At 58.7% G+C, this 57,671-nt stretch carries 35 protein-coding genes and 1 tRNA gene (1 of these 36 running past the window's edge); 11 read left to right on the top strand and 25 right to left on the bottom strand.

Annotated elements, in window-relative coordinates; translation table 11 throughout:
• Positions 1 to 499 (bottom strand): helix-turn-helix domain-containing protein (locus BTIS_RS06790; RefSeq protein WP_158216860.1); only part of this gene is annotated, 499 nt, incomplete at its 3' end.
• 394 nt (positions 500 to 893) lie between these two features.
• Between BTIS_RS06790 and BTIS_RS06795 the strand changes: the two genes are divergently transcribed.
• Positions 894 to 1,535, top strand: a complete 642-nt coding sequence (locus BTIS_RS06795; RefSeq protein ID WP_094663926.1) for an SGNH/GDSL hydrolase family protein — start codon at positions 894 to 896, stop codon at positions 1,533 to 1,535.
• Between the two features lie 580 nt (positions 1,536 to 2,115).
• Here the strand turns inward: BTIS_RS06795 and BTIS_RS06800 are convergent.
• Complete coding sequence (locus BTIS_RS06800; protein ID WP_094663927.1) at positions 2,116 to 2,838, bottom strand: NUDIX hydrolase; 723 nt, start codon at positions 2,836 to 2,838, stop codon at positions 2,116 to 2,118.
• A gap of 304 nt (positions 2,839 to 3,142) precedes the next feature.
• On the opposite strand from BTIS_RS06800, the gene rfbB reads away from it, so the two are divergent.
• On the top strand, positions 3,143 to 4,258 hold the full coding sequence (gene rfbB / locus BTIS_RS06805; protein WP_420807011.1) for a dTDP-glucose 4,6-dehydratase: 1,116 nt from the start codon (positions 3,143 to 3,145) through the stop codon (positions 4,256 to 4,258).
• Between the two features lie 21 nt (positions 4,259 to 4,279).
• Here rfbB and BTIS_RS06810 read toward each other — a convergent pair whose 3' ends face one another.
• From BTIS_RS06810 to BTIS_RS06835, 6 genes are all read right to left on the bottom strand, one after another.
• Positions 4,280 to 5,041, bottom strand: coding sequence for an NUDIX hydrolase (locus BTIS_RS06810; protein ID WP_094663928.1), 762 nt, complete (start codon positions 5,039 to 5,041; stop codon positions 4,280 to 4,282).
• A 392-nt stretch (positions 5,042 to 5,433) separates the two neighbouring features.
• Entirely contained in the window at positions 5,434 to 6,606 is a 1,173-nt protein-coding gene (glf, locus tag BTIS_RS06815) for a UDP-galactopyranose mutase (RefSeq protein ID WP_094663930.1), read from the bottom strand.
• Positions 6,607 to 6,672: 66 nt separating this feature from the next.
• Positions 6,673 to 8,772: a glycosyltransferase gene (locus tag BTIS_RS06820; RefSeq protein ID WP_094663932.1), complete on the bottom strand. Its 2,100-nt coding sequence runs from the start codon at positions 8,770 to 8,772 to the stop codon at positions 6,673 to 6,675.
• 4 nt (positions 8,773 to 8,776) lie between these two features.
• Positions 8,777 to 10,228 carry an ABC transporter ATP-binding protein gene (locus BTIS_RS06825; RefSeq protein ID WP_094663934.1) on the bottom strand — a complete coding sequence of 484 codons (1,452 nt, stop codon included), beginning with the start codon at positions 10,226 to 10,228 and terminating at the stop codon, positions 8,777 to 8,779.
• Positions 10,228 to 11,052, bottom strand: a complete 825-nt coding sequence (locus BTIS_RS06830; RefSeq protein WP_094663936.1) for an ABC transporter permease — start codon at positions 11,050 to 11,052, stop codon at positions 10,228 to 10,230. The genes BTIS_RS06825 and BTIS_RS06830 overlap by 1 nt, the downstream gene beginning before the upstream one ends.
• 164 nt (positions 11,053 to 11,216) lie before the next feature.
• Positions 11,217 to 12,407: a Fic family protein gene (locus BTIS_RS06835; protein ID WP_094663938.1), complete on the bottom strand. Its 1,191-nt coding sequence runs from the start codon at positions 12,405 to 12,407 to the stop codon at positions 11,217 to 11,219.
• 264 nt (positions 12,408 to 12,671) lie between these two features.
• Here BTIS_RS06835 and BTIS_RS06840 point away from each other — a divergent pair, with 264 nt between their 5' ends.
• Positions 12,672 to 14,003, top strand: a complete 1,332-nt coding sequence (locus tag BTIS_RS06840) for a glycosyltransferase family 2 protein (protein ID WP_158216861.1) — start codon at positions 12,672 to 12,674, stop codon at positions 14,001 to 14,003.
• 132 nt (positions 14,004 to 14,135) lie between these two features.
• Here the strand turns inward: BTIS_RS06840 and BTIS_RS06845 are convergent, their stop codons facing one another.
• The 8 genes from BTIS_RS06845 to BTIS_RS06880 form a co-directional block, all read right to left on the bottom strand.
• Positions 14,136 to 16,007, bottom strand: coding sequence for a glycosyltransferase (locus tag BTIS_RS06845; protein WP_094663942.1), 1,872 nt, complete (start codon positions 16,005 to 16,007; stop codon positions 14,136 to 14,138).
• A 112-nt stretch (positions 16,008 to 16,119) separates the two neighbouring features.
• Positions 16,120 to 17,757 (bottom strand): glycosyltransferase family 39 protein, encoded by a 1,638-nt coding sequence (locus tag BTIS_RS06850; RefSeq protein ID WP_143248891.1) that lies wholly within the window; start codon positions 17,755 to 17,757, stop codon positions 16,120 to 16,122.
• 80 nt (positions 17,758 to 17,837) lie between these two features.
• Positions 17,838 to 19,610: a hypothetical protein gene (locus BTIS_RS06855; RefSeq protein ID WP_094663946.1), complete on the bottom strand. Its 1,773-nt coding sequence runs from the start codon at positions 19,608 to 19,610 to the stop codon at positions 17,838 to 17,840.
• A 30-nt stretch (positions 19,611 to 19,640) separates the two neighbouring features.
• Positions 19,641 to 20,600, bottom strand: coding sequence for a glycosyltransferase family 2 protein (locus BTIS_RS06860; RefSeq protein WP_169713074.1), 960 nt, complete (start codon positions 20,598 to 20,600; stop codon positions 19,641 to 19,643).
• A gap of 247 nt (positions 20,601 to 20,847) precedes the next feature.
• Positions 20,848 to 22,194, bottom strand: coding sequence for an RNA-binding domain-containing protein (locus tag BTIS_RS06865; protein ID WP_094663950.1), 1,347 nt, complete (start codon positions 22,192 to 22,194; stop codon positions 20,848 to 20,850).
• Positions 22,195 to 22,451: 257 nt separating this feature from the next.
• Positions 22,452 to 27,062 carry an RICIN domain-containing protein gene (locus BTIS_RS06870; protein WP_094663952.1) on the bottom strand — a complete coding sequence of 1,537 codons (4,611 nt, stop codon included), beginning with the start codon at positions 27,060 to 27,062 and terminating at the stop codon, positions 22,452 to 22,454.
• A gap of 252 nt (positions 27,063 to 27,314) precedes the next feature.
• On the bottom strand, positions 27,315 to 32,858 hold the full coding sequence (locus BTIS_RS06875; protein ID WP_143248892.1) for a glycosyl hydrolase 53 family protein: 5,544 nt from the start codon (positions 32,856 to 32,858) through the stop codon (positions 27,315 to 27,317).
• Between the two features lie 159 nt (positions 32,859 to 33,017).
• Positions 33,018 to 36,209, bottom strand: coding sequence for an RICIN domain-containing protein (locus tag BTIS_RS06880; protein ID WP_094663956.1), 3,192 nt, complete (start codon positions 36,207 to 36,209; stop codon positions 33,018 to 33,020).
• A 594-nt stretch (positions 36,210 to 36,803) separates the two neighbouring features.
• On the opposite strand from BTIS_RS06880, the gene BTIS_RS06885 reads away from it, so the two are divergent.
• Entirely contained in the window at positions 36,804 to 37,964 is a 1,161-nt protein-coding gene (locus BTIS_RS06885; RefSeq protein ID WP_143248893.1) for a hypothetical protein, read from the top strand.
• 325 nt (positions 37,965 to 38,289) lie between these two features.
• Here the strand turns inward: BTIS_RS06885 and BTIS_RS12220 are convergent, their stop codons facing one another.
• Both BTIS_RS12220 and BTIS_RS12225 read right to left on the bottom strand, forming a co-directional pair.
• Positions 38,290 to 38,415, bottom strand: a complete 126-nt coding sequence (locus BTIS_RS12220; RefSeq protein WP_258185439.1) for a hypothetical protein — start codon at positions 38,413 to 38,415, stop codon at positions 38,290 to 38,292.
• A 101-nt stretch (positions 38,416 to 38,516) separates the two neighbouring features.
• On the bottom strand, positions 38,517 to 38,639 hold the full coding sequence (locus tag BTIS_RS12225; RefSeq protein ID WP_275542045.1) for a hypothetical protein: 123 nt from the start codon (positions 38,637 to 38,639) through the stop codon (positions 38,517 to 38,519).
• A 1,022-nt stretch (positions 38,640 to 39,661) separates the two neighbouring features.
• Here BTIS_RS12225 and BTIS_RS06890 point away from each other — a divergent pair.
• Both BTIS_RS06890 and BTIS_RS06895 read left to right on the top strand, forming a co-directional pair.
• The gene (locus tag BTIS_RS06890) at positions 39,662 to 40,837 is read left to right on the top strand and encodes a PfkB family carbohydrate kinase (protein WP_094663960.1); all 1,176 of its coding nucleotides are present in this window, start codon (positions 39,662 to 39,664) and stop codon (positions 40,835 to 40,837) included.
• Between the two features lie 487 nt (positions 40,838 to 41,324).
• Positions 41,325 to 41,413 (top strand) — tRNA-Ser (locus tag BTIS_RS06895).
• A gap of 170 nt (positions 41,414 to 41,583) precedes the next feature.
• Here the strand turns inward: BTIS_RS06895 and BTIS_RS06900 are convergent.
• Positions 41,584 to 43,503 (bottom strand): polysaccharide deacetylase family protein, encoded by a 1,920-nt coding sequence (locus tag BTIS_RS06900; protein WP_094663962.1) that lies wholly within the window; start codon positions 43,501 to 43,503, stop codon positions 41,584 to 41,586.
• Between the two features lie 221 nt (positions 43,504 to 43,724).
• Here BTIS_RS06900 and BTIS_RS06905 point away from each other — a divergent pair, with 221 nt between their 5' ends.
• Positions 43,725 to 45,884: a DUF6541 family protein gene (locus BTIS_RS06905; protein WP_094663964.1), complete on the top strand. Its 2,160-nt coding sequence runs from the start codon at positions 43,725 to 43,727 to the stop codon at positions 45,882 to 45,884.
• Between the two features lie 449 nt (positions 45,885 to 46,333).
• On the opposite strand, the gene BTIS_RS06910 is transcribed toward BTIS_RS06905, so the two are convergent.
• Together BTIS_RS06910 and BTIS_RS06915 are read right to left on the bottom strand one after the other, a co-directional pair.
• The gene (locus BTIS_RS06910; RefSeq protein WP_094663966.1) at positions 46,334 to 47,848 is read right to left on the bottom strand and encodes an amino acid permease; all 1,515 of its coding nucleotides are present in this window, start codon (positions 47,846 to 47,848) and stop codon (positions 46,334 to 46,336) included.
• A gap of 325 nt (positions 47,849 to 48,173) precedes the next feature.
• Positions 48,174 to 48,875 carry an HD domain-containing protein gene (locus BTIS_RS06915; RefSeq protein ID WP_094663968.1) on the bottom strand — a complete coding sequence of 234 codons (702 nt, stop codon included), beginning with the start codon at positions 48,873 to 48,875 and terminating at the stop codon, positions 48,174 to 48,176.
• Between the two features lie 325 nt (positions 48,876 to 49,200).
• Here BTIS_RS06915 and BTIS_RS06920 point away from each other — a divergent pair, with 325 nt between their 5' ends.
• From BTIS_RS06920 to BTIS_RS12310, 4 genes are all read left to right on the top strand, one after another.
• Complete coding sequence (locus BTIS_RS06920) at positions 49,201 to 50,499, top strand: ABC transporter permease (RefSeq protein WP_094663970.1); 1,299 nt, start codon at positions 49,201 to 49,203, stop codon at positions 50,497 to 50,499.
• Complete coding sequence (locus BTIS_RS12230) at positions 50,496 to 51,575, top strand: ATP-binding cassette domain-containing protein (protein WP_094663972.1); 1,080 nt, start codon at positions 50,496 to 50,498, stop codon at positions 51,573 to 51,575. Before BTIS_RS06920 ends, BTIS_RS12230 begins: the two co-directional genes overlap by 4 nt.
• Positions 51,576 to 51,974: 399 nt before the next feature.
• Positions 51,975 to 52,697 carry a hypothetical protein gene (locus BTIS_RS11690; RefSeq protein ID WP_143248894.1) on the top strand — a complete coding sequence of 241 codons (723 nt, stop codon included), beginning with the start codon at positions 51,975 to 51,977 and terminating at the stop codon, positions 52,695 to 52,697.
• A complete protein-coding gene (locus BTIS_RS12310; RefSeq protein ID WP_094663974.1) occupies positions 52,666 to 53,187 on the top strand; it encodes an amidase domain-containing protein in 522 nt (173 codons plus the stop codon). The genes BTIS_RS11690 and BTIS_RS12310 overlap by 32 nt, the downstream gene beginning before the upstream one ends.
• 283 nt (positions 53,188 to 53,470) lie before the next feature.
• Here the strand turns inward: BTIS_RS12310 and BTIS_RS06935 are convergent, their stop codons facing one another.
• The 4 genes from BTIS_RS06935 to BTIS_RS06950 form a co-directional block, all read right to left on the bottom strand.
• On the bottom strand, positions 53,471 to 54,523 hold the full coding sequence (locus BTIS_RS06935; RefSeq protein ID WP_094663976.1) for a cation diffusion facilitator family transporter: 1,053 nt from the start codon (positions 54,521 to 54,523) through the stop codon (positions 53,471 to 53,473).
• Between the two features lie 219 nt (positions 54,524 to 54,742).
• The gene (locus tag BTIS_RS06940) at positions 54,743 to 56,005 is read right to left on the bottom strand and encodes a glutamate-cysteine ligase family protein (RefSeq protein ID WP_094663978.1); all 1,263 of its coding nucleotides are present in this window, start codon (positions 56,003 to 56,005) and stop codon (positions 54,743 to 54,745) included.
• 296 nt (positions 56,006 to 56,301) lie between these two features.
• Positions 56,302 to 57,156 (bottom strand): class II glutamine amidotransferase, encoded by an 855-nt coding sequence (locus BTIS_RS06945; RefSeq protein ID WP_094663980.1) that lies wholly within the window; start codon positions 57,154 to 57,156, stop codon positions 56,302 to 56,304.
• Positions 57,157 to 57,348: 192 nt separating this feature from the next.
• Positions 57,349 to 57,671, bottom strand: partial view of a KUP/HAK/KT family potassium transporter gene (locus BTIS_RS06950; protein ID WP_245819352.1) — the end only. Its footprint extends 2,149 nt past the window's final position; the window shows 323 of its 2,472 coding nt (coding positions 2,150-2,472); its start codon lies beyond the right edge, outside the window; it ends in the stop codon at positions 57,349 to 57,351.

Here is a 57,671-nt window from a genome sequence, read left to right on the forward strand (position 1 = left end):
GGGTGAAGTCCGACTGCCACGTCTCGTTGGGCAGCGCGGCCTCGAACCTCGCGTACGAGGACCTGGGCCGCTTCCTCGGCTCGGGGCGCACCAGGCCCGCCTGCTTGAGGATGCGGTGGATCGTGGAGTTCGCCGGAGGCCTGACGCCCTCGCGCTCCAGCCTGGCGGCGATGGACTCCGGCCCCGAGTCCAGACCGGCGGCGTCCAGCTCGCGCCGGAGCGCGACGATCCGCTCCCTGGTCTCCTTCCCGGTCCTGTTGGCGATACGGCGCGCGCGCCTGGAGCGGGGCAGGAGACCTTTCTCTCCCTCCTCGCCGTACCTGCGTCTCAGCTCGTTCGCCCACTGCCTGGTGACGCCGTGGCGCCGGGCGGCCTCGGCGACCGGCATGCCCGCGAGGATCGCGTTGACGATGGCTTTGTTGCGCAGGAACTCGCTACGGGCCGCGGGGCCATCATCATTGGAATGCGCTGGTGTCTGCTGCTGTGATTGTGTGTCCATACACCAATCAACCAGCACCGACCTGTAAACCATGCCCCGAGACATACGTCAACCATGCCCTAGGACACCCCGTCAACCATCCCCCGAGACATACGTCAACTATCCGCTCGAACTAGACAGAGCCATATCCGCCTAGCGAAGCCAGGTTAGGCAAATCGGTGGAATCTAGATAGGATCAGACCAGTCCAGACGGAATGAGACGGGGCTCAGCCGTGGTACTGATGAAACTCAAGCCAGCATCAAACGAAAATGATTCTGCTGAAGCTCAAGCCGAATGAATCATCCGTCACACGCCCTACGCTCCTCCCCAAGCCCAAACCCAAATAAGATCCGAGCCCGGTCCAAACACGGGCAACAGCGGCAGACTCCCTCGCCGGCCAGTACAGTGTGAAGCATGAAGAACCTACTTTGCTTCGGCGACTCCAACACGTTCGGCACCAATCCCGCCCAGCCGGGCACCCGCCACCCGTTCGGCGTGCGTTGGACCGGCCGTCTCGCCACCATGCTCAGCCCGGAATGGCGCGTGATCGAGGAAGGCATGGGTGGCCGGACCACGGTGTTCGACAACCCGATGGAACCCCGACGTTCAGGCATTCAGGCCCTGCCGATCGTGCTGCAGTCGCACCGCCCGCTCGATTGCGCGATCGTCAGCCTCGGCACGAATGATCTCAAGGAGATCTTCCACGCGTCGCCGCGCACCATCGCCGCCGCTGCCGAACAGGTATGTGCCGCAATCCGCGACTATCCGTATGGCGGCTGCGGTCCGGCCCCGAAGATTCTGCTTGTGTCACCGATCGCGGTAAAGCCGGGGATCTCCCGCAGTCCGTACGTCGGCTTCGATGAAGATGCCGTGGAGCGCTCACATCGTCTGGCACCGTTCTATCGCGAGGTCGCGGAGCGGAACGACTGGATGTTCCTCGACGCCGCCACCGTGGCCGAAGCCAGCGACGCCGACAAGCTGCACATGGACCCCGAGAACCACGCCCGCCTGGCCGACGCCATCGCCGACATCCTACGCATCGAATTCACCGACTGATCGCGCGAGTTTTCACAAGGATACTGCCGCCGTTCTTTCGCGAGTGTGAGCCCCTCCCCGAGTCCTCGCGAGTGTGAGCCCCTCCCCGAGTCCTCGTTAGTGTGAGCTCACACTAACGTCCCACACCCTCAAAACGTTGAAATTTCAACACCCATATTTTTTAGTGTGATCACACTAAGGAATATGGGTGCTCAGTATGTGGGCAAAGATTAAGTGATGAGATGCGGTGATGGATAGCCCGAGCACCGGAGTTCGATAGTTGACGTTTGGTTCCGGACCTACGGACCAACAAATAGATGAGGTTCAACGTCAACGGGCGGCTGGGCAGCCGACACCGGAGGACGACCGACGGACATGGTCAGGCAGGTTCCACGTTCCGCCCGCCCCTCACCGTCGCGTCCTCGTCGGGCATCGACGGTCAGGCAGGTTCCACATTCCACGTGCCCCCTGTCTGACGACCACCCCGCCCAGCCCAGCTGACCGCCCAGTCCAGCCAGCCGACCACCCCGCCCAGCCAGCCGACCGCCCAGTCCAGCCAGCCCGACCACCCCGCCCAGCCAGCTGACCAAACCACGCACCTCTAGCGGCGGATCTTCCAGATCAGGTAGGCAGCGAGCGTGATGCCGTCCATGATGTTGCCCTCGACAATCATCGTGTCGATCTCCTCAGGCGTGAGCCATGCGAGACGGGAATCGGTGTCATCGACATCGGCGCGGAAGGGATCATCGACCGCCCGCACTGGCTGCGCACCCTGCGCGCCATCAGCAGCAGCCTCAGCCCCCGCCTGAATCTCCTCGTCGCTCACCTTCGCCTCAACCACGGCCACGGAGTCACGCAGCTTGCACGTATCAGCGTGGATCATCTGCAGCAGGCGACGCCCGTCCGTACCAACGCCGGCTTCGGCGAACAGCTCACGCTCGGCGGTGGCACCGGAAACCTCACCTGGCACGCCCATGCTGCGCGGGAACTCCCATTCGAACGAATCAGTGGCGATACGCCAATGCCGCACCAGCAGCAGACGACCGTCCGAACGCACGGGAATGCACACCGCGCTCGGCTGCCCGCCACGCACCTGTGCGAACAGGACGGAATGCGTCCGGGGCGCGCCATCGCCAGCCCCTTCACCGTCGCCCTCACCGTCGTTCGACTCGCCGTCCACGCTCACATCCGTCTGGAACACGGTGAACTGGGATTCGTCATCCCCCTGGAACACGACCTTCTCGTCGTGCACGATCATCTGTGATTCCAGCCCGGAGCGAATAGCCGTCATGGCATCGTCCGCACCGCCGTTGACCTCGGTCATGGTAACCTCCGTTGACACTTGACCTTCTCGATCTCCCTGATCGATCTTCCGATCCTCGCGAGTCGGGCGCCTTCGCAGGAGCCCGCCGCATCCCCCCGAAATCGGACGTATAGTGCCCAATATACCCTCGTATCCCCTGACGTGATCGTTCCGGTAACCAACGATGCCATATATTGTCTCGATGTCTCAGCCTCAACGTCTCAACGCATGATTCCCAATGGATGATGCTGCAGTATTGTCGATGCCACCCCATCCCAACCCCCATCGCCCCGCACCCGGCACCCATCGCACCCCAACGAATATCATGGGCCTCATGGCTATGGCTCCCACGCACACACCCCACAATCTGCTGATCACCGGCGGCGCAGGCTTCATCGGCGCAAACTTCGCGCATTGGACCGCCGCACATCATCCGGACGCGCACATGGTGGTGCTCGACGCGCTCACCTACGCCGGCAACCGCGCCAGCCTCAACGGCATCGATCCGAACCAGCTCACGTTCATCCACGGCGACATCTGCGACCGTCCGCTCGTCGAACGCATCCTGCACGATCACGACATCGACACAGTGGTGCATTTCGCCGCGGAATCGCACAACGACAATTCGATCCTCGACGCATCACCCTTCCTCACCACCAACGTGACCGGCACATGGACGCTGCTCGAGGCGGTGCGTCACGAACGGGAGGAGAGGAACGCGCACTGTGCGTGTGGCATCGGCGGCGACTCCCACACCCCCAGCGCCACCCACACCCACGACATCCGCTTCCACCACATCTCCACCGACGAGGTGTACGGTGACCTCGCCCTCGACGAACCGCGCAAGTTCACGGAGGCCACGGCATACAACCCGTCGAGCCCGTATTCGGCGTCGAAGGCGGCAAGCGATCATCTGGTTCGCGCGTGGCACCGCACGTATGGATTGGCGACGACGATCTCGAATTGTTCGAACAATTACGGCGCGTATCAGCATGTGGAGAAGTTCATTCCGCGGCAGATCACGAACATCCTCGCCGGGATTCGCCCGAAGCTGTATGGTCAGGGACTGGCCGTGCGCGATTGGATTCATGTGGATGATCATTGCGATGCCGTGTGGCGGATCCTCACGCATGGTCGGGTTGGCGAGACGTACCTGATCGGCGCTGACGGCGAGCGCAGCAACATCGATGTGCTGCGCATGATTCTGCAACGGATGGGCCTGCCGGAGGATGCGTTTGATCATGTGAACGATCGGCCGGGTGGTGATCGCCGATATGCAATCGATGCGTCGAAGATCATGCGGGAGTTGGGCTGGCGACCGCAGCACGCGGATTTTGCGCGGGGTCTGGATGAGACGATCGAGTGGTATCGCTCGCATGAGGAGTGGTGGCGCCCCGCGAAGGCCGCCACCGAGGAGAAGTATCGACGTCAGGGGCACTGAGACGCCGCACTGCGGCGGCGATTACTCCTCTTCTACGGCTTCATCCGCTTCGCGGCGGGTCTTCCAGATCAGATAGGAGGCGAGCGTGATGCCGTCCATGATGTTGCCTTCTGCGATCATGGTGTCGATTTCTTCGGGGGTGAGCCATGCGAGGGTGGCTCCATCGAGGTCGTCCAGGCCGGCGAGGCTGCCGTCGGCGAGTACGCCCGCTTCGTCAAGCGATTCGGAGTCCACGGCGAGCTCGACCACGGCGATGGAATCGCGCAGCTTGCAGGTGTCGGCATGCATCATCTGGAGCAGGCGGCGCGACGTGGCCTTCACGCCGGCTTCGGTTTCCAGTTCGCGTTCCGCGGTGGCACCGGAGACTTCGCCGGGAGCGCCCATGCTGCGCGGGAACTCCCATTCGAACGAATCGGTGGCGATGCGCCAGTGGCGGGCGAGCAGCAGACGACCGTCATGCACGGCGATGCACACGGCACCGGGCTGTCCGCCGTTGACCTGCGCGAAGAAGATGGGATGCACCCGTCGCTTGCCCTCGGCATCGCGATCCACATCGGATTCAACGGACTCCGCATCGAGTTTGGCCTCTTCATCAAGCTCGGACTTCGTGTCGATAAGGCCGGCCGCATTGCCGTCTTCGACGTTGCCCAGGCTCACGTTGGCCTGAATCACGGTGAAATGGGCCTCATCGTCGCCCTGGAACACAACCTGCTCGTCGTGCACGATCAGATTCGATTCGAGTCCGGTACGGATGGCAGCCACGGTGCCGTTGACGTCGGTCATAAGTCCTCCACGTTATGCGAGAATGTAGTCATTGTGTGTCAGACTACTCCGCAAACGGCGGAATTTCAGTAATTCTCGGGAATCTCAAGCTCTTTTGAACGGTAATATTCGAAATTTTGGACGCGATGTGCGAGTGAACACGGGAAGCGAACATTGCCTCACGAGAAATGTTCGGTTTTGGGGGCTCGTATAGGGGGCGTCTTCCCCCGCACCCGACCCCCAAACCGAGGCCTCCCAAAATCAACAAAACATCCCATACACATACAAATGTGGCGGCCGAAACGAGCGCCGGACCCCAGGGGAATCCGGTCACCCGGTTCGACCGCCACAGAGCAATCACAGAGCAATCACAAAGCAAAGCCCGCGCCTCACACAGCGCAGCCCCGCACCCGCTACTTCAGCAGCGGCTCCACCTGCTCCTCATACGCAGTGAGCGCGGTGTCGATCACATTGTGCATGTCGTAGTACTTGTACGTGCCCAGACGACCGCCGAACACGACCTTCGGCTCGGCCGCGGCCTTCTCCGCATAGCGGGCGTAGAGCTCCTTGTCGGCGTCGGTGTTCACCGGGTAGTACGGCTCATCACCGCGCTCAGCGAAGCGGGAGTACTCCTCCCACACCACGGTCTTCTCGTGGTTCTGCTGGTCGGCACGCTCCGGGTTGAAGTTCTTGAACTCGATGGCGCGGGTGTACGGCACGTCGGCGTCGGAGAAATTCATCACCGGGCATCCGAAGTGGTCGTCCTCATCGTAGCGAACCTCCTTGAAGTCCACGGTGCGCCACTTGAGGTCGCCGAGCTCGTAGTCGAAGTAGCGGTCCACCGGACCCGTGTACACGATCGGCACGCCCGCGGCGAGCAGCGCCTTCTTGTTGAACGGCTGCGACTCGTCGAAGAAGTCCACACCGAGGGTCACATGGATGCGCGGATCGTCGATCATGCGCTCCATCCACTTGGTGTAGCCGTCCTTGGGCAGGCCCTCCCACGTGTCCTTGAAGTAGCGGTTGTCGTAGTTGAAGCGCACGGGCAGTCGCTTGATGATGGCGGCCGGCAGCTCGCTCGGGTCGGTCTGCCACTGCTTGCCGGTGTAGTTCTTGATGAACGCCTCGTACAGCGGGCGGCCGATCAGCTGGATGCCCTTGTCGTTGAGGTTCTGCGGATCGGTGCCGGCGAGCTCGCCCGCCTGCTCCTCGATGAGCGCCTTGGCCTCGGCCGGCGTGTAGTGCGCGTGGAAGAACTGGTTGATCGTGCCGAGGTTGATCGGCAGCGGGAACACCTCGCCATCGTGCGTGGCGTACACGCGGTGCACGTAGTCGGTGAACTCGGTGAAGCGGTTGACGTAATCCCACACGCGCTTGTTCGACGTGTGGAAGAGGTGCGCGCCGTACTTGTGGATTTCGGCGCCGGTCTCCTCGTCCATGTACGAGTAGGCGTTGCCGCCGATGTGATCGCGGACGTCGATGATCTCCACCTTCACGCCCAGGTGTTCCACCGCCTGCTGCGCGATCGTCAGACCGAACAGTCCGGCGCCGACGATCACCAGATCCGGGTAGGTGTTCTCAGCCATGTGCAACCTTTCTATGTTTGGTTTTCCGCTACGGACCATAGTACTTGCGACGGTGCCAAGCGGCCGCTACTCGGCCTTGGAACCCTTGGATTCAGACGCCTTATCCACCGCGAAGATACGACCCCACGTCTTCAGGGACGGCAGATCATACGCACGGTACTCGGCGGACAGCCGCTTCCAGTCGCGCACGAGCTGGCTCGCCAGACGATACCCCTCCCACATGCTCTTGCGGAAGCGTGCGTTGTCACGCTTGAACCAAGCCACCCCGTTGCCGTCGGGCGTGGTGACCAGCGCCGAGTCGATGCCGGCGAACGCAAGCCACGTCCACGCGGTGTCCTGCGCGGTGATCGCCACGTCGGGCTTATCACCGTCGTTCACACACGCACGACGTCCCGGAAGCCCTGGAATCAGGCTACGCACGATCTGGCGAATGCCGCCCTCGCGCCGCGCCTTCGCCCCCTGAGGCCTGTACCGAGGCGACACGAGCTCGCGCTCCGGCTCCGGGAAGTCGTCGAAGCTCGGCTTGGCCTGCGCGTCGGTGAACTGCCCACGCAGTTCGCGCATCTCCCCCAGCTTGGTGGGCAGGCAGTCGACGATGTACTGCGGTCCGCGCAGGATGTCACGCAACGCCTGATGCCGCAACGCCATAGCGGAGTAGATGAATCGCAGTCCCAGGCTGGCGTCACTGTACAGGTTCTCGAAGATCACGCGCTTCGACGGCTCAGGCTTGAGCAGCAGCGCCGCGATCCACCGGTTGCGGTTGGTGAAGTACTCCTCCCACGTGCGCGCGTTGTCCTTGCCATGCCACGCCTGATGCCACACGGCCACGCCCGGCAGGCACACGGTCGGGAATCCGGCACGCTTGGCGCGCAAACCGTATTCGATATCGTCGAACTTGATGAACACGGGCAGCGACAGACCGATCTTCTTGAGCACGGTCACGGGGATCATGCACATCCACCAGCCGTTGAAATCCTCGTCCACACGCTGATGGCGTTCGGGCGCGTCACGCAGCGGTTCGACGGAGAAGTCGTGGTTGTATCCCATGCCACGCGACGGCGTCATCCACATGCGATACCAGTCCACGCGCTCGCCCTGCGAGTACAGCACGGTGCGGTTGTCGAGGTGCAGCATGCCGCCGCCCACGAGCGTGGGACGAACCGTGTAGTCGGAGAACTGTAGCGCGCGCAGGATCGCCTCGGGCTCGCTGATCGCGTCGTCGTCGAGCAGCAGGCAGTACGTGCTTTTGCCGGCTTCCACCGTCTCGTACATGCCACGCGAGAATCCGCCGGAACCGCCGAGGTTGCGCTGGCGGATGTAAGTGAGCTGCTGGCCGAGTTCGGCGGCGACCGCAGGGAACCCGCTCTGGTTCTTCACCAGATCGGTGCCCTGATCGGTGCAGTAGATGGTGTCGAGCCGCTTGCGCAGTTCGGTTGCCTCGCTCATGGCGACGAGCTGGTTGAGGCAGTACGACGGACGGTTGAACGTAGCGATCGCGATCGACAGCGTGGTGTTGCCTTCAGCCACGCGACGGTCCTGCGGCACCTGCCATGCGGCGTGCGTGATGGTCAGATCGTTCGCGGCGGACGCTTCGGCATCGAACCAAAAGTATCCGCCGTCCATAAGATCGGTCATGGGTACTTCCGCGGCGATGGTACGGTTGCGCGCCACCTTGGTGGAGCCGGATCCCTCCACAGTGATCGCGGCGACCGGGAACGAGAGCCCGCGTCCGTTGGAACGGTACAGCAGCACACGACCGGTGCCGCTTGCGGTGGCGACGAAGCGCACAGAGTCCACGCGCGTCCAGCGCCGCCAGTATGAGGCGGGGAACGCGTTGAAGAACGTGCACAGTGACGTGCGATGACCGGCCTTCACGCGGATTTCGTCGCGTGAGGTGGCGGTGAACGAGTCGGTACGCACGCCGCCGGCCGCTCCGGAGCCTGCGACCGATCCGCGGACGAGATGCTGGAATTTGGATTCGTTCATCTGCCCGAATTCCAGTGTCTTCATGTCGATACGCGAGTCGAGCATGGTTTCGGAAAGATGCTGCGGCGTCCAGTCGATCGCGTAGAGCGGCATGGTCAGATCGGCGTCACGCGTCGGGTAGACGATTCGGACCACGGTTTCCCAGGTGCGCAATTGCTCGTCGGATTTCACAGAACTCATGAGTTCACTCCTTCTTGCCGATTTTGGCATTGGGCTCGTCGTCAGAAGACGCGGAAGAGGCAGAAGGCACAACATCCTCAGTACCGGTGGCCGAATCATCCTCCGCGAACGGATCGTATCGCTTCATCACTTCAATCCCCTGCTCGCCTTCCGCCGGCGCGATCTGAATGGCGGAGTGATTGAGCAACGCGTATGCGTCACCCTTGCTGTTGCGGATCACGAAAGTGCAGGCGTTATCCCCGGTTGCCACGGCCACCATGTCGGTGAAGTTGGGATCGGTGGGACTGGGCTTACGCAAGGACGTGAACAAACGGAATTCACCGCTGTTGAACAGATTGAGCGGCACCTCGAACTCCACGGTGTGGTGACCGTGCTCCTTCATACGGAACACCTTGGCACCCGTATCGTACGTAATACCGCCTCGACGGATGTCGTTCATGGAGATGGCGAGATAGAAGTCTCCCGGCTCGTCGTACTGGTATTCGACGGCGAAACGGAATACATCGTCGCTGGTCAGCATGGGCTTGGACACCGCGTATGTACGCAACAGCGGGCACTGCTCGTTCAGGCCTTCCGGATAGAGTCCCTTGGCCGCGTTCTCCTTGACCTTCTGGTCCTCGATCTTCTTCTCGGCCTCGAGATTGGCGAGCGTGTACTGATCCGCCACGGTTTCCTTATCGCCGATGGCGGCCACTTCGCCTTCCTTGATCATCATGGCTCGTGTGCAGTATTTTTTCACCGATCCCATGTCGTGCGTCACGAGGATGACGGTCTTGGTGGGGTCCTTACGGATTTCGGTGAAGAAGTCGTCACACTTGCGCTGGAACGCCTCGTCGCCCACGGCGAGCACCTCGTCGAGCACGAGGATATCGCCCTGTGCCTTGATGGCGACGGAGAAGGCGAGTCGCACCTGCATGCCGGATGAGTAGTTCTTGAGCTTCTGGTCCATGAATTCCTCAAGCTCGGCGAATTCGACGATGTCGTCGTACATCGCGTCGATCTCTTCGGTGGTGAAGCCCAGCAGACAGCCGTTAAGGTACACGTTCTCGCGACCGGTGAGTTCGGGATTGAAGCCGACACCGAGTTCGATGAACGGCACGAGCTTGCCCTTGACGTTCACGCTGCCCTTGTTCGGATAATAGATCTGCGAGATGATCTTCAGCAACGTGGACTTGCCACCGCCGTTACGGCCGACGATGCCGAAGAACTCGCCCTGATGCACTTCAAAGGAGATGTCCTTGAGCACTTCCTGGGTCTTGTAGCCCTTGATGCCCTTGGTCCAGTTGATGAACGCCTGCTTGAGACCGGTCGCCTGCTCGGTAGGCAGTTTGAAGGTCTTGCCGACATGGTTTACGGACAACACCACGGGGGCGTCCTCGAATGCGAGTTCGGGGCGAATCTGCCTGATCTCAGCAGCCTCCGCGGACGCGTCGACTTCGTTCTTCGTTTCGCTCATTACATCACCTCCGCGAACTTACGGCTGTTCACACGGAACACGTGCACGCCCACCCAGATCAGGATCACGGTAAGGGCAAGCGGAATGATCGGCACCCACCAGTGGCCGAACTGATTCCACACGGTCGGTTGGGTTTCCGGGGCGATGAAATTGTGACGAATGTCCTGAATCGCCTGCGCGATCGGGTTGAGCAGTTCAAAACGTGCCACTTCCGCGTAGAATCCACCCTTGTTGGTCACATAACTCAGCGGGTAGATGATCGGCATACCGTAGAAGATGATCTGCTGCAGCACTTCCCAGATGTGCGCGATATCGCGGTAGTAGGCGTACATGGTGCTGAAGATCAGCGCCATACCGAGTGCCAGAACCCACAGTTGGATCACGCTGAACGGCACGAGCAGCACTCGCCAGGTGAAATGCACATGATTGAAGATCGCGAAGATCAGCACCACCACGTAGTTGATGGCGAGACTGATCATCGATCCACAGGTCGCCGAAACCACCACGATGTAGTTCGGGAAGTGGATCTTACGCAGCAGATCACCGCGATCGACAATGGCATGCAGGCCGATGGACGTGGCCTCCGCCACGAAGTTCCACGAACAGATACCAAGCAGCAGCACTACGGGGTATGTGGGGGTACCGTCGGTCATGCGCAGGAACTTGCCGAACACGAGGTACATCACTGCGAACAGCATCAGCGGCTTGAGCACGGACCATGCCACGCCGAGGAACGAGCCCTGGTATCGCAGTTTGAAATCAGTCTTGACCAGTCCACGCAGCACGATCAGCGCGTAGCTGTACCGGTCCTGGATTTGTTTCATCACTGTCTTCACGGCGTTCCATCGTATCAGCGAGCCGATATAACAACGGTTCCAAGCCCTCCGATGGTCACACGGTCTGCGCATGGGGACACAGACCATGCTTATGCATTTCAGGAAGACACTGATTTATGGTTCTCGCAAACAAGCCATGATGCACACAGTTATCAGACCGGTTTAAAAGCATCCATAATGGTGATGTTGCTCGTCCACATTCCACGCCCTTCCCTACGTACAAGTCCCAATTCAGCGAGACGTTTCAGATCTCGGGAAAGCATCCGGGCACGTTTTGTCTCATCATTACCGTATTTGGCTGCAATACGCGGGGTCAACTGGCTAATCTGCTGCCGCTCTAGTGAGCCTGACATATTCGACATGGCAATCACAACGTCACGCCTTCTGTCACGCGCGACTCCGGAAGGCTCATCTCGGAGCACTTCATAGACAAGGCTCTCCCACGCAATCTTTCTCTGCTGGTCCTGAACCCGCTCAATCTGGTCACGAAGCTTCTCTACGAATCCCACTGCGCTGTAATGAACAAATCCAGATGCGTCTCCGTTCCTCGAAGACTCGCTCAATCGAAGATAATACTTATCCCTCGTCTGATTGTAATAATCGGCAAGGGTATTCGCAGAAATCCACGGGACCACTCCGGAATGATCAAGTATCGCCGTCTCCACCAAGCGAGCCGTACGTCCATTGCCGTCTCCGAAACCGTGAATCCACACCAGATACAGGTGCGCCAGTACCGCAGCCAGGAAGCAGAGGTAAAACCGCATATCCTCTTGATCGTCGTTACAGGCATCCGCCGGCTCAAGGTATTCAGTGTTTAGCCATTCGCACAAGCGATCCATCAGATAAGGGACATCTTCGGGAGGGGCTCCACGATAGGATCCCACCACCATCTGTCCGGTGCAATACTCACCAGGAACTACATAATCTTCGACTTCAAGACCGTCCAATACTTTGCGGTTCTGGTCCTTGATCCATTCCGCAGACAAGCGGAACCGTTCGCCGCTTCTACCGGAGGAATCAATATCCTTCAAAGCCCCCAAGACATTGTCAACTTCCTGTTCAAGGTATCGCTGAGAAGGAGGTAACTTCTCCTTTCCCTCCCGCAGCGCCATCACCTGGGCTTCAGACAATGTGTTTCCTTCAATGGCGGTTGAGGCCAACGCGCCTTTGATCATATAGATACGAGACAAGTCTCTTTGTAATGCCGGCTTTAGCGGAGTACCCGACAAATGCTTGCATTTGGAGTAAGCTTCGCCGAGCTTGGCCCACAACGGAGCAAACGATACTGCGTAGCGAAACGAAATCCACGGATTCTGCTGCTCATATCTACGACCGTCTCCCATGGCCAACCACGCTCCTCAAGCAATAACCATTTCAGGTGTCCTTTACAATTGTCCAGTGTATACGTCCATAGACAATCGATGTAATATCAGCGATAAGCCGAACTTTTACCAGCGGTCTTGGTACCGGAATCCACCTGTTAAACACGGTTTCGAGATACCAACTTCAACTATTGACATGTCCTTTTGTCGATGCAACAGTTAATAAGACCAGCATCACCGCAGTCCTACATCAAGTTTGTCAGTTGTGCTCTTAGCATTGACTCTATGAGTAAAGAGATCCAGCAAACTGGTCACGATCCCAAAGTCAGCGTCATCATGGCGGTCTACAACGCAGCCTCTTACCTTGAGCAGAGTATCGGTAGTCTGCTGGATCAGACGTTTACTGATTACGAGATTCTCTGCGTGGACGACGGTTCAACCGATGAATCGTGCGATGTTATCAACGGGTTGATCGACGTACACCCGAACGGGTCACGAATCCGGCTTCTTCACACATCTCATGTGGGAGTCGGCGAAGCTCGCAATATTGCGCTTCAGCAGGCCCGAGGGCAATACATTGCCTTCCTTGACTCCGATGACTATGCCGACCCTAAGATGCTGGAAAAAGCCGTGACCAAGGCGGATGACACGCGGGCAGACATCGTTATATGGGACGTCTGGTTCATGGACCACAAGTCCGGTCAGGAGATATATCCGCCAGTTGGAACTCTCAACTTCCATTACTTTGACGACGGTTCCGGCACGTTCTCATATGAGAAGAATCCCGATTACATCTTCACATCGTTCCAGAACTGGGTGTGGAACAAACTGTTCCGACGTGATTTTCTGAAGGAAAACGATATCAAGTTCCCCAATCTGGCACGAACCGAGGATCTGGAATTCACCTGTCTGGCCCTCGTTGAGGCCAAACGCATAGCGGTTATCTATGAACGTCTGGTGAAATATCGAATCAACAGGGGCTCGTCCAACATGGATACCGTCGACCTGCATCCGCTGGACTTCCTAACAGCGTTCGTCGATCTCAAAGAAGAACTGGTCCGTCGCGGCATCTATCAGAACGTGCGGATGAGCTACATCAATTGGGCACTGTCATCTGCTCTCTTTAATCTCTCAACGCAGGCACGATACGAGACTTTCCTGAGCGTGTTCAATGCATTGCGAGACTACGGATTCCGGCAGATGGATATCACCGACCAACTCACGCGTGAAGACATCCAGAACGAAGCGTGGTGGAATGAGTATCAGACCATGTTGGCAAGTACTCCGGAGGAGCTACTTCTGCATTATCTCCGGGACACTCGTCGGAATGAAGCGTTCTTCATTTGCGAGCTCAATAAGGCCGACCGAGAAAAGAACAAGCTGAGCCAGACGATTAACACATTGAACCAGACGGTTCAAGAGCAGCAGGAGCATGTTACCGAACTCAAGACGGCACTTGAACACGAGCAGGAAACCGCACGACATGAACGTAAAATGCACGAGCACTGGGAACATAAAGCGCAGGCGACTCGCAACTCAATCACTTTCAAGGTTGGCCGCATCGTCATCTTCCCACTTCATGCGGTGAAGCGTTTGGTACAAGCAATCAGACGATAGCCGCAAGGTTACACAAGCTGAAGCAGACAAAGGAACTCAACGCAAATAATGTGAGAGGCGCTGTCCGGCATCGAACCAGACAGCGCCTCTCATTTCTCAATCACAGTCACACAGGCACTGCGAACGAGCCGACTACTCCATGTCCAGGTAGTTCTTCCAGTACTTTACGGAAGTTAGTTCGGGACGGGCTGCGGCGTATTCGGCGCGCAGACGGTCGATGTTCTTCCTGTAGTACTTGAGGTCGCGCTCGTAACGCTTGACGATCTCCTCGTAGCGAGCAGCATCCTTGATACGGATGGCACCCTTCTTGTTGTACCAATCGATCACGATCAGGTACTTCTTGCCACGAATCACACCAGCCGGGTATGCCCAACCGAGCAGCGGAATTACAGCGTAGCCTTCGCCCTCGGTCTTCAGCAGACGCTGACCATTGTTAGTGGCGTAATCCTGCAGACGCTCGAGACGGGTACGCGGCTTGTCGCTGTCGACGAGCTGGCGGGTGATCTGGCTGATATCGAAGCCGGTGATGTGCAGATCCTCGGCCTGACGCTGCAGTTCCTCAAATCCTACGAGCTGTTCCTTGCGCTTGTTGGCACGCATGAACGTGGCTTCGGCGACACCGGGCTTGGAGATGAATCGCGGGCCCTTGAGGAAGTCCTCGAACGCGTCGAGGCACAGCTCAGCATTGGCGTATCCGAACTTCTTGAGCTCGAGGCGGATGTTGTTGTGCAGCTCGTGCATGAAGTCGGAGTGCGGGGCGAAACCGGTGGTGCACTGGGCGATCATGGTGTTACGCGTGGTCTGATAACGCTCCACAGCGGCGTTGTAGCGCACGTGGAACGACATGTGCCAGATGCACAGACCGTTCATGGTGATGAGCTCACGCTGGCAACGCACACCGTATTCCGCATCGTCGCAACGCACGAATACAGGCAGCGGCAGGCCTTCTTCCTTGATCACGCTGATCGGGATGCAGCAGTACCACCAAGCGGCGTAACGCTGGTTGTACTTGGTGATGGCCTTGGGCAGCTTGAAGACCTCGTTAAACACCACATCTTCGTACTTGGTAAGACGCAGCGGAGGCTTGGCAGGAGCGAACGTGCCTTCTTCGGTCATGAAACCGGTGTCTTCCCACTGGTCCTCGCCGATCTCGTAGTTGAGCATGGCACCGCTGATCATGGCATCCGCGTACTGCGGCTTGAGAATGCGCAGCAGGTTGTAGGTGCGCTTGATGCTCTCCGGAGAGACGGCGACATCATCGTCCATGAGCAGAATGTTGGTGGCCTGAGGCTTCTGCTCCATGGCCTCGATCATGCCGCGGGTGAATCCGCCGGCACCACCCACGTTCTGGTTCGGACGAACGATCACATGGTCGTCACTCAGCGCTTCAGCATCGAGAGTACGACCGTTATCGATCACGTACATGTGGAAGTGCTTGGCGATATCGTCGCCGGAACCAAGGATCTGCTCCTTTACGAGTCCGATGTTGCGCTCGATGAAGCTTTCCTTCTTGAACGTGGTGGTGGACAGCACGAATTCGACAGGACGGAAGTCGCCTTCGAAGTCAAGGGAGTAGTAGCTGTTGCGAATAGCGACCTTGCCCTCGGTGGTGATCTCGAAGCCGACGATCACGGCATCGGAGTCGATCTGCAGTTCAAAGTCCAACGTCTGCCACTCGTCGGATGCCTTCAGCTTGTACGGGTCGCCCACCGGCTCGGGATGAGCGGAGAACACACCGCCCTTGGTCTGCTGCACGCTCACGGCAGCACCCTGAAGCTCAAGGTGCAGGTAGAACTTCTTCGCGCGAGTGTACTTCTGCAGCTTCTGCACGGACAGCGAGTTGAAGTATGTGGAGAAGTCGTAGACACCCCGGTCGTACATGATCCAGGTGTTGTTCTCCTTGTCTTCAAGGAGCGAGCCCTCCGCCTTGCAATACAGCGACGGATAGCTCAAGGACCGGGGATTCTTCTCCAGCAGGACATTAGCGAACTTGATCGTTGGCATACTCACCTCATCAGAATCATGTGTGACTGGGATTAGCCTAGCATATGAAAACTATATATATCACTAGCCTCTAACCTCTCATCCAGCTGCAATGGGTAATTGCAGTGCGCGACTACTTACTTGTCGACATTTTCTGACAGCGTTCAACGACCTTTCCCAGCACGCCAGATCCCCACTGCCCAATAACTGCAAGACCTGCACCAGCCAGCGGAATCATCATGATATACGCCGGCATAATATATTGGGATTGAGCTTCCCAGAGCAGATAAAGCAACGCCATACCAAAAGGAATCATTACAATATTGATTTGATAAACAGTAAGCTGCTTACGATAGAAAAACAAAGCAATAGCACTGCCTAATAGGAGTAAAAACTGTATTACGTCACAAATATTTGAAAATATGGAATGTAATTTACCATAATACATAGAATGCAATACAACACTCATGGGTCGATCGCTCATTGCGGGACGATCCGATCTGCCTGATGACCAATTACTCGCCAATAAGGACTCATAAGTCGGTTCGGTCCACTCTGAGAGAAATTTCTTACTAAAGAAGCTAATAGCATACCAGGGATCATCTTCAAAACTTTTCAGAGAATTCTGAATCGACTCCATAGAGTCTAGCTTAGCTTGTTCGGGATCATAATTATCAGCAGGCCAACTAGCAGGATAGCCATTGTACCATCCCGCGTTATCTGGCATAGCTTCTTGCGGTCGTTGCAAGCCCATGGCAATCCAGACAACCTTCGGCAATCCTTTATCGGTCTCATATCCAGATTGGTTACCAATACCAGCAATCACAAAACCTGACAGCACATAAAAAACCACAGCAAGAAAAATACAGATCAATTCACTCCAATGGAATTGTTTAATCAAAGAAACAATCCAAGTGACTATCATTGCCATGAACACATAAATCATCGTCGATTTCAAGAGAATGGCAACAATTATAAAGAAAGCGCTGGCGATTCCTTGATTCAGTTTCTTCTCTCTCAGAGAGCGACACTGGAACAAAAGCGCCAGCAATACAAACGGCAAAGATAAGGTATTGCCATATGCAAAGGTGACATAGATGATTTGCGGAACAAAAAAGAAACAAAGTAACAATGTAATTTTGACAGCTTTTTCATCTCTAAAGAGCTCATGCGAAAGTTTTCCTAGTAACAAAAATGAAAATGATGTAAAAAATACATTAAGAATTTCAATTGCGAGATAATCACCATCACCAAAGATCCAGTTCACCATACGGAAAACAAACATCAAAGGCAACTGATAAGGGTATCGTTCCATTGCTCCATTAGCGCAAGCCGCCCAAGTTTCATCACTCGGGATACTACAATCAGGCATAAGAGAAGGATTGTTCAAACCACGTGCAACAAAAAAGGTATCGTATGAATCCCACTCAGGCCATACATGAGCCAAAGCTATCCACCCAAGACCAAGTATAAATGTATAGAAAAACAAAATTTTTAAAATGGTCTGTAAATTAACCCTATTTAGGAAATTACAATAATTTAACAAAGATACCAAGAAAATTGCAGCTAGGGCAATGATAGCCGTTGTCCACCAATTCTCAAGAGAAAAGACGACACGATAATTATAATCCGGTAAATAAACCGTTACAAATAGCGAAAGAATTCCAACGACCAAAAAAAAGACAATGGAGACCCAAACGACAATGCGTTCAACAAACCATGAAATTCCTATTGAAATCGAATTCAATCGAGCTTTGACACCTGAACTCATTTTTCTCCCCTCAAAGAGACATCCTACTCAACACTTTTCTAAATCAGTTTTAGAAACAAATGATCATTAGGGAAAACTAATTATCTCAACTGCCGTTTTGCCTTTATAAAAAGGCGCCTAACTCCCCCAGCTATTATTGCAAACAACGATAACATTGATACAGTTTCCCCGATACGCCATGAAACTGGTTCAACAAAACTGACTGTTACATGCCCCTTATAACCATCAGGAACATGTATCACCATCACACCATCACGATTTGCGGACAGCGAAAACTGAGAAACAGCATTTTCGGCGCGCACGGTATAATGCGGATACATCAACAACGGTACAGTGATCTCTCCGTTAGACGAGGCATCCGCGATCTCGAGATCTATAGTAGCGCCTTTTTTTTCATAGGAGGAGAGCGAGACATTTACCGGATCGGGATACTTACTCTGGTTAGCTATCAGAGTATTGACATCAGCATTTACCGGCAAATACTCTCCACTCATTACACCATAATTTCCGGTTGGCTTAAATTCCGACGAAGAAAAATCACCAACAGGCTCCGTGTTCTGCAACCAAGTCGTAATAGCCACTCCACCCTCTACAGTGCATAAGGCGATCATCAAAGCCATGACAGGAACCGCGAGCACACGATACCCATTGGCTGTCTTCAAAAGGCATATCCCGATGCACGCAATCAATACAAGTAGGGCACTAGCAACACCGAGTAATCTCCAGGGAAATTGAATGGTAGCAACTATTGAGATTACCTCATTCCAAATAGCAAATCTCGAAAAATGCCAATGAAAAGCGGAGGTGGAGGCAAACAATACACAACCTGTAGTCATTACTGATATTATTCCAATCTTAATCCAGTTTTTGCTTTGATCATTGCCATCTATCATAATAATCGCGATAATAAACAGAAGAACACCTGACAAAAGCGTCCATCCAACGCCAAAGGGCATATCCTGCGCTATGTCGGCAGCAGGATCGCTTGCACCTTTCATGGGAACGAAGAGCATAAATAATTGTGAAGGCTGAATGGCATGAAGAGCTGCGAAATCCATTTTCTCTTCGGCGGTGAGAGCACCAACCTTCATATTGACATTTTTGTAGAAATCAAGGAAAGGAACTATAAACCATGCTGTTAAGGCAATAGAAATAACACCGGATACCGCCAGTCTCTTCCACACAATTATCGAATGATTATGGACTAAGCCCACAATGACAAATACAAATGCGACGGGAAATACCAATATAATGCTTACGGTATGAGATATCATAATTCCAGAACAGCCAATTGTCGTCCAGAGCCAAGAAAATCCAAATTCGCCCGTCTCTCGAAGAAAGATACCATATAGTCCATATGCCAGTACAGGAAAAAACATCAAAGCCGTATATTCACCAACTGACGCTCTTAAATACAAGTCCTCTAGGCGATATGGTGCCAAAGTCCATAAGTAGGCAGCTAAGATTCCTAGCGAAATGGAGCTAAACATTTTTCGACCGACAAAAAAAGTAATCAGTATTGTCGCAGCATTGATTAAAAGCACAAATACTTTGTAAGCGGTTGTAACAGACAACCCAATTAGACATAAAATTCCCGCAGGATAGAGTAATAGGTCTCCATAAAGAACGGAAACGGGATACCCGTACCCATTTAACTGAGAAAATTGGACACGAACAGGGAATTGGCCTTGTCTAAGGGCATCAGCAATACCCTGTATACGGTATAGGTGGAAAACTAGGTCATGACCCGTCGTGGAAATTGGCAGATATGACATATACATCGGTATATCTACCACAAGGAGCAAAACAAGGAGAGCAATGACCGTTATCTTTCCTCTCTTGGAATAATGCATTCTTCAATTTTCCCTTACTAGCACTCACAACTACTTATTAATCTTCTGCTCCTGCACCAGATAATTCGGCCTCCCCTTAGTCTGCATGAAGATGCGCCCAAGGTATTCGCCAATGATGCCGAGGCTGAGCAGCTGCACCCCACCCAGAATGAGAACCACGACCATGGTGGACGCATAGCCGGGAACATCGATGCCCTGAGCAAAGGTCTTGACCAGAATGACGATGGCATAGACGACCGCCGCCAACGACACCAAACTACCCACCCACGTGGCAATCTTCAGAGGCGCGGTGGTGAAACTGGTAATGCCGTCCATGGCCAGATGGAACAGCTTCAGATAGTTCCACTTGGTCTTGCCCGCCACACGCTTATCACGATCATAGAGGAACTCGATCTTCTTGAAACCGATCCAGCTGAACAGCGCCTTGGAGTTGCGCTCGGACTCATCCAGCCGCTTCAACGCGTCAACGCACTTGCGATCAAGCAGACGGAAGTCGCCGGTATCCTTCTGGATGGCCACGCCGGACACCTTCTGCAACAGATCGTAATACCAGCGGCTAGTGGCCTTCTTCAGCCAGCTCTCGCCCTCACGAGAACGACGACGCGCGTATACGTCGTCATATCCCTGCATCCACAGTTCCGCCATCTGCGGAATGAGTTCCGGCGGATCCTGCAAGTCAGCGTCAATGATCACCAAGCCGTCGGTATGCACGTTCTCGATACCCGCGTACATGGCCTTTTCCTTGCCGAAGTTACGGGACAAGAAGATGTATTCCACATACGGATGTTTTGTCGCATATTCCTTGATCAGAGGGCGGGTGTTGTCTTTCGACCCGTCGTCGACAAACAGCAACGTGTAGTCCAATGTCTCCGATCCGGCTACCAAGGCATCCATACGGTCAAACAGGATGGGCAGAGACTCCTGCTCGTTGTAGCATGGGATGAGCACCGTGATGGTCCTCTTCTCCGAGGAGTTCGTCTGCTCACTCATATCCAAACCTCGCCTCGTTTCTTCTCCCCTCGAAAACGGTGAGGGGACAAAGTTTCATTTTTGCACACAGCTAACAGGATTCTACCCCACTGTGGAGATGGCAGAACGACTTCACTCTGGAAAGCACATTGCATCGTCCCGAACTCCACAGATTCACCAAAGAGCATTTTCCGTGCGGACATAGACCGACACGGAAGCTGCAGTGACGAATGGCAGTCTTTTTCACACTGCCATGCACCCACCACCGCTATTTATTACCAAGGCCAGCCAGCCGATACCGTGTAGACGGGCCACTACCCTCGCGGACAAGCAGACCCCGCTTGATAAGGGATCGCAGCAGCTTGGCGGCGGTTGCCTGAGATACGTTGATCAGCGATTGCACCTCGGCACGCGTTACCGCATCATGTTCAGCAATGTAATCGAGAACCTTCTTCTCTCTATCATTTGCTGGTTGCGAAACGGCAGGAGCGCTGTGCGATTGAGCGCTATGCATATCCTCATCCGGAAGACGTTTCCGCGGCAGCACAAGACGAAACACATGATCGCTGATATTAAACTCCGGCTGAGTATCGGCATCCGCGTAATCCGCCAGAATGCGTCGTATTCCAGTCCCATACGCCTCTACGAGATGCAGACGATAGAACACATTTGCCAACTTGGGATTCCGCTGGCACGAAATACCGTTGAACATATCGGAACGAGTCAGCGTATCCGGCAAACCACCAGGATTGAGGAATTCCATACGATTCGGGAACACGCTGACCAACGAAGGCGCGCTCAGGGCGTAATCGCGATGAATGATCATGTTCAGCAAAGCCTCGCGCAACGTCAGAGGCGCATACGCATACTCATCCACACGCTTCAGCCCTTCAACTCGCGATATTACGCGGTTACGCCGGTTGACAAACGCGGCAACCTGATCGATCTGGTCAAGCAGGGAACCGGAAAACTCCTGACGATCCAGAAAAGTCTCCTTACTCGATTCCGAGAACTCCGCGGCCTTGATCGACACCGTGCATTGGTCCGACAGCAACCACGCCAGATTCGTGAACACACCATCCGCATTCACCATACCCAGCGTACGCATGGATGCCGTCGTAAAAGCCAGACCAGCACCATGAAACGCATTCTCTGTTGAATGGAAGGTCAGGCTTTGCTCAAGACTCACAGCCGACTCATATGAATTCCCCGCAGTGGTTCGTATCATGTCCACAATCGCAGACTCCGATGCCGGAATCGACGCAGCACCTGACCGCACATACACCCCGGCCGAACGAATGCCCTTATCCGCCAAATAATACGGCCTATTCGACCCGCGACCGACATGCACCGCAACGACCGTGGCCCCTTCCCGGTCCTCCGAATCAACCGATATGAAAGGCATCAGATCTGGACGGATGCCATCTGAAATCGCCTGCGTGGCCTGCCTCATCGATTCATCGGCATCCGGTACACCGCAGACATGACCATCATCATCGACGCCGAGCCATATGATCCCACCATCCGTATTGGCAAATGCGACAGCCGTACGCTTGGCGCCCTGTACCCAATCGCGCTTGAACTCCGTGTACAGATCCTCTGAAAACCCTGTCATGCGTAGATACCACCTATCGACTCGTCGTATCTTGTATCTTATCTTATCTTCTTATATCTTGTATCTTATCTTATCTTCTTATTATCTTATCGTGCGGCTATAGAGGCGTAGCTCAACCGCGTCCGCGCACCGAGCATAAACAACCATAAACAAAGAGTGCCGCAACTGTATGGAACAGTTGCGGCGCTCGCGTGGAGTATGACCAGCGGCTGGACTAGTCGGTCTTCCGATTCAGAACGAATCGGAAGGCCACTAGATCACTTCTTGTTGAAGGCCCAGTGCTGGGCGACCGAGTTGTTGGACGTCCACATCTGGATGTTGGTTCCGTTGCTCGTGCCACCGGCGGCGGCATCGATCACGAAGTCCTCGCGCAGGGCGGAGTGCAGAGTGAACGAACCATTCGATTCCTTCACGAGCACCCACTTCTGGGCGAGCGATCCGTTGGACGACCACTGCTGCACGTTCGCGCCATCGTTCGACGAGGCATTCGAAATATCGAGCACCTTGCCGGATTCTACATTGGTGAGTGTCACATAACCATTCTTGTCATGCGACACCTTCCACGCCTGAGCGTTCGTGCCGTTGCCCTCATAGAGCTGCACGTTCGCACCATCGTCGGCGGAACCGCCAACCACGTCGAAACGCATCTGCTTCGCGGCCGTGGACGCGATCTCATACGTGCCGTCCGCCAGATCACCCTTGTGATCGGCGGCCAGCTTGTCGAGACGCTGACGGGTCGTGGTGGTCTTCTTCAGACGCCAGCGCTGGGCGGAGGAGTCGTTCGAGGAGTAGATCTGCACGTTCGCGCCGTCGTCGGTGCTGCCACCGACGATGTCGAGCACCAGATTCTCCGCGGCGGCGGACTGGATCTTGAAGCCGTTCGCGGTGGAGACCGCGATCCACTTCTGGGCCCATGTGCCGTTGCCGTCGTACTGCTGCACGTTCGCGCCCGGATTGGTGGAACCGCCAGCCACGTCGAGCACCTTGCCGGAGCCAGCGTTGGTGATGGTCAGGTAGCCGTCGGCGTCGTGCTTGATGGTCCACGCCTGAGCGTCGGTACCGTTGCCGGAGTAGATCTGCACGTTCGCGCCGTTGTCACGCGAGCCGCCAGCCACGTCGAGCACTTCCGCGTTCTTCTTGCCCGCGGCGAACTTGTACGTGCCATCGGCGATGTCGTTACGGTGCTCATCGGCCAGCTTGTCGAGACGATCGCGCGGCGTTTCAGCACCGCTGATCTTCCACTGCTGGGCTTCAGAACTGTTCCCGTCAAAGATCTGAATCGGCGTACCGTCGGCGTTGATTGCGCCTTGCAGGTCCAAAGCCAGACTGGAGTCGGATGCGGCAATCGTCAGCGCAGAATCAGTCCCAGCAAGCTGCCACTGAGTCGCAGCCTTACCCTCGTCCTTCTGCTGCGTCACCGGATCCCCCGCAGCATTGCCGTGCGCGAGGAACAGGCCGGAGTTCACGTTCTTGATGGTGTAGTTCCCGTTGTCAAGATGCTTGAACTTGTAACGCTGGGCCATGGTGCCGTTGGCGGTGTAGAGCTGCGCACGGGCGCCGACGGCCTTGGATGCGCCGGTCATGTCGACCACGCGGGAGCCGTCTTCGATGGCGGTGGCGATCACGTACGTGCCGTCCTTGAGCGTCACGTTCACGGCCACCTGCGCGTCAAGACCCTTCACCTTGCCGGTCGCGGTGAACGTACCGATGGTGAAGAACTTCTGCGAGTCCACGGAGCTCCAATCCACGGCCTCCTCGGTGGTGGTGCCGTCGGCCCACGTCACCTTGGCGGTCTTGGGCAGCTGCGCCACGTTACCCACATTCGTGGTCACGTCGGCGAGCTTCTCCACGCTCACCGGAGCATTCTCCACGGTCACCTTCACGGTCACGTCAAGACCAGCGGCCTTGCCCTTGACCTCGAACGAACCGGGCTTCGCATACGACTCCGCAGGAATCGCATCCCACGTCACCGGCTCATCGGTCGTGGTCTTATCGCTCCACGTCGCCTTCACGGTCGTCGGCAGCACCGGCGCCACGCCCATGGCGGTGGTCACGGCGTCCGGATTCTCCACGGCGACGATCGTGGACGGAGCCTGTCCGGCACCCATCGGCACGACCGTGCGCTGGAACGGCGTGCTGAGCTGGTTGTTGCCGAGACGCTTCACCGGCGTCATCACGTAGTTGGCCTTGGTGGTGTCCACGTCGGCGGTGTGACTCTTCAGCGGATTCCAGTCGTCGGCGAGCAGCATGACTGCGGGCTTGTTGTTGGCATCCTGATACTGCAGCACATAGGTCGGCTGACCGATGTACGTGCGGGTGTTCGAATCCTGGTTGCCCCAGTTCTTGCGGGCATCGTCACGGCTCTGCAACTCGGTGAGGTTAGTCCAGCCGTTCGGGTCCTCGATGTTGCTCGTGCTCGCGTACTCGGTCTGCGTCGGATCCCAGTAATCCTGGGCGGACGTGATCATGTAGAACCGGCCGTTCTCCTTGAACAGGCTCGGAGCCTCCCGGTACTTGATGTTCGGGAACTCGTAGGAGCCGTCCGGGTCAACGCCCGTGTAGTCGTCGTTGAGTCGGTACAGACGCACCTTCTCGGTGGACGACACGATGTACGCCTTGCCGGTGTCCGGGTCGGCCCATGCGGACAGATCGCGGGAGGCCATCGGCGTGAGCTTGCCGTTCACGTTCACCTTCGGCTGGGCGTGCACCTGGCCGTCCTGCCACTTGAGAGGCTGGTACTTGCCGTCAACGGTGTCGGACTGGAACGCGATAAGCTGCGAGGAGCCGTAGCCGACCGTGCCCTCCCAGTGTGCCCAGATCAGGTACTTGCCGGTCTTGGCGTTCTTGAGGATGTGCGGACGTTCGATCTTGCAGCCGAGCTTGGAGTTCTGCAGGTACTGCGGGTGCTTCGTCACCAGATCCTTGAACTTCTTATTATCGTTGTAGTTCAGCACCTTCGAGGTCAGGCCCGCAACGTTGCCGTCGCAGTATTCCGCGGCGTTCGGATCGTCGATGCTGGTCACCGCGTTCGCGAACTGCCAGTTGACCAGATCCTTGGACTTGTACATGTTGATCGTCGTGTACAGCCACTGGTTGGCGAACACGCCGTTGGCACCGTTGTAGTCGGTCGGCACGTTGTCGGGCGCGCCCTGACCGACCCAGTAGAACGTATCGCCGTCCTTGAGCACGGAACCGCCGTGGGCCTGGATCACCTGACCGTCGGTGGTCTTCCACGCGGTGAGGTTGGTCAGGTACGTGCCCTCCTGCGGGGCCTTGGGGGTCTCATACACCTGCGGCACGGCCTTGGCGGTGAGCCTCACGTCCTGGTTCTCGAAGTTGATGGTGACGTCCTTGGTCTGGTCGTCATTGTCGAGCGTGGGCTTGTCGGCCGTCCAGTAGACGAGCTTCTGCGCGCCGGACTTGTTGCGGTAGATGGCACGATACACGCCGTCGGCGTTCTGATACGAACCATCCACGTAGCTGTAGCCCTTGAGCGCCAGCGTCACATCCTTGATGATGTTGTACGCTTCGGTGGTCTTCACATCGCCCGGGTTGGCCGGATCGTTGTCCTCGTTGATGCTGAACGAGTCATAGCCGACCATGCGGTACGGCGAGGCGAGGTTCAGACCCTTGATGTCCTTGACGAGCAGCTGACGAATCAACCAGATACCCTGCAGGTTGGAATCCTTCGGAATCTTGTTGAAGCCACACGACCAGCTGGTCTCGGTGTTACCCGCCGAGCATCCGAACTCGGAATCCATGAAGTCGTAGCCACCAACCGGGCTGGATGCCAGCGGATTCTCCGGGGAGCTGATCCAGTAGCCGTGGCCGGACAGTGCCGTGGCGTGTGCGGCCTTCATCTCGTTCTGGTACTGGTTGAGCTTGCCCGGACCGGAGAAGTTGCCCCACACGTAGGCGGCGTTGGGATCATACTGCCGAATGGTGTCGCCAATGAACTGGTCGAGTTCGATCCACTGGATCTTGGCCTCGTCCTTGTTGTTGCCACCAGGCCAGTGCTCCTCGGATTCCGGCTCGTTGAACGCCTCCCAGATAATGCCCTTGTTGGCGAACTTCTGGATGGCGTCGGAGATCGTGTCCTTCACCTGATCCTTGGTGAACGACGGCACGGTCTTGTACACCTGATGCGGGTCCGGATTGCTCACGGCCTTCGGATCCGGGTTGCCCTGGCTAAAGTAGACGACCGGCTTCAGGCCGGCGTCGAGAATGCGCTGGATGATCTGATCAGGCAGATCGGTGCTCGGCGCGCAGTCGCCGGGGACAGACTGATCGCAGTTCGGATCGACCGCGTTGAGCGGGCTGATCAGGTACGACGTCTTCACATACGTCATGCCGGATTCCTTGACCAGCTTGAGCTGTGCGTCAAGGGACTTCAGATTCGGTTCGGTCGGACGCGTGCCCGGACCCTTCCATCCGTACTCGCCGGCGGCGATATGTTCGCTCTGACTGTACGTCTGCGGTTCGTCGGCGGCATTGCCGGACGCGCTCTCGGTCTGGTTCACGTCAGACGTGGAGCCACGATCCACCTGCAGTGCGCTCTGCTTCGGGGACTCCGTATCGCCCACGTTCTGCGTGCCCCACTGGTACGGCCACAGGAAGTACGCGATCGTCTGATCGAACGGAGCCGTCTTGGACGGCAGGCCGGACGGCGCGATCTCCAGTTCCTCGTTGGACTGATCGGCCGCCGTCTGCACGGACGCGGACTGCGTAGTCTGCACAGTGGCAGGTGCCGCCGAAGCCGCTGACGTGGTGACCGCCGCAGTTGCTGCACCCATGGCAACAGCACATAACGCGGCGATCACTTTGAATGGTGCTCTGCCGGCACCATCCGTATTCTTCGCCTTACTCATACCTCATATTCCCTTCTTTCGTCCACAACAAAGAGGACGAATTCAGGCGGATTATATGGCCGATGAGTATCGCCAAGACGAACAATGCCATTGTTTGCCAGCATTTGCATGAGCAAATGATCATCAAAAACGCCGAACCGCACAGAAAATATGTGCGATTCGGCGTGTATGGCTGGTTATGGTTATGGGATGCTGCGTTCGCTCGCCCTCAGACGAACATCCGCAACGCAGCATTCCGCAAACGCGGCCGGACTACTTCTTCTCGAACGTCCAGCGCTGGGCGGCGGAACCGTTGGAACTCCACATCTGAATGTTGGTGCCATTCGACGTGGAACCACCGGCGGCGTCGATCACAAAGTTCTCGCGCAGTGCGGAAACCAACGTGATCGAACCATTGCCATTCTTCTGCAGAATCCACTTCTGCGCCCACGAACCGTTCGACGCATACTGCTGCACGTTCGCGCCCTCAGCCGTGGACGCGCCGGAGATGTCAAGCACCTTACCCGATTCCACGTTGGTCAGCGTCGCGTAGCCCTTCGCATCGATCGACACCTTCCACGCCTGCGCGTTCGTGCCGTTCGACGCATACAACTGCACGTTCGCACCATCGTCGCGAGAGCCGCCGACCACGTCGAAGCGCATGGAACCCTTCGCCGTCGACGCGATCTCATAGGTGCCTGCGGCAACATCGGACTTGTGCTCGGCGGCCAGATCGTCAAGACGCATGCGCATGGACTTCGCCGCGGCGAACGACCAACGCTGCGCCTTAGTGCCGTTCGACGAGTAGACCTGCACGTTCGCGCCGTTCGCGGAGGAACCGCCTGACACGTCAAGCACCAGATCCGGGCTCAGCGCGGACACCAGCTTGATCAGACCGTTGTCGCCCTTCACGGCCACCCACTTCTGGGCGTACGTGCCGTTGGAACCGTACTGCTGCACGTTCGCACCGTTGTTGGCCGAACCGCCAGACACGTCAAACACCTTACCGGAGTTCGCGTTCTTCAGCGTCACATAGCCGTCGTCGTCATGCGACACCGTCCACACCTGCGCATCGGTGCCATTGGAATCGTAGAGCTGCACGTTCGCGCCGTCGCCGGTGGACGCGCCGGACACGTCAAGCACAGCGGCATCCTTCAGCGCGGACGACACCTTGTACGTGCCGTTCTTCAGATCGTCACGATGCTCGTCGGCCAGACGGTCGAGCTTCTCGCGCGGACTGGTGGCGTCGAGGAACTTCCACCGCTGCGCCAGATTCTCGCCATCCTGAGTGAACGACCACAGCTGCAGCAGACTGCCGTTGCTGTTGTTCGCGCCCGGCACATCAAGAGACATGCCCTCCAGACCATCGGCCGCCGGACGGATCGTGAACGAACCGTTCTCGGCGAGCGCGATCGTCCACTCGGTGCCATACGTGTCGGAGCCGTTGCGCTGCTGGATGCGGGAACCGTCCTTGGCATGCAGCGGGTAGGCCAGCGGCAGGCGAGAACCCTGGTTCACGATCGTGTAGTTGCCGTTCTTCAGCGCGGTCACACGATACTTCTGCGCGGCGGTGCCGTTGCGGTCATACAGCTGCACGTTCGCGCGGGATGCGGTGGAGCCGCCGGGGATGTCGAACACGCGTTCACCGCCGTTCAGCGCGGTGGCGATGGCGTACGTGCCGGTGCCGATGGTCACGTTCACGTGCACGGTCACGCCCTGGTCCCAGCCGTCGATCGTGCCGTGCACGTCGAAGGAGCCGACCTGCGCATACTGCGACTTGGCGACGGCATCCCAGGTCACCTTGGCCTTGGCAGTCGTGCCGTCGGACCAGGTGACGTCAACGGTCTTGGGCAGGGTCGGGGCCTTGCGGGCGGGCGTGTTCACCGCTTCCGGCGTGGCGACGGCCGTGATGTTCTTCCACTGCGCGTAGAGCTGCACGTCGGCGGTTACGGCGGTGTTGAAATCGTAAGTGTCGCGGCCCTGTTCGTCCGTGGTCCAGCCGACGAACGTGTAGCCGGCACGGGTCGGATCGGCGGGCTTTTCGGCCTTCTTGCCGTCGGCCACCTTCTGTTCGGCGGTGGTGGAGCCGCCGCGCGAGTCGAAGCGGACCGTGTACGCGCGGACCAGCTTGGACGTGGCGTCGCCGAGTGCGGATGCGGCGTCCTGGATCTGCTGGTCGGTGGCGTTCGCGTCGGCGAGCACCTTGCGGGCGTTGTCGCGGGCCTCGGCGAGCGCCTTCCACGAGTCGGCGGTGTAGTCGTTCTCGTTGAGCTTGTCGGCGGCGTTGAGGCTGTTGCTCAGACTGTCACGGTTGCCGGGTTCGACGGTGATGTCGAATGTGGCGGTCTTGGACTTGTCCGGCTTGCCGTCCTGCAGGTAGGTGACGGTTACGGTCTTGGTGCCGGCCGTGCTCATGTCGGGGCTGGAGACCGTGTATTCGCCGGTGTCCAGCGGGCGCTGGGTGCCGTCGGCGAGGGTGGCGGCGACGGCGAGACCGTTGGTGTCGAACGTGTCGCCCACGTGGTAGCCGGTCTTGGATGGCTGCGCGGTGATGGCGATGCCGGTCACGTTCGGCGTCCACTTGGCGTACAGGTCGAACACGCCGTTGGCCTGGTCGGTGAGGTTGGTCACCTTCTGGCCGTCGGCGAACGAGTCGCCGGTGCCGTCGGCCTTGGTGTTCCAGCCGGCGAACGTCCAGTCGGTGCGGGTGAACGCGTTCTTGTTCAGGTCCGCTTCCGTGCCGTAGGCCATCTTCTGGTCGGTGGTCTTTTCGGGCTGGGCGCCGTCGTTCGCGTGGAAGCGCACGGTGTAGGCGTTGGTGCCCCACTGAGCGTAGAGCGTGGTGTCGGCGGAGATCGGCTTGGAGAAGTCGACCGGCTTCTTGCCGTCCTTGTCGGTGGTCCAGCCGGTGAACGCGTATCCGACGCGGGTCGGGTCGGCGGGCTTGCCGATCACGGTGCCGTCCTTCACGGTCACGGGGTCGATGGCGTTGCCGCCCTGGGTGTCGAATGTGACGGTACGGTCGGCGATGATCTGCGTGAACGCCTTGAGCGACTGCAGTGCGTTGCCGTGATCGTCGAACAGCGCCTGATTATCCCAGCCGGAGGCTCCCCAGCTGTCGTATTCGGTGTTGTTCGGATCGTTGTCCTTGGAGTATTCGCTGGCCCAGCCGGTGCCGAAATCGTTGGAATACGTGCGGTTGATCTGCCAGTGGTTGGTGCCGGGCACGACGGCGATCCATGCCGGTTCCCAGTAGAACGCGCCAAGGCCCAGATCGGTGCCGTTGTCGGTTTCGGTCACGGTCTTCATGATGTCGTGGATCACGTCGGCCTGGCCCTGGGCGCTGGCCGCGTAGTCGCTGACGCCACCGTCGGTGAGGTTGTTCGCGAATCCGTCGCTGTCGCTCATGGTGAACGGCTGGCTGAATTCCATGACCGCGAACTTCTTCCTGTACGTTTCGGTGATCACCTTCTCGCTCTTGACGAGCGCGGCCATGCCGTCGTGCGCGTTGGTGTTGTCGCTGCCGGCGGACCAGAACGGGTAGTAGGTCATGCCGAACACGTCGTAGTCGAGACCGTACTTCTGGAAGTTGTCAGCGATCACGTTGATCGTCCACGAATCCGAATACATCATGTGCACGGCGATCTGCGTGTCCGGCGATTCCTTGCGGATCACCTTGGCGGCGGAGTTCATGAGATCGACGAGCTTGCTCCAGTTCGGATCCTTGTCGAAGTCGAATCCATTGCTGCACACGGTGACGCCGAGCAGACCGCAGTTGCTTTCGTTGCCGATCTGTACCATGCCGAGGTCAACGTTGTTGTCCTTCATGGCCCTCATGAATTCGGCGGTGTAGTCGGCCACGTCGGTCTTCAGCTGATCGAAGTCGTGGCCCTTCCACGCCTTGGGCGTGCGCCACGACGACGAGTAGAAGTCGTTGTAGTGGATGTCGACGTTCACCTTGAGACCGTACTTGGTGGCTTCCTTGGCCATGGCGGTCACGTTCTCAAGATCGTTGTTGCCGCCGCCGTAGGAACGACCCTGCGCGTCCTTCGGATCGTTGAACAGGCGCAGACGTACCCAGTTCATGCCGTTGTCCTTGAGGATCTTGAACAGCGGCTCTTCCTTGCCTTCGAAGTTCTTGAAGCGCACGCCGGCCTCGTAGAGCGCCTGATAGCTGGAGACGTCGGCGCCGCGGATGGTGTCGTTCGTCACCGTGGGAATGGATTCCACGGACGCCGGCTCCTTGGACGCACCGGTGTCGGAGCCGTCCGCGTACGGGTCCTGTGCCTCGGGCACGAGGTCGGTGTCGGACGGGTTCGCGGCGGCGAGCTGGGCGAACATCTTCAGCGACTGCAGCGGCTGGCCGAGATCGTCGAACAGGGCGGCGTCATCCTGCTGGGATGCGCCACCGTTGTTCGCATAGTCCACGTAGCCGTTGGCGTACTTACTCACCCAACCGGTGCCATACTCGTTGGCGGCGTTCCAGTTGTCGTCGGCATGCCACAGACCGGCCTTGACGGCGATCCACGTGGCGTCGCCGTAGAACACGCCGGCGCCGTTCGCATTGTTCTTGGCGGAGACGATCGCCTTGTACAGGCTGCGCACATAGTCGGCCTGCGCCTGCGGGCTGAGCGTCTTGCCGGCGGCGGTCAGATCGGTGCCGCCCGTGGTGTTGGACTGGCCGTCGGAATCGTACGGCGTGAACGGGTAGAGGGTATCGAGCACGGCGATCGACTTGCCATACTCCTCAGAGACCGTCTTGCGGGTCTGGGCGAGGGCACCGAGATCGTCGTACACGGCGTACACCTTGGTGCCGAGCACGTCGTAGTCCACCTTGTAGTACTTGAGCATGTCCACGTACGTGGTGACCAGTACCGGCGTGACGGACGAGACGCCCACCGCGATCGTGGTGTTTCCGCTGTTCGCGGAGATGGACCTGCTGGCCGACTGGATCAGCGCGGCGATGGACTTCCAGTTGTCCATGCCAAGGAAGCCGCCCTGCAGCGCCTTGCTGTCGTCGTAGTACGGGGAGCTGATCTCGCTGCCGATGGTGACCATGTCCGGGGTCACGCCGCCGGCCTTCAGGGTTGCGAGCGAGCGCTTGGTGTAGTCGGCGACCTTGGTTTCGAGGTCTGCCTGCTTGGTCGGCCAGCCCTTCGGCAGCTTCTGCACGGTCTTGGACGTGTAGAAATCGGAGTAGAGGAACTGGATGTTCACCTTGAGCCCGTTGGCCTGAGCCACCTTGGCGGTCTTCAGGGCATTGTCGAGCGTGGGGTTGCCGCCGCCGTAGGTGTTGCCATCGTTGTCGGCGGGGTTGACGGCCACCTTGAGCAGCACGTAGTTCACGCCGCTGGACTTAAGCAGCTGCATCATGCCGGCGTCGTCGATCTCGCTGCCATTGAAGTCCTTGAACGTCACGCCGGCGGACTTCTCGGCCTGATACGAGGTGAGGTTCACGCCGCGCACGGTGTCGGCGGTCATGGAGGAAACGCCGGTGACACTGGCGGGAAGCTTCGTCACACCGGTGTCGGTACCTTCGTTCCAGGCATCGGGGTAATCGGGGTTCACCGCCGCCGGGGCTGCGGATGCGGGAGTCTGCGACGACTCCTCAAGTAACTGCTGCTGTTGCTCCGCCGCCTTCTTGGCGGCTTCGGCTCGTTTGGCAACGCTGGACGAGGCGTAATCCTGACCAACGGTTGCAGAGGCGTTTGCGGTGGCGTTCGACGCGTCCGCGGCGGAAGCCATCGACGCCGGCACCAGCATCGACAACGCCGCCACGGCAGCGCACACCGCAGCAAGAGGTTTCCTACTGCTCATTCTCTTCCTTCGTTCATTTCCTCATATGGATTGCGAACCACACGATCGATGGAGAACTCTTCAATTGTCCTCACATCAAACCGGTGAATATCACGATCTTACCATTCGGTAAGCCTAGGAAATACAAGGAATTGCCAACGGTTGCAGTAGGTCGGATCCTTACTTCCTATTGAATGTCCAGCGCTGGGCGGCGGAACCGTTGGACGCGTACATCTGAATGTTGGTGCCGTTGCTCGTGCCGCCGCCAACGGCGTCGATCACGAAATCCTCCTTCAACGCGGAACGCAACGTGATCGAACCATCGTCGTTCTTCACCGCAATCCACTTCTGCGCCCAGGAACCGTTGGACGCATACTGCTGCGCGTTCGCGCCGTTGCTCGTGGACGCGCCGGAGATGTCCAGCACCTTGCCGGAGTTCACGTTGGTCAGCGTCATGTATCCTGCGGAGTCGTGCGACACTTTCCACGCCTGCGCATTCGTGCCGTTCGACGCATACAACTGCACATTCGCACCGTCGTCACGCGAACCGCCCGACACGTCGAAGCGCATCGACTTCTTCGCGGTTGACGCGATCTCAACCGTGCCGTCGGCCACGTCGGACTTGTGCTGCGCGGCCATCTTGTTCAGACGCGTGCGCATAGTGCTGGTCGTCGTGATCGTCCAACGTTGCGCCTTGGACCCGTTCGAGTCATACACCTGCACGTTCGCGCCGTTTGCAGAGGATGCACCGGTCACGTCGAGCACGGACGAGGATTTGAGCGCGGTCGCGATCCGGTACGTGCCGTCCTTGAGATCATCCTTATGCTGGGCGGCGAGCGTGTTCAACCGGTCGCGTGATGTCGGCGCTTCGGCGATGGTCCACTGCTGGGCCTTGGTACCGTTGCCGTCGTAGATCTGGAGTTTGGTGGCGTTGGCCGTGGCACCGGCGGGCAGGTCGATCGCACGGTTGGAGCCGGCTCCGTATAGCGAGAACGCGACGGCGGACGAATCCGTACCGTTGGCACTGTCGGTGCCGTTGCTGCCTTCTGCCGTGCGCACGATCCAGTGCTGGGCCGCGGAACCGTTGGAATCCCACTGCTGCACGGCGGACCCGTTGCCGGTCGAACCGTTCGCGACATCGATCACACGGCCGGAATTGACGTTGGTGATCGTGTAGACGCCGTTGCCCACCTGACGGAATCGGAACAGCTGCGCGTCGGTGCCGTTGTCGTCGAAGAGCTGGAGCCGTGCGCCGTTGTCGGTGTTGGCACCCGTGACGTCGATCACACGGTTCTTCGCGGCAGCGGACTGGATCTTCACGGCCTTGGTGGTGAACGGTTTCGTGGCCGACGCGAGCAGGAACTTCTGCGCGTTCGTGTCGTTGGGCGTGTACAGCGCGACGGTGGTGTGGTCGCTCGTGCTGCCGCCGGCGAGGTCGAGCACCCAGTTGCCGAGCGCGGACTGGATGTAGTAGCCGCTGCCGGAGTCGCGGATGAACCAGCGCTGAGCGGTGGTGCCGTTGGACGTGAACTGCTGGACCGTCGCGCCGTTATACGCGTTGCCGCCGTTGATGTCGAGCGCCTTGCCGGAGTTGACGTTGGTGATCACGTAGCTGCCGTCGGACTGCTTGGTGAACTTGAACTGCTGCGCGACGGAGTTGTTGTACGAGTACAGCTGGGGCCGGGTGCCGTCGGACGTGCTGTAGTCGGGGATGTCGATGCTGGCCGAGTCGCGTGCCTTCGCGTTGATGTAGTAGACGCCGTCGGGGATGGTGACAGTGGCGAGCGTATTGATCTTGGGCACGAGCAGCGACTGCACCTTGGTGCGGATGCTGTCCATGCGGTCCCACATCTTCTGACCGGGGCAGGCGGTGTTGTTCGCGCTGTCGACCCAGTGGGCCTTGTCGCCGTGGCCGGTGATGCGCGGCTGGGTGCCCTTGTATTCGAACGTGTCCTTGGCGTTGGTGATGCCGAGGGCGTTGAATTCCCAGGCGATGGCGGCGGAGACCGAGTTGATCGCGGCCTCGGATGGGGCCTGGCTGGTGAAGTCGCCGAGCACGACCACGCCGAACGTGGCGGTGTTGAAGCCACGGGCGTGAGCGCCGACGGCGTTGCTTGCGGGCACGACCTGATTGTCCACGCCTTCGTCGCGGCCCTCCCAGATGCCGCCGTACTTGTCGACGAGCAGGTTGTAGCCGATGTCGCCCCAGCCGTTGGACGTGTTGTGATACACGTAGATGCCATTGATGAGTGCGGGGACTTCGGCCTGCGTGTAGTTGTTGGCCGGCTGGTAGGTGTGGTGGACCACGGCACCCTGCCAGTGGCCGCTGTTGTCGGGCTTCCAGGCGCGGGCCGGGTTGCCGGACTTCCACCATTCCTCGCGGGTGTGGATGCGGCCGGCGGAGGTGATGGCGTCGGCGGCGGTACGGACGGATGGGGTGGAGGTTGCGGCGGTGGGCGCGGCTGCGGAATCCACAGAGTTTTCCCGGTTATTCACGGTGTTTGCGGTGTTCTCCGCAGTCGAAGCCGTTGTACTGGAATCTGCTACGCCGGAATCCACAGACTTGTTCGCGGTATCCACATGTTCGGCATTCGTATTCGCGGACGGGACATCGGACCGTGCGTCGGAGTGGGGCACATCGGACTGTGCCGTCGAGGTAGACTGCACGTCACGCGTATTGGAACGAGCCGTAATGTCCGCACTGGTCTTTGCATCGCCAACGGCGGAATAGCCCGGATCGACGGTGATGAACTTCGCCTCGGTAATCGTCTGGCCATCCACTGGGGTCAGGCGCGCCTCGGCCTCGGTGGCAAGACCCACGTAATAGGCCGGGCTGGAGCCCATCTCGCCAAGATCATCGTCAACGGATGGAAGCGTCCGCCACTCGCTCCACGCGTTGTCCTTGAAGTATCGGAGTTCGAGCTTCGGCGCCTTGGCCATGTCGGTCATATCCTGCTGCTTCCACGTCACGCCCACCGTGGCTAGGCCATCGAGGTCGGCCGCAGCGACAAGCGTGTCGGACCCGGTGTCGTCGGTCAGACCGTCGGAGCCACTCTCGCCGTCGTCATTCTGCGCATCCAACCCGTACGTGGACACGTCCGACGCGGACATAAACGACTCTTCGGCTGTCTTCGGCGTATGCGTCTTCTCCACCTTGGTCGGGCCGTCCGCCGAGGTGCCCGTCACCGTCGATGTCGTTACGGGAGCTGCCGAAGAAGTCACGTCGGAAGCGCCGGTCGAGGTCGTCGCGGCAACATTCGCATCGGAACCGGACGCGGACGGTGCTGCCACGGCTGAACCCATCGGCATCAGCATCGCCGTTGCGGCCACTCCCCCGACCACGGCCTTCATCACACGAGTCCATGCACTCATATCCGCTCGCTTCCTTCTTGCACAACACACGTATCTCCCAACCTACCCGGCCCTACCTACCCGATCCGTCCGGCGGCTTCCGGCGTCATCGCACCCTGTTCATCAGGCAACCGCTTTGACATCGCCACGACTAACACCAGCGCACCTGCTCCAACATCGTCGCCATGACCGACCATCCATCCACCAAGCAGTGGCCTAATACCTAATAAATAATGGAAACCGTCGTGAAAGCTGTCTGCTCCCGGCCTGCCCACGAAGCCGCATTTGATGCCCGTGTGGAATCTGCAACCGCTCACCCCTGACCTATCCCCCGTTCACTAGGCAGATGCGGCAAATCCCCAAGATATAACCACCGTTCGCTAGGTCTTTCGCAAAATAGACCAACCGGCAGCAGCCCCCAGAGAGCTCAATTCCCCATCATTCTGTTGAGGACTAGTAAAATCCAACAACCTAGCGAAGCGTACATAGACCTATACAGACCCTGGAATCTGCCTAGCGAAGCACAGATAGCCACCGAGCCCAGCCCCGCGGGCGCCACGCTATCTTCCGAGGCCGCATACATACAATGGGCGTGGGTTTTCGGCGGGAGCGGATATGCGGATCGATATTGCGGAACAACGGACCTTGGGCAAGCGCGAGAATGCACGACTCAACGAGGACGGCATCTACGCCAACGACTGCGGCAACGGATTCATCGCCGTGGTGGATGGGGTGACCAGTAAAAGCACCGCGAACATCTGGAATCCGACACCCGGGGTCGTGGCGAAGGATACGATTCTCGCCGCATTGCGGAGGGCTCACCCCGAGACCGATCTGCGCGGCATGCAACGGCTGATCGACGGTGCTCTGCGGGAGAAGTACCGCTCTGATATGGCGGCTGCGGGTATCAACGCGTGCGGGACCGACACGCGTGTGGAAGGAAACAGCGAAAACGGCACGTGCACAGGCGGGTCTCTGCTCGACCACGTGCGCAATCATCCCAACGATCGACTGCAGGCCAATGCCGTGATCTATTCGGCGGCGCGGCACGAGATCTGGCTGTTCGGGGATTGTCAGGCGATGGTCAACGGACACGCGATCCCCACCACCAAACGCGTGGATGTACTGCTCGGCGAGCTGCGCAGCTTTGCATGGCACGCGATGCGGTTGCAGGGCCCACAGGATCGGCAAAGTCTATCGGACGACTGGCAGGGCTCTTGCGATTCGCACGATCAGGCACGAGACATGATCATGCCGTTCCTGCGATTGCAATCCCAGTTCGCGAATCGGCGCGGCGAATACGGATACTTCGTATTCGATGGCTTTACAGACCCGGAGTATCCGATTCAGGTTATCAACGTCGCTCGCGGAGAATCTGAACCGCCGACTCGATCGTTGGATTGGGCGTTAAAGGAATCACCAAGATCGCCAGCAGGATCAACGGAACAGGAGACGAGAGCGAAGGCGGATTCATCGGCGTCGTTGCTGCAGTCGTCGGAATCGTCTCCACAGCCATCGCAGTCTTCGATATGGCTGTCGGCACAGTCATCAACGTCCGGGGTCATCGGCGCGGTTTCGGTGCGGCCAGGCGACGACGTGGTTCTCGCGAGCGACGGATATCCGATCATGCGCCCCACACTGGCGGAGTCGGAACAGGAACTGGAACGATTGCGCCGCGCGGATCCGCATCTGGTCAATGAATTCCGCACGACCAAGGGATTCACGCCGGAATTACGATCGTTCGACGATCGAACTTATATCCGCTTCGCCGCATAACGCTTCCGACACCCCGACACCTCGGCATATACCACCAATCCGGTTCGGGCAGCATTGTCCGACGCAGCAACGGCGCTCAGCAGATAACGATTGGCGGAAAAACGAAAATCCCCCAGCGGCTGAGCCGTGGGGGATTTTCAGGTGAAACTATGGGGCCGGACCTGACTGGGCACCGTCGAAACGATCGAAACGATCCACTCGCGGTGATTCAGCGGCCTTGGCCGTCGCCGAGATTCCGTTTCCGTATCGCGAAAGAAACGGGATCCCAGTTCGAAGTTCAGTTATGAGTTATGGGTTACGAGTTATCGCCGCGCCGCTAGTTGATTCAGCGAGCGTCGTCCTGCAGGTCACGCAGGGTGTCGGCGATGGCTTTGCCGGCGACCGGGTTGGCAGCCAGAGTGGAAGCGCCGTAGAGGGCCATACCGCGCAGAATGCTCTTCTTGATGTTCATGATGTTCTCCTTGTTGTTGAAGTATGTGATTGATTATTCAGTTGTAAGTCTTGAACGCCCTGTGATCTGCGGCCATCCGCGGTCGATCAGGGTTTGCGCGCTCAGCGGGTCTCTGCCTCGCGAGCCAGGTCGATGACCGTCTGGTTCATCTTGCTGCAGGAACCGGCCATCACGGAGGCGCCGTACATAGCCAGACCGCGCATCATGCTGTTCTTGATGTTCATTGCTGTTCCTTTTCTATTTCCGTCCGCCTTGTTTGGCTGACATGAATAACGATAGAGCACCTGCGCAATTTGCGCAAGCGCTGGCGCAGAGAAACCTACCAAGTGGTTGGTATTACGCCGTTTTGTCGGCGTGTCGCACGAAGAGCTTATCTTTCCTTGAAATTACAACGGTTTGAAGAAAGTGTGATCACACTTACGATATGGTCACCAAGACATCGGCAAGCACGGCACCTCTTCTTACGCCGCAATCAGCCAGTACAAGAAGACAGCGTTCCCGCGCGATGCGCAACACCGTTGCCCTACTGCACGACGGTCGGCTCTGGGTAAAGCCACGTCACGAGCATCCCCTTATCGTCCTCAAATCTACCCGGTTATGCCCAGACGTCCGGCAATACCCAGAATAGGTACGAACGAGACGACTACAGTCGAAGCCCGAATAATCAGCGACAGAATCAAAACACCAACTTGGCGAAATACAGCAACACAACCCGACGCATCGCAATCCGATGCCCAGCGGCAAGAGCCCACGGACCCCACGACCAACAGTGCGACGTGCACCGCAGTCCGAAATCCAAAGCGACGGCGTTCACCAGATCCCGAGTCAGCCTACGTCACCCCTGGCAACGAAGAGTCCGGGCGGCAGTCGACAACAATACGGGCTGAAAAAGACGGTTTTCGCAATTCGTAGTGCTTTACGGACGTTTCCGTGCCTTGAAACGTCCGCACACTACTACGAATCGCAGGAATCGTCTTTTTCAGCCCGTAATTTCTGCCCCGAAGCCCGAACGTCGTCGCGACCGGCCCGCGATCGTATCCGCATAGCCCGAGCACCAGCCCGAGCATCGCACCTATCGCGTAGTTATGCAGACATACAGCAGCGCATCCACGTCACGCAAAACACGCCACAATCGTTCGCAATGTTGATTGTCCCCGAATACCCCCGCAGTTAGAATGAAAACAGATCAGCGATGATGCTGACGCCTTAAGGGACAGGGGCACCATGTTTTTAAGGAGGTCCGCCAATGTCTGCGCACAGTAATGAAAACGAAAACGAAAACGTCGAGTCGGGAACGACCAACCCCACAGCACCCAGCTCAGCAACGCCTTCGGATGGCGCACAAAACGCACACGGCAAGGTCATCTCACTGGGCGAAGTGGCGGTCAATCTGACCATGGGTGTCAACACCATTCCACTGCCCGGCGGATTCGCATACTCGGAGAACGCCGGCACCAGCATCGGCGGCAGCTTTGCCACGCTGCAGGCCGCGGCGCGCATGGGGGCGCGAACCGAACATGCCGGCATCATCGGCAACGGACCGTGGGCGACCATGATCCGTCAGGCGTTCGACGCGGAGGGCATCGCGCACACGGGCCAGGATCGTCTGGACGAGGACTCCGGTCTGCGCGTACTGCTCAGCGACGGCAGCCCGCGCAAGACGCTCATCGCCAAATTCGGCGCCGAGGCGCATGGCTCGTTCGACTCGTTTGACGAGATCCGCCCGGAAAGCAACGACGTACTGCACATCAGCGGCAACACGCTCACCAACCGCACCGCAAGCGCAGTGTTCGCGTTCATGCGACGCGAGGACGAGCATTGGAGCGACTACGGCGGTTTTGACGAGAACGGGAATCCGCACGGGCATCGATATCAGATCGTGATCAACCCGTCGGGCGCGGTGATCGGGCATGTGAACGAGCAGCTTATCGAAACGCTGGTGCTCGATCGTCCGATCTGGACCTGTAACAAACGCGAGGCCCGCGCGGTGGCGCTCCGACTTGGCATTCCGATCACGGATCCAGAGCCAGTGATGGTCAACGGCAGCACCGAAGCGACCATGCCGGAGCTGATCGAGGGGCTGGGCGAAGTGCTGAAATCGCCGGTGATCATCCGCACCGGAGCCAGCGGCGCGTGGCTGTGGGAACCGGATGAAATCGGCAGCTCCGAAGGCATGATCACTCACGTGCCCGCCTACGCCGCCAAGGCCACGCACACGCAGTCGGCCGGCGGATGCCACACCGGCGTGCTGTGTGCGATGCTGGCGCGCGGCGCCGATCTTGAGGACGCGGTGGAAGTGGCCAATGCGGCTTCGTCGATCGCGGTGTCTCGGGCCGATTCGGTTACCGGCGAACCGAGCTGCCCCACGCTTTCGGAGGCGAAGATGCTGATCGCCAAGCAGATGGAGGCGGATCGCGGGTAGGCCGAGCGCAGACGGCGAGCGGAACGCGGGTAACGAAATGTGACAGATGCGAAGCTTGGACGCAAGCGCGATAAGTGCGGCAAATACGAGGAGCCGCGGAACGGGTATTCGTATCGGCACCAGACGGACAATAGCCTGATTTGTTTGGTTCGGGCCGACGGACTGTTCGCATATCCGTACTGTCATTAAATGATGCGCACCGGCCTCGTACTGTTGCGCACTGTCGCGCACCGGATGCGCCGGCACATGACACTCCGTGTGCACACGCAGTACACGCAACGGTGCAGCACACACAACAGTGCACGTGCACGTGCACGTGGAATGCAGCTTGCCACTCTAAGTCCCAAGCCTCACACGCCACATCTCACGCTCGCGACACGCCGATAACGCCTTGCAATGACGCCATTTTTTGCATTCCTCAAAAACCGTGTTATTCTTTTCAAGTTGCCTGACTGAGCAAATCTCACGAGTTCAGGATGGTAACGCTGGAGAATTCGCCTAGTGGTCTATGGCGCACGCTTGGAAAGCGTGTTGGGTGAATAGCCCTCACGAGTTCGAATCTCGTATTCTCCGCCATCAGGGATTTCGGTTCGCCGGAATCCCTTTTTTGTTATCACCGCAGGCGTATGCGCACATACGGCATGTAGTCACATGCGCGGAGCCCACTGGACAGCCGCGCCCGCTGGGCCGGCATCGGCACCCGCCTGGCCGGCACCGGCACACACTGCCGCCGGTGCCGTCAACCACTACCACTGGGCGCGCATGTCGCGGGAGTAGACCACTTCGCCGGGGGCGGGGTAGCCGTCGAGCAGCTGCGGAACGGTAACGAGCGTGAAACCCAAGCGACGCAGATCGTGGATCACATCGGGCAACGCGTCGGCCGTGCTCTGGTGGATGTCATGCATCAGCACAATCGAGCCGGGCCGCACCTGCGCCAGGATCTTCTCCCTCGTCTTCAACGCGTTGAGACTCTTCCAGTCGTACGAGTCCACGTCGTAATCGACCAAGCCGAGGTTCAGCGCCACGGCCGTACGACGCGACGCCTCGTCGTACGCCCCATGAGGCGGTCGCAACAGACGCACCGGCTGACCGGTGACGGACTGCACGGCACGGTTCGTGTCGACCAGCTGCTGTGCACGATCGGCGGAATTCATCGACGGCAGATCCGTATGGTTCCACGTATGGTCGCCGATCACGCTGCCGGACGACAGCGCTTTGACGAGCGGGGAAATCGACGCCTCCTCCGCACCCGCCGAGCCGGCACCGGCGGAGGCACCTTCGGCACCTTCCGCATCCGCCGCGCCGACGGTCTGTCCCACGGCAAAGAACGTGGCCTGCACGCCCTCGCTTTCCAGTGTCTGCACCACCTGCGGACTCACGGCGTTCGGACCGTCGTCGAACGTAAGCGCCACGCATTTCTGCACGCTGCAATCGATGCCGATCTTGCGGTTCTGCGACTTGACCACGGCGTTCACTGCCGCGTTCAGCGCGTGCACGTGACCGGCGCGGGCCTGCGCGGCATCGACATCAGATTGCAGGTGCAGGGCGTCGGCCGCGGTGTCGGCGGATTTGGACGCGGATTGCGCGTCGAACGCGGGATTCGCGGCATCGGCAGCAGCGGCGGCTTGCGTTGCCAGATCGGTGTCGGCGGACAGCGCTGCACCCTGCGTTCCCGTTCCCGTCATCCCCTGTAGAGCCGTGGTGTCGGCGAGCGCGGATTCGATGGCCCGGAGGAGCTTGATGCGGGTGGACGAGTCAGCCACCGCATCCTTGGAGTTGTCGAGCACCCATTGGGCATTGGCGATCGCGTTGGCGAAGGCCGTGGTGCTGCCGGAGAGGTCGCGGTCCATGGGCAGGAGTGCGGACGCGGCCGCGTTTGTGGCCGCTTTCTTGCGCAGATCGGCGACCTCGGTTTCCACCTGCTGCCATGCGGTCTTGAACTTGTGTGCCTTGCCCGCGAGCGCGGTGGGCAGTTGTTTGGCGTCACAGGCCGCGTCGTCGTATATGCCGGACGGCTCGCTCACGGTGATATCGCCTGCGTTGTCGACTTCGGCGGCGACCGCCTCCAGATGCGCGCGATTCTGTTGGTAGGCGTACTGATAGTGCTGGCAGTCGGCGATGGCGAGGCGATAATACCGGTAGCCGGACAGCGATCCGACTGCGGCAAGCGCCAGCGCGAGGATCACGATGAGGGTGATGATGACGACGGTTCGCTTGCCGCGACGCTGCTTTGCGGCACGGGGGCGACGGGACGGCTTCCGTGCGGGTGACTGGGCGGACTCGGAGGACGACCGGCGAGACCGGCGGGCGGATGTGCCGGCCTTGGACACGGAAGAGTCGGTCTTGCTGGTACGGCCTGTCGGATTGGCACGACCCGCCTGATTGGTGACCGAGAACGAGTCAAGATCGATGAATTCGGCGGCGAGATCAATGACCTCGGTTTCCGCGGCATGAATGCTGTCGTGAACGCCTTCGGCACGCGACACAGGCGCTGAGCGAGTGGCGGACGTCTCCGCGGCGGACGTCCCGGTGCCAACACCGGCACCGGCACCGACTCCCATACCGGCATCGAGTGCTTTTTCGGCTTCGACAACGGGTTGCCTGTCCCATGCGAACAGCGGACCGGTGTACTCGGTTTCCTTGCGCGTTCTGAAGTCCCGTGCCATCGTTCTCCCGTGTCTCCGTTTCGGCGTTTCCACCAACCCTCAACTCGAACAGCACAAGCATACCGGCAGGCATGGCGCATGGTTTCAGACAAGATACCTCACCTCCCGAAACCAACGGACGCAGGCCTTGGCAATGAACCGCCGGAACCAAAGCTACAGTGAAAACCGGCACGACCCCAGACACAGCAACCCCGATTCGGCGGGCACGATAGGGTGGGCGTATGACTTCGACGCAGGCCCCTGAAACCTCTGAACCCTCGGATGCTCCGAGCGCGGCACCGACCACCGCACCGAAGGCTGTCACCGCAGCCGGCACCAACCCCAACACCTCGAAGAGCATCGCCCCCGTCCCGGAAGAAGCCACCACCCCCACCCCAACCGAGGCTGCTCCCGAAACCGCGCCCAGGCCCCGCGATGGCCGCGCAACCACGCAACCCCAAACCCCTGCCTCAGACACGCTCGCGCCCAAGATCACCCTTGCCGCCCGCATCGCGGGGATCGTAGGCGTTGCGCTCGCGTTTCTCATCGTGCTGGCATGGTTCCCCCGCGGCATCTGGAACAGTCCGATCCAAGGCATCGACGCCCCAGCCCATTACTACTTCATCCGGGAGCTGCTGGAACAGGGGCCGGCCAAGGCGCTGTCACTACTGCCGAACGGCGGCTACTATCCCCCACTGTTCCATCTGCTCGCGGCCTCCACAGTCAAGCTGGCCGCCCTGTTCGGCGTACACCTCAGCGTGTTCACCGCACTTGACGTGGTATGGATCACCTCCTCCGGTCTGCTGTGGCCGGCGGGCATGCTGCTGCTCTGCTCATACTTCCTGCGCACCGCCACCCCGATCACTCGCATGGTCGCGAACCTGCTAATCCCCCTACTGGCCGTGGCCTCGGCCTCGCACCCGTTCCACATGCTCTACTCGGGTCCGCTGATCGCGTTCGGTCTGGCAAGCACGCTGCTCCCATTCCTGCTCTACTGCTCCCTGCGCTTCCTCGACGCCCTCACCGCGCTGATCCACGCGCCACGCGGCCACCGCCTCAGCGCAATAACCCTTCGCCCACTGTTCCTGACCGCGCTGAGCACCGCGGCAACCGGCCTGCTGTGCGTGGCGGCCCACCCCCGCGTTGTCTTCACCTACGCACTGCTCATTCTGCCGTTCATCCTCACCCGCCTGCCGTGGAAGTTCATCCTGGCCGTGTTCGTGCTGATGATCGTGGGCGCGGGCGCGTTCCTCGCGTTCATGATCAACTTCTACCCGTCGAACCGGTATGCGGATCCCGGTGCCTGGTTCCACACATTCGTCCCCACCAAAACCGTGCCTGAAGCCTTGTGGACCGCGTTCAGCGACCACCTGTCGTCCCTGTCCAGCGGCACGATCGGCGGCAATCCCGTGGCCGGCGCGTTCATGTTCCTTGCCCTGATCGCCGCCGTTATCGCCGCGCTCGGATTCGCCGGCAATCGTCTGCGCGACGGCATCGCCCTGACGTTGGGCTACGCGTTCGTGATCATTGTGTATGTGTGCAGCGCGTCGCTCACCGGCGCGATTCCGAACATTCTCACCGCGCCCTGGTACCGCTCGGACGCCCGCACAGTGACGATGTTCCCGTTCGTGCTGCTGCCGCTGCTGGCGTTCGGCCTGTCCTGCGTGGAACGCGCCGTGACCGAATTCGCACTGGTCAAGGCGTCACCAACGCGCGACGCCCTCGGCATTCCCGATATCCGCAGCGCCCAGCACGTGCGCGGCAACGGCACCGATGACCCGCGCATCCCCAGCAGCCTGCCCCCCATCGTCTCCGCTGTCGTTGCGATCGTACTGGTCGTGTCGATGACCGCGGCCATGGTTCTCACGCAAATCAGCAATCCCATTCGCGCCACGATGAGCGAGGAGATCACACGGAACGCCAGCTACGACAAGCCCGATCAGTACGAGCAGCTCACTGCGGACAAGTACGATGCGATGCGTCGCATGGTGGCGACGACCGGCACGCGGGCCGCGGTGATCTCCGACCCGATGAACGGCTCGATGTATGCGAGCACGCTGTTCGACGCGAACATGCTCTACCCGGTGTATAACCCGCAGCACACCAAGAACGGCGCGATCTTCGGCGAGGTTGAGGACGCGTTCGCATCCGGCGACAGCCGTCGCGTGCTGGATACGGTATGCCCGGTGGGCGGCGACGCTGGCGCGTATTTCCTGGCGATGGGCCCGCAGGCGGCCAGCCTGCAATTGTTCACGTTCAAGCAGCAGTATGATCCGTTCCACAACGAGGATCTGATCGCGCGATACGTGAACGATGGCACGCTGATCAAGGTCGACGACTACGGCAACTACGGCGACCATGCCAAAGGCTGGGCGCTCTATCGCTTCGTCTGCGGTAACTAAGTCAACTCAGCCAACGGCTGGCCCGGCCCTTTGATGGGCTCAACATCGAAATTTGGAGTCCGCAAGGGACAATCCTCGAGTTCTGTGCGGATTGCGGGGTCTTGCAGACACCAATCTCCGAGTTCTGTGCGGTCCCAGACGAGAATGCAAAGTATGACCGTTGAAATTGCAACACCCATACTCGGAATCTGCCGCCAAACACGCACAGAACTCAACGATAGGTGTCTGCAAACAACGAAAAACGCACAGAACTCGGAGATAGGTGCCTGAATCATCGAATCATCGCAGTATCGGCCTGCATGATTGAGGCATGAGAAAGCCCTCTGCCGGAACGACCCATAACGATTCCATAGGAACGTCCCACAGAGGGCAACCAGTCACGGTCAAACAGCCAAGGCCCAGCTCTGGAACCCCGGCTACCCGATCAACCTCAACGAATCAACAACAATTCAGTCCTTGACCATCCAAGGCTTGTCATCGGGCACATCCACCACTTCGCTCGGCTTGGCGAACCGCTGCTTGAGGAAGTAGATGCCGTAACAGGCCACCAGGAAGATCAGCTCGGCGATCAGCGCGAACCGCTGCTCCACGTCGAAGAACACCAGGAAGAACGACACCGTGCACAGGATGAACGCGCCCCACGACGTCCACGGATAACCGGGCGTACGGTACTTGAGCTCATCCACGCTGTGTCCTTCGGCGATCCAACGCTTGCGGAACACGATCTGGCAGTAGGCGATCGCGATCCACACCACCACGGCGGACAGACCGGAAATGCCCACAAGCACCAGATACACCGTGCTCGCCGCCACCACGGACGACAGCAACGCCAGCAGGCCACCGGCCATGGACGCGCACAGGGCAAGCATCGGCACGCCTCGACGGTTCGTCTTGGCGAACCACACGGGGATCATGCGCTCGTGACCCAGCGACCACACCATGCGCGTGGTGGCATACAGACCGGAGTTCGCCGCGGACAGCACCGCGGTGAGCACCACAAAGTTCATGATGTCGCCGGCGAACGGCAGACCAATGCTGTTGAACACGAGCACGAACGGGCTTTCATCCACGCCGGCATCCTGCCACGGGATCAGCGCCGACATGACCACGATCGAACCGATGAAGAACAGCACCAGACGCCACAGCGTAGTGTGGATCGCCTTGGGCACGGCCACCTCAGGGTTGCGCGTCTCACCCGCGGTCACGCCGATCAGCTCGGTGCCGGAGAACGCGAAGTTCACCGTCAGGATCGTGGCGAACACCGGCATGAATCCGTTCGGGAACGTGCCGTCCTTCACCAGATTGTGGAACAGCGGCGCATGATCGTAGCCATGCACCGGCAGCGCACCAAAGATCGCCAGACCGCCGATCAGGATGAACGCGCAGATGGCCACCACTTTGATCGACGCGAACCAGAACTCGGTCTCCGCGAAGAACCGCACAGACAGCGCGTTCGACACGAAGATCAGCACAATGCACGCCGCACTCCATATCCACGTGGGCGTGCCGGGGAACCATCGCTGCATGAGCAGTCCGGCGGCAGTGAACTCCGATCCGAGCGCCACCGTCCAAGTAAGCCAGTACTGGATCGCGACCACGAAGCCCGTGGCGGGTCCGATGAACTTGTCCGCGTAGACGTGGAATGATCCAGTGACCGGCATGGCCACCGACAGCTCGCCCAATGACAGCATGACCAGATAGACGATCACCGCGCCGATCGCATACGCAAGGATCGTGCCGATCGGACCGGCCTGATGGATCGTATATCCGGAGCTCAGGAACAGACCTGTGCCGATCACGCCGCCAAGCGAGATCATCTGCAGATGGCGGGCTTCCATGCCGCGCTTAAGACTGGTGTGAATGGCGTGCGTATGCGGGCCCTTCGGGGTTTCCTCGCCGGTTCCGTCCGCAACGGTCGCGGTCGATTCGCCGGTGGCCGCTTCGCCAGATTGGCTGGTTGTCATGGTGTTCTCTCTGGTCGTTCTCTATATGTCAAATCGTCAAATATATGCGCCAAATAATACGAGGCGATGCGTGATACCACATAGTAGATTCATAGCGATCCGCGCCACATACGTTTTGGCCGAATCACTAGCATAGTCAACAACGCGGCGGGATGGGTATTCAGAACGCAAAAAATCTGGGCTCTCGAGCCTCGAAAAGGCCGGAAAGCCCAGATCCGGTGCCAGATAACAGCAGATATCGGCAGTCATCGGCAACGACGAATCGCTGTCGCCTATCGATATCCGACGATCATCCGCGGCAATGATTACTCGGCGATCGCTGCGGTCACTTGGCGTCGATGAGCACCATGTGATACTGCTCGGCCATCTCCTTGAGGCCCTTCGGCTCGCCGTAGATGCCGACCAGATCGCGCATGCGCTGTTCGTTCGCCTTACCGAACTTGGCGCAACGCTGGATCGCCTTGGCGGCGGTCACGAAACGCGGCGGCGCGGACTTGCTGTTGAAGTTGTCGGCGTACATCACGATCTCCTGCTCGGTAGTGCGCGGCACGTAGTCGGCAACAGGCAGCGGCAGATGCTGCTGCTCCACCATCTCCTTGGTGATGCCCACGCCGGTGTGGTTGCGGCAGAACTGGGCGATCTCCTCGTCCACGCCCTCGGCCTTGAGGATGTCGTAGCCGGCCAGACCGTGCAGGATGTAGCGGTCGCGGTTGAACGAGACGGGCTCTCCGTTGGTGCCGTCGTTGTCGATGACCTCGTAGGTGCCGATGTCGTGCAGCAGTGCGCCGACGACGGCCTTGTCGGTGTCGAGCAGACGGGTGGGGGCCTTGGTCGTGTACTGCTGGATCAGGTCCTTGCCCAGCACGTCGGCCTGCACGTACAGACGGTTGCGGAAGCGGCAGATCTCACGCACCATGTTCGCCACGATCATGCAGTGGCGGTACACCAGCTCGTAGGCTTCCTGCGAGGGCGCGTACTTGCGGTGCAGATCATCGATTTCATCAAAGTTTGGAATCATATCGCCCATCTTAGAACCACCCACAGGCCCGGGTCTTGGCCGGTCCATCCCCGCGTTGTTAGTGTGATCACACTAACCGGCCTGATGCACCCCATGGCCACCCGCAATCACCCGCCCCATCAGAAATCTCCCAGTTTTTCCACAGGAGTAGCCTAGAAAGGGAACAGCGAACGCACACATACTGTGCCCATAGTGAACAAGGGCCGTATTCTGCCTTGACGCACGCTGGCATTCGCATTCGAACATCCGAGCCTCCGTATCGGATATCCGCAACAATCGCGAGCGCGGCGGCATGAACGATCGGCCGACACTGTAAACGGAACTGGAGAAGTACATGTTCGTCCTGAAGAACACATGGGCAGCGATGGGGCGCCACAAGGCGCAAACCATACTGCTGGTCCTGACCGCCGTGGCCGTATCGTTCGGCTCGATCGTGAGTCTGTCCATACTCGACGCCGCGAACACGGCGACTACGACCACCTACAACGCGCTGACGCCGTCGGTCGTGTTCCGTGTCGACCGCAACCGCATCATCGCCAAGGAGGGCGGTGACGCCAGCAAGGTGGATTGGACGAAGTACAACCTGTCCTGGGAGAACTATTCGGAGTATGTGGAGAAGGCGACGAACGCCGGCGTGCAGCTGGCGAACGCGCATTCCGGTGAGACGGCGAAGGTGAGCATCGACGGCCTGTCCGCCACGAAGGACGGCGCCCAGCTGGCGATCACCGGTTTCTCCGACGCCGATGCCGTGGCCGACAGTCTCAACGGTTCGTACACCGTGGTCCAGGGCAAGGATCTCAGCTACGATTCCAACAACGACGAGAATGCGGCCAGCAGCGTGCTGGTTCCGCAGGCGCTGGCCACCAAGAACAATCTGAAGGTGGGCGACACGATCAAGCTCGCCAATCCGACTGATGCAAGCCAGCCACTGGAGGTCAAGATCGCGGGCATCTACAAGACCAAGTCCACGGCATCCGAGGCGCAGACCGGCATCGATCAGGACAATACGCTGCTTGCCAGCACGGCGGTCACCATGTCCGCGGGTCTGACCGGCGTGGACACCACCGCCACCAATAATCTGCTTGACATCGCGATGGTGCTGCAGAGCCCGGCCGATTATTCGAAGTTCGAAACGGCGGTGCGCAAGGCCGGTCTGAGCACGGATTACATAATCTCGTCGCCCACGATCAACAAGTACAACGAGAAGATCGATCCGTTGAAGAGCGGTGCCGGCAAGGTGCGTATGGGCATGATCGCACTGTTCGTGGCCGGCGGCGTGATCGCGCTGCTGCTGATCGTGTGGGGCATCGGCCGGGCGCGCACCGGCGAGGTGAGTTTCCTGACCATGGTCGGCGTGACGCGCGGACGCATCGGATGGCAGTTCTCGCTGGAGAATCTGCTGCCGATCCTGATCGGCTGGATCGCGGGCACGGTCGGCGGATTCTTCGCCGCCAAGCCGCTGTCGAACGCGCTGGCGGCGGGTACGGATGCGGCCGTGAACGCCGGTACCATCTGGACGATGGTGTGGATCGGTCTGGGCACGCTGGCCGTGACGATGGTGATCTGCCTGGTGCGTGCGAATCTGACCAAGGCGGCGACGATGCTGGGATCGCGAATGGAGGAGACCCGATGAGCGACGACAAGAAGATCGACGAGACGACTGACAAGACGGTGGAGAACGCTGCGGATACCACTGCGGCAAACGCCAACGACGATGTGATCACCAAGTTCGACATCGTGTTCGATGATGTGGATGACGCGGATGGCGCCGATTCCGGTACGGCCAGTACGGACGGCACGGATGACGGCGACGATGCATCGGCATCCTTGGCCGACGCGGATGCCGATGCATCCGAAACGTCTAGCGAATCCGACGCCGACAACGCCGAATCCGAGTCCGACGTCGACGATTCCGACGCAGATAAGGCCGATAAGGCAGACGGCGCAGCAACCACGTCGGCCGTCAAGACGCTCCCGGTCGAATCCGTCGAAGTAGTGGAGGCGGAATCCACCGCGAAGCACATCGATCATGAGATCCGTCACAAGGACGCGTTCAAGTTCAAGGCGTATCCGGTGCTGGCGCTCAAGCACGCCTCCTACGCGCCGGACCGCAAGGGCGGCGACGTGCTTCACGATGTGAGCATGGAGTTCTACTCCCGCAAGACGCATGCGGTGCTGGTCGATGCCGAATCCGAGCACGCGGCCATGATGGGGCTGCTGTCCGGTCTGATGCGCCCGACCGACGGCAAGGTGATGTTCAAGAGTCAGGATCTACTGGAGCTCATGCCGCAGGAGTACCGCGGTCATTTTGTGGGCATCGTCTCGCAGAAATATGCGCTGCTGCCGTATCTGAGCGCGGTGGAGAACATCGTGATGGCTATGGAGGCGTCGGGCCGCAACTTCCTCAAGGCCAAGCCGATCCTCGCCGCGGAACTGCTCGAAAACGTCGGCTTTCCTGACGAGAAGAATGACGTTCGCGTGACCGATCTGCTCGAGGTGGACCGTCGCAAGGCGGCCATCGCCCGCGCCCTGTCCTGCGAGCCGGCCGTGATCCTGACGGATGAGCCGACCGGTCAGCTGGGCGACGATGGACGGGACGAGGTGCTGAAGCTGCTGCGCTCCCTCACGCGCAAGGATGATCACTGCGTGGTGATCGTGACCGAGGACCGCGATCTTGCCAAGTCCTGCGACTACACATACACGCTGTAAACAATTACGCGCAGAGGTCACAGACAACAGACAGGAGCCTTCCACCATGCATGGGTGAGGGGTGCGGTTCATTCACCGAACCGCACCCCTCACCCATATCCAGCGGCAGGTCAAAAACGAGTTCTCATTACCGATGCAGGAACGGACGCAGAACGCGGCATATCCCACGGGCACCTTCTTGTCGATGTCCCCTGTCATACTGTAAATATATTTATGAATACGTAGTTGTATTCGCTCCTTTCGATAAAACTAGCACTTTAACAGGGCGCTAGCTCCCAATAAACTATCCGCATTCTCCCGATTCTTAATTCAGCGCATAGACAGGCCTAGGGTTCCGCGAACTCCAAACAACACAACTGAAGTATTCTTGTCTATCTATAATAGAAGGGAACCGACCCTATGAGAGGGTATACCCAAAAAACAATGTCGCTCTTAGCGTCATTCATCATCGCAATTTTTTTTAGTTTTCCATTGACCATCGCCGCGACAAATGCGTCACAATTGGACTCGCAAAGTACTGATACTACAGCGTTCGACAGTGATACCGCCGCCCAGAAGTCTCTTACCGACTACATAAAACAGCTCGAAATGGTTTACGAGTCTGACAATAACAGCGATAGAGAATCTAACATCAACTCATTGGCAGAAGATCAAGTAGGTTATCTGAGAGATACCTACATAAATTCAGGCATGCACATTCAAAATGCTGAAATAGATACCAAGGTTCTCACAGCTTCGCGCGACGGATCCGATATGAAAATAGCCACTGAAATGACTACCGTAATCACATATGAATATCGTGCAGAGGACGGACAACATACCGACTATTCCTCAAGTACCGATATACACAATATCATTCTGAAGAAAATAACGGGCCATACATACACGATCACGTCCGATACTCTAGTTCCCGAGGAAGAAACCGACGTAGCATCGTCACCTTCATCTTCTGCGCCATTGGATATTTCCTCTGATCCCGGCCTTACATCAGAGCAAGTACTTACCCAGCTTAACTCTACCGATATGTCTTTGCCACCTCACCCATACGCAGGAGCAAAGCCCGTGGTGGAACCTCAATTATCCGCTGACTATGCTCTTAAATGGACCGCTCCCCCCATATGATGGGGATGAGAGAGAAGATTACAATTCAGATTATCCATACAATGGGGAACTACATGATTGTACAAATTTTCTTTCTCAAGCAGTTCATGCAGGGGGACTACAATATCAACTCTACGATTATGCTCCCTATAATTCATTAAATTGGAAGCCAACCATCATGTTTCGCAATGGTTATACTTGGCACAATGCCGAAGCAAGCTACCAGTACATGAAGAAAAATGCATATAACATCTTTGATGACATACGCATGGACACCGGAAGTCTCATTTATGTTGATTGGTCAAATAGTGGGAAGATGAGCCACGCTCTCATGATCACAAGTGCAGGACGTATTTTCTTAGAAACTGGCGAAATTAGGTTCGTCCCTAATATCAGTCAAAAATCCAGAAATAGGCACAATGAGCCACTCCAAACCTATGTGGCACGAGCAGTAAAGGAAAATCCCAACCTTCGCTGGCATCCGCTAGCCACAAGATGGATCCCGTTGTAAATAATTAAAGCAATCCTCCATCAAAACACCGCCTAGAAATCAGAGGTTTTTACTACAGAAAGCCGAAAGGAATTTCTAGCAAAAATTCTCTGGTACAGACGGAAACCTTTTGCCATGGTTTCACCATTTCCCACCATACGACAGAACTTTCCACCATGTATGGGTGAGGGGTATGGTTCATTCACCGAACTGTACCCCCTCACCCATACCTCGCTCGCCCTTAGTGTGATCACACTAAGAAAAAGAACGAGACGCAACCGGTACCACCGGTACCGGCGGCAATCTAATCATGAAAGACGCCGTCGCGGATGTTGGTGTATCCCTCCGGTTCGATCTGGAACGTGGAGTGCTCCACCGAAACGGGGAAATGGTCGCGCACGCAGCACTGCAACGAAGTGAGGATCGCCTCGTAGTCGCCGATCGTGTCGGCGTCCACCACCACATGCGCACTGAGCGTCGGCATGCCTGTAGCCACGGTGTTGGCGTGCAGATCGTGTACGTTCACCACATGCTCCACATTGCTCAGATGCGTGCGGACCTCCTCCAGATCCAGTCCTTCCGGGGTCTCCTCAAGCAGCACCTTCATACTGGAGTGCAGCAGCTTGCCGGCACGCGGAATCATCAGCAACGCGATGATCGCGCCGGCAATCGAATCGAAATTCCCCCATCCAGTGGTCATGACGAGCACGGCGGACACGACGACCGCCACCGAGCCGAGCGCATCGTTGGCCACCTCCAGGAACGCGGCCTTCATGTTCATGTTCGCCTTGCGGTCGCCGATCAGAATGACCAGCGATCCCAGATTCGCCGCCAGACCGATGATGCCGAAGATGAGCAGCAGGAACGGGTCCTGCACTTCCTCGCCATTGCCGAACAGTCGCATGACCGCTTCGATGAGCGCGTACAGACCAACGGCCATCAGGGCGAGCGCGCCTCCGGCGGCGGTGATCACCTCGAGTCGCGCCCAGCCCCATGTGCGTTCCGAATTGGGTTTGCGTCGCATCAGGATGGCGGTGATGGTGGACGCGGTCAGCACCGAGATGTCGGTGAGCATATGGCCCGCGTCGACCATCAGGGCGAGGCTGCCCGTGATGACCGCGCCGATCACCTCGGCGAGGAACACCGTGCCGGTGAGACTGAGCGTGGCGATCAGTCGACGGGCGTGCCCCGGATCACCGGGATCTCCACCATGCGAGTGCGAATGCGAATGCACGTGCCCGGTACGCGGCTGCCCGGCATTCGTCTGGTCGGCAGGGCTACTGGACGTACCGCCAGAAATACCGCTGTCGGCCGGCTGCCCGGTACCGTTCTTCACGTCCTGTTTCACGTCTGTCATACCCCACACTGTATCCCGTTGAGTATTTCAATGGGGCATATCCGCGTATTGTGCGCCGAGCGAGGAGCCATGGCGAACGACGGCGAAGGATGATACACGGGTACACGAAAGCGGGTGGACACGGATTCGTGGGAAAAAAGGAACCTCGTTTGAAGGAACCTTGTTCCGTCGAATCTGCATCCACCCGCTCAACCAGTCGTCAACGCGGCTCGCAAGCCCTCAGCTCTGGAACACGTCCGGACGCTGCGGATCGCCCGGCTCGGTGTCGAGCGTGCCTTCGGCGTGCAGGAACTCTCGCCAGAACTCAAGACTCTGACCGTACGGATGCGCGTCGGCACCGTGCGCCTGCAGATCGGCCTTGGCCTCACGCACGTCGAGCGAGGTCAGACCGTCGAAGTACGACAGCAGTCCCGAGAACTCCTCCGGCGAGTAGAACAGGTTCGACACGATCTCCGTCAGACGTTGCGCACGCGCCACCGGCAGCGAATCCCAGTGACGCAGCTCGACGAAGTTCTTCAGTCGCACATCGTTGAAATGCGTGGAGATCAGATGGTTGATCTCCGCCTGATTGAGCTCACGATCCGGATAGATCGCGGCCGCATCGTCGTACGGCGCGGAGAACACCGGTCGATCGCCCGTGTACTCGGGCGTATGCGATAGGTCGGCGATGAACACGGGCGTGGTCAGCACGTCGGTCGCGTAATGCTCCCAATCGTAGTTGTCGTCGTACAGACCCCACAGCTGGTTCGTGCGCTGCGGGTCGATCCAATCCCACATCTCCTGACGCAGCAGCGGGAACGGATTCGGCTCCTTCTCGAAGAACGGGGTGTTGCGGAAGAACCACGCGAGGATCGGGCCGACAGCCGTGCCGATACGCAGCTTGTCGATCGAATCCTTCTCGCTGAAGTAGTCGATACTCACCTGCGTGGATGCGGACGCGCGCATCATGCAGTAACCGTAGCGGGCGATGCGGGCGAAGTACTTCTGCATCGCGTAGTAGCGGTGCTTGGGGATGATCTCGATCTCCTTGTAGGAGGTGTCGGGCTGGTATCCGTAGTTGATCAGTCGGATGTCGAAACGGTCGAGGATCGGGTCGAGATCGCGTCGGAACTGCGCGTACAGCGCATCAAGATCGTCGGCGTGACGGAGCACGCCCAGCGAACATTCGATCTGTCCGCCCGGTTCGAGGGACACGGCGATGCCGGGCTTGCCGAGGCCGAGCAGATGGCCGTCCTCATAGTATTCGCGCGTGGGATCGTAATGTGAGGCAAGCGCCTGCAGCACGTTGCGGATGCCGTGCGGTTCGGCGTACGTCACCGCCTTGCCGGTGGATTTGCGGATGGGCAGATGTTCGATCTCCACACCGAAACCGTAGTTGTCGGGGCTTTTGATGCCGGATTCGAAGAACTTCAGCAGGCTCTGCACATGCTTGGGATTCGGCTTGGTGCCCTGGTGGGCAAAATCGAAGGCTCGTATCGTCATGCCTCGAGCGTACTGCAACCCGCTCCCCCGACATGTGCCGGACGCTATACGAATAATCGATAGACCGCGCAACGCATCCCCGCTTCCCGGCTTCCCCGGCTTCGTCCTTCGTTCTTAGTGTGATCACACTAAGAATTGGGAGTCTAAGTGGGAGTAGGGCTCAGGGAACTTCACGCCCGTTAGTGTGATCACACTAAGAATCGGGAGTCTAAGTGGGAGTAGGGCTTGGGGATGTTTGCACCAGTTAGTGTGATCACACTAACGGATGACGGATGCATCGGGTATGGTTACAGCCCCTACAGCTCCTCGATCGCGTATTCGCCCGTCTGGTTGGACGCGATGATCATGTGATTGTTCGGCAGGGTCTTCCAACCGTCACGCTCACGCTGCTCGAATCCGGAACTGGCGGCCACCACACCGCCGTTCTTCAGTTCGCGATACCGGATGCGACGATAGTCGGCCGCGTGCTCCACCTGACCGTATCGCGCGTACAGCTCCTCGATCTCCTTCTCCGGCTTGAGACTGCCGACCGCGTGCACGCAGATGTAGGTGTCTCCGGTCTGGATCATGCAGTTGTACGACGACCGCGGATACTGCGCACGCAGATCGCGGATCGTCTCGCGCACGGCGTCATGCAGGGCCAGTCCCTTGTGATGGTAGGCGAGAACGAGGGCGAAGTACACGGCAGAGTCGCTCTTGCCACCGGTACGCAGCATGTCGAGTTCGGAGACGGGCTTCTTTGGAGCGCGCACGATGTTGCGCTGATTGAGATCGCTGATATCGCCGTTGTGAATGAACGAGACACCGTCGGCGAAGAACGGCTGCTGATTCTCCATGATCAGCGGCAGACCGGACGATGCGAGACGCAGATGATAGAGCGCGCCGCGAGCGCCCTGACACTCGATCGAACGGAATACTGGATCGGCGTAGGCGGACGACGTGGATTTGTACACGCTCACATTCGCGGACGGCGACGGCGCCCCGCCGTCCTTGGTGCCGGCGGGCTCGTACGGATCGGTGATGAGCGCGGCACCCCAGCCGTCGTTGTGAATGATCGCCATCTGCTGGAACGTTTCCAGCTGCGAAGACGTCAGCACGTCGTCAAGGCTCTGATTATCACCTGAAGTAGCGTATCCCAACAGTCTGCACATAGTCTTCCACCATACCGGCTTCCCGTGTCAACTTGCCCACGGTGTTATAGAACATGGCTATAACGATCGACGAACGATTGATGACGGCATTGACAACGAACGATTGCGGCAGCCAAACGATCGTGGGCGGCCCCGCCGCGAAATGTCCTGAGACATCCGTGGCCGGACCGCCCACGTCATTCACGTGCCGGATCACACGCTGGATGCCGGCCGCAGATCGAAGTTGGGCTTGGACCGATACCGGTGCACATCGTGCACAGGATCGTCCTCGCGACCGGCCGGACGCAATCCCACGGCATCCGGATTACTCTCGCCGGACGGGGACGGAGTCGGGGAAGACGGGGACGACGATGCCGACGGCGGCACGAGCGCACCCGCGAACTGGCGCGTATCGTCGGCCGCCATCCTTGCGGCGCGTGCGTTCTCCGCCTCCTCGCGCTGCTCGGCCTGAATCTGCTGCAACGTGATCGGACGCTTCGACTTGCGCAACGCCACACGCTTGAGCGCCGGCACCT

The sequence above is a fragment of the Bifidobacterium tissieri genome (assembly GCF_002259645.1).
GTDB classification, from domain to species: domain Bacteria; phylum Actinomycetota; class Actinomycetes; order Actinomycetales; family Bifidobacteriaceae; genus Galliscardovia; species Galliscardovia tissieri.

Excerpts from the sequence above, each read along its gene's own strand:
- BTIS_RS06795 (WP_094663926.1), top strand. The coding sequence starts at position 894 with ATGAAGAACCTACTTTGCTTCGGCGACTCCAACACGTTCGGCACCAAT.
- BTIS_RS06800 (WP_094663927.1), bottom strand. The coding sequence starts at position 2,838 with ATGACCGAGGTCAACGGCGGTGCGGACGATGCCATGACGGCTATTCGC.
- rfbB (WP_420807011.1), top strand. The coding sequence starts at position 3,143 with ATGGGCCTCATGGCTATGGCTCCCACGCACACACCCCACAATCTGCTG.
- BTIS_RS06810 (WP_094663928.1), bottom strand. The coding sequence starts at position 5,041 with ATGACCGACGTCAACGGCACCGTGGCTGCCATCCGTACCGGACTCGAA.
- glf (WP_094663930.1), bottom strand. The coding sequence starts at position 6,606 with ATGGCTGAGAACACCTACCCGGATCTGGTGATCGTCGGCGCCGGACTG.
- BTIS_RS06820 (WP_094663932.1), bottom strand. The coding sequence starts at position 8,772 with ATGAGTTCTGTGAAATCCGACGAGCAATTGCGCACCTGGGAAACCGTG.
- BTIS_RS06825 (WP_094663934.1), bottom strand. The coding sequence starts at position 10,228 with ATGAGCGAAACGAAGAACGAAGTCGACGCGTCCGCGGAGGCTGCTGAG.
- BTIS_RS06830 (WP_094663936.1), bottom strand. The coding sequence starts at position 11,052 with ATGAAACAAATCCAGGACCGGTACAGCTACGCGCTGATCGTGCTGCGT.
- BTIS_RS06835 (WP_094663938.1), bottom strand. The coding sequence starts at position 12,407 with ATGGGAGACGGTCGTAGATATGAGCAGCAGAATCCGTGGATTTCGTTT.
- BTIS_RS06840 (WP_158216861.1), top strand. The coding sequence starts at position 12,672 with ATGAGTAAAGAGATCCAGCAAACTGGTCACGATCCCAAAGTCAGCGTC.
- BTIS_RS06845 (WP_094663942.1), bottom strand. The coding sequence starts at position 16,007 with ATGCCAACGATCAAGTTCGCTAATGTCCTGCTGGAGAAGAATCCCCGG.
- BTIS_RS06850 (WP_143248891.1), bottom strand. The coding sequence starts at position 17,757 with ATGAGTTCAGGTGTCAAAGCTCGATTGAATTCGATTTCAATAGGAATT.
- BTIS_RS06855 (WP_094663946.1), bottom strand. The coding sequence starts at position 19,610 with ATGCATTATTCCAAGAGAGGAAAGATAACGGTCATTGCTCTCCTTGTT.
- BTIS_RS06860 (WP_169713074.1), bottom strand. The coding sequence starts at position 20,600 with ATGAGTGAGCAGACGAACTCCTCGGAGAAGAGGACCATCACGGTGCTC.
- BTIS_RS06865 (WP_094663950.1), bottom strand. The coding sequence starts at position 22,194 with ATGACAGGGTTTTCAGAGGATCTGTACACGGAGTTCAAGCGCGATTGG.
- BTIS_RS06870 (WP_094663952.1), bottom strand. The coding sequence starts at position 27,062 with ATGAGTAAGGCGAAGAATACGGATGGTGCCGGCAGAGCACCATTCAAA.
- BTIS_RS06875 (WP_143248892.1), bottom strand. The coding sequence starts at position 32,858 with ATGAGCAGTAGGAAACCTCTTGCTGCGGTGTGCGCTGCCGTGGCGGCG.
- BTIS_RS06880 (WP_094663956.1), bottom strand. The coding sequence starts at position 36,209 with ATGAGTGCATGGACTCGTGTGATGAAGGCCGTGGTCGGGGGAGTGGCC.
- BTIS_RS06885 (WP_143248893.1), top strand. The coding sequence starts at position 36,804 with ATGCGGATCGATATTGCGGAACAACGGACCTTGGGCAAGCGCGAGAAT.
- BTIS_RS12220 (WP_258185439.1), bottom strand. The coding sequence starts at position 38,415 with ATGAACATCAAGAAGAGCATTCTGCGCGGTATGGCCCTCTACGGCGCT.
- BTIS_RS12225 (WP_275542045.1), bottom strand. The coding sequence starts at position 38,639 with ATGAACATCAAGAACAGCATGATGCGCGGTCTGGCTATGTACGGCGCC.
- BTIS_RS06890 (WP_094663960.1), top strand. The coding sequence starts at position 39,662 with ATGTCTGCGCACAGTAATGAAAACGAAAACGAAAACGTCGAGTCGGGA.
- BTIS_RS06900 (WP_094663962.1), bottom strand. The coding sequence starts at position 43,503 with ATGGCACGGGACTTCAGAACGCGCAAGGAAACCGAGTACACCGGTCCG.
- BTIS_RS06905 (WP_094663964.1), top strand. The coding sequence starts at position 43,725 with ATGACTTCGACGCAGGCCCCTGAAACCTCTGAACCCTCGGATGCTCCG.
- BTIS_RS06910 (WP_094663966.1), bottom strand. The coding sequence starts at position 47,848 with ATGACAACCAGCCAATCTGGCGAAGCGGCCACCGGCGAATCGACCGCG.
- BTIS_RS06915 (WP_094663968.1), bottom strand. The coding sequence starts at position 48,875 with ATGGGCGATATGATTCCAAACTTTGATGAAATCGATGATCTGCACCGC.
- BTIS_RS06920 (WP_094663970.1), top strand. The coding sequence starts at position 49,201 with ATGTTCGTCCTGAAGAACACATGGGCAGCGATGGGGCGCCACAAGGCG.
- BTIS_RS12230 (WP_094663972.1), top strand. The coding sequence starts at position 50,496 with ATGAGCGACGACAAGAAGATCGACGAGACGACTGACAAGACGGTGGAG.
- BTIS_RS11690 (WP_143248894.1), top strand. The coding sequence starts at position 51,975 with ATGAGAGGGTATACCCAAAAAACAATGTCGCTCTTAGCGTCATTCATC.
- BTIS_RS12310 (WP_094663974.1), top strand. The coding sequence starts at position 52,666 with ATGCTCTTAAATGGACCGCTCCCCCCATATGATGGGGATGAGAGAGAA.
- BTIS_RS06935 (WP_094663976.1), bottom strand. The coding sequence starts at position 54,523 with ATGACAGACGTGAAACAGGACGTGAAGAACGGTACCGGGCAGCCGGCC.
- BTIS_RS06940 (WP_094663978.1), bottom strand. The coding sequence starts at position 56,005 with ATGACGATACGAGCCTTCGATTTTGCCCACCAGGGCACCAAGCCGAAT.
- BTIS_RS06945 (WP_094663980.1), bottom strand. The coding sequence starts at position 57,156 with ATGTGCAGACTGTTGGGATACGCTACTTCAGGTGATAATCAGAGCCTT.